This is a genomic window from uncultured Bacteroides sp. (assembly GCF_949298305.1).
In the GTDB taxonomy this organism is placed as follows: domain Bacteria; phylum Bacteroidota; class Bacteroidia; order Bacteroidales; family Bacteroidaceae; genus Bacteroides.
Window position 1 is genome coordinate 1 of sequence record NZ_CASFWU010000017.1, and the last position, 57,671, is coordinate 57,671.

47 protein-coding genes and 2 tRNA genes (1 of these 49 running past the window's edge) are annotated in these 57,671 nt (G+C 59.1%); 26 read left to right on the forward strand and 23 right to left on the reverse strand.

What is annotated here, in order from left to right; translation table 11 throughout:
* Together Q1Y74_RS03680 and Q1Y74_RS03685 are read right to left on the reverse strand one after the other, a co-directional pair.
* The coding region (locus Q1Y74_RS03680) for a M13 family metallopeptidase (RefSeq protein ID WP_300812386.1) at positions 1 to 1,847 on the reverse strand (1,847 nt) is incomplete at its 3' end.
* A 35-nt stretch (positions 1,848 to 1,882) separates the two neighbouring features.
* Complete coding sequence (locus Q1Y74_RS03685; protein ID WP_300812387.1) at positions 1,883 to 3,895, reverse strand: ABC-F family ATP-binding cassette domain-containing protein; 2,013 nt, start codon at positions 3,893 to 3,895, stop codon at positions 1,883 to 1,885.
* A gap of 127 nt (positions 3,896 to 4,022) precedes the next feature.
* Between Q1Y74_RS03685 and Q1Y74_RS03690 the strand changes: the two genes are divergently transcribed.
* From Q1Y74_RS03690 to Q1Y74_RS03710, 5 genes are read left to right on the forward strand one after another with little or no spacing between them, the layout of a single operon-like run.
* Positions 4,023 to 4,949 carry a hypothetical protein gene (locus tag Q1Y74_RS03690; protein WP_300812388.1) on the forward strand — a complete coding sequence of 309 codons (927 nt, stop codon included), beginning with the start codon at positions 4,023 to 4,025 and terminating at the stop codon, positions 4,947 to 4,949.
* Positions 4,946 to 5,392 (forward strand): S24/S26 family peptidase, encoded by a 447-nt coding sequence (locus Q1Y74_RS03695; protein WP_300812389.1) that lies wholly within the window; start codon positions 4,946 to 4,948, stop codon positions 5,390 to 5,392. Before Q1Y74_RS03690 ends, Q1Y74_RS03695 begins: the two co-directional genes overlap by 4 nt.
* A 27-nt stretch (positions 5,393 to 5,419) precedes the next feature.
* Positions 5,420 to 5,686 carry a PqqD family protein gene (locus Q1Y74_RS03700; RefSeq protein WP_300812390.1) on the forward strand — a complete coding sequence of 89 codons (267 nt, stop codon included), beginning with the start codon at positions 5,420 to 5,422 and terminating at the stop codon, positions 5,684 to 5,686.
* Positions 5,687 to 5,696: 10 nt separating this feature from the next.
* The gene (locus Q1Y74_RS03705; protein WP_300812391.1) at positions 5,697 to 6,809 is read left to right on the forward strand and encodes a nucleotidyltransferase family protein; all 1,113 of its coding nucleotides are present in this window, start codon (positions 5,697 to 5,699) and stop codon (positions 6,807 to 6,809) included.
* The gene (locus Q1Y74_RS03710; protein WP_300812392.1) at positions 6,806 to 8,440 is read left to right on the forward strand and encodes an ABC transporter ATP-binding protein; all 1,635 of its coding nucleotides are present in this window, start codon (positions 6,806 to 6,808) and stop codon (positions 8,438 to 8,440) included. The genes Q1Y74_RS03705 and Q1Y74_RS03710 overlap by 4 nt, the downstream gene beginning before the upstream one ends.
* Positions 8,441 to 8,485: 45 nt before the next feature.
* Here Q1Y74_RS03710 and Q1Y74_RS03715 read toward each other — a convergent pair whose 3' ends face one another.
* The 4 genes from Q1Y74_RS03715 to Q1Y74_RS03730 all read right to left on the reverse strand — a co-directional run bounded on the left by Q1Y74_RS03715 (position 8,486) and on the right by Q1Y74_RS03730 (position 11,785).
* The gene (locus tag Q1Y74_RS03715; protein WP_300812393.1) at positions 8,486 to 9,022 is read right to left on the reverse strand and encodes a flavodoxin; all 537 of its coding nucleotides are present in this window, start codon (positions 9,020 to 9,022) and stop codon (positions 8,486 to 8,488) included.
* Between the two features lie 90 nt (positions 9,023 to 9,112).
* Positions 9,113 to 9,784, reverse strand: a complete 672-nt coding sequence (locus Q1Y74_RS03720) for a dihydrofolate reductase family protein (RefSeq protein WP_300812431.1) — start codon at positions 9,782 to 9,784, stop codon at positions 9,113 to 9,115.
* Between the two features lie 68 nt (positions 9,785 to 9,852).
* Positions 9,853 to 10,695, reverse strand: coding sequence for an SDR family oxidoreductase (locus tag Q1Y74_RS03725; RefSeq protein ID WP_300812394.1), 843 nt, complete (start codon positions 10,693 to 10,695; stop codon positions 9,853 to 9,855).
* Positions 10,696 to 10,735: 40 nt separating this feature from the next.
* Positions 10,736 to 11,785 carry an alpha/beta hydrolase gene (locus tag Q1Y74_RS03730; RefSeq protein WP_300812395.1) on the reverse strand — a complete coding sequence of 350 codons (1,050 nt, stop codon included), beginning with the start codon at positions 11,783 to 11,785 and terminating at the stop codon, positions 10,736 to 10,738.
* A 373-nt stretch (positions 11,786 to 12,158) separates the two neighbouring features.
* On the opposite strand from Q1Y74_RS03730, the gene Q1Y74_RS03735 reads away from it, so the two are divergent.
* Positions 12,159 to 13,067 (forward strand): AraC family transcriptional regulator, encoded by a 909-nt coding sequence (locus Q1Y74_RS03735; protein ID WP_300812396.1) that lies wholly within the window; start codon positions 12,159 to 12,161, stop codon positions 13,065 to 13,067.
* A 923-nt stretch (positions 13,068 to 13,990) separates the two neighbouring features.
* Here Q1Y74_RS03735 and Q1Y74_RS03740 read toward each other — a convergent pair.
* The 6 genes from Q1Y74_RS03740 to recF form a co-directional block, all read right to left on the reverse strand.
* A complete protein-coding gene (locus tag Q1Y74_RS03740; protein WP_300812397.1) occupies positions 13,991 to 15,715 on the reverse strand; it encodes a hypothetical protein in 1,725 nt (574 codons plus the stop codon).
* A 7-nt stretch (positions 15,716 to 15,722) separates the two neighbouring features.
* Positions 15,723 to 16,757, reverse strand: coding sequence for an HlyD family secretion protein (locus Q1Y74_RS03745; protein ID WP_300812398.1), 1,035 nt, complete (start codon positions 16,755 to 16,757; stop codon positions 15,723 to 15,725).
* Positions 16,758 to 17,022: 265 nt separating this feature from the next.
* Positions 17,023 to 18,345 (reverse strand): TolC family protein, encoded by a 1,323-nt coding sequence (locus Q1Y74_RS03750; protein ID WP_300812399.1) that lies wholly within the window; start codon positions 18,343 to 18,345, stop codon positions 17,023 to 17,025.
* Between the two features lie 174 nt (positions 18,346 to 18,519).
* On the reverse strand, positions 18,520 to 18,660 hold the full coding sequence (locus Q1Y74_RS03755) for a hypothetical protein (protein WP_300812400.1): 141 nt from the start codon (positions 18,658 to 18,660) through the stop codon (positions 18,520 to 18,522).
* Positions 18,661 to 18,723: 63 nt separating this feature from the next.
* Positions 18,724 to 19,014: a DUF721 domain-containing protein gene (locus tag Q1Y74_RS03760; protein WP_300812401.1), complete on the reverse strand. Its 291-nt coding sequence runs from the start codon at positions 19,012 to 19,014 to the stop codon at positions 18,724 to 18,726.
* Positions 19,011 to 20,123: a DNA replication/repair protein RecF gene (gene recF / locus Q1Y74_RS03765; protein WP_300812402.1), complete on the reverse strand. Its 1,113-nt coding sequence runs from the start codon at positions 20,121 to 20,123 to the stop codon at positions 19,011 to 19,013. The genes Q1Y74_RS03760 and recF overlap by 4 nt, the downstream gene beginning before the upstream one ends.
* A gap of 158 nt (positions 20,124 to 20,281) precedes the next feature.
* On the opposite strand from recF, the gene Q1Y74_RS03770 reads away from it, so the two are divergent.
* The 7 genes from Q1Y74_RS03770 (at position 20,282) to Q1Y74_RS03800 (ending at position 24,221) form a co-directional block, all read left to right on the forward strand.
* The gene (locus tag Q1Y74_RS03770) at positions 20,282 to 20,965 is read left to right on the forward strand and encodes a tetratricopeptide repeat protein (protein WP_300812403.1); all 684 of its coding nucleotides are present in this window, start codon (positions 20,282 to 20,284) and stop codon (positions 20,963 to 20,965) included.
* A gap of 146 nt (positions 20,966 to 21,111) precedes the next feature.
* Complete coding sequence (gene ribH, locus Q1Y74_RS03775) at positions 21,112 to 21,606, forward strand: 6,7-dimethyl-8-ribityllumazine synthase (RefSeq protein ID WP_300812404.1); 495 nt, start codon at positions 21,112 to 21,114, stop codon at positions 21,604 to 21,606.
* Positions 21,607 to 21,668: 62 nt separating this feature from the next.
* Positions 21,669 to 21,751 (forward strand) — tRNA-Tyr (locus Q1Y74_RS03780).
* A 9-nt stretch (positions 21,752 to 21,760) separates the two neighbouring features.
* Positions 21,761 to 21,833: transfer RNA gene (locus tag Q1Y74_RS03785), tRNA-Gly, on the forward strand.
* A 149-nt stretch (positions 21,834 to 21,982) separates the two neighbouring features.
* The gene (locus Q1Y74_RS03790) at positions 21,983 to 22,537 is read left to right on the forward strand and encodes a Crp/Fnr family transcriptional regulator (protein ID WP_300812406.1); all 555 of its coding nucleotides are present in this window, start codon (positions 21,983 to 21,985) and stop codon (positions 22,535 to 22,537) included.
* Positions 22,538 to 22,653: 116 nt separating this feature from the next.
* Positions 22,654 to 23,298, forward strand: a complete 645-nt coding sequence (locus Q1Y74_RS03795; protein ID WP_300812407.1) for a hypothetical protein — start codon at positions 22,654 to 22,656, stop codon at positions 23,296 to 23,298.
* A 116-nt stretch (positions 23,299 to 23,414) separates the two neighbouring features.
* The gene (locus Q1Y74_RS03800; protein WP_300812408.1) at positions 23,415 to 24,221 is read left to right on the forward strand and encodes a hypothetical protein; all 807 of its coding nucleotides are present in this window, start codon (positions 23,415 to 23,417) and stop codon (positions 24,219 to 24,221) included.
* Between the two features lie 660 nt (positions 24,222 to 24,881).
* Here the strand turns inward: Q1Y74_RS03800 and prfB are convergent.
* Positions 24,882 to 26,000: a peptide chain release factor 2 gene (gene prfB / locus Q1Y74_RS03805; protein ID WP_300812409.1), complete on the reverse strand. Its 1,119-nt coding sequence runs from the start codon at positions 25,998 to 26,000 to the stop codon at positions 24,882 to 24,884.
* Between the two features lie 283 nt (positions 26,001 to 26,283).
* On the opposite strand from prfB, the gene Q1Y74_RS03810 reads away from it, so the two are divergent.
* Positions 26,284 to 29,208, forward strand: a complete 2,925-nt coding sequence (locus Q1Y74_RS03810) for a M16 family metallopeptidase (protein ID WP_300812410.1) — start codon at positions 26,284 to 26,286, stop codon at positions 29,206 to 29,208.
* Between the two features lie 188 nt (positions 29,209 to 29,396).
* A complete protein-coding gene (locus Q1Y74_RS03815; protein WP_300812432.1) occupies positions 29,397 to 31,424 on the forward strand; it encodes a hypothetical protein in 2,028 nt (675 codons plus the stop codon).
* Positions 31,425 to 31,904: 480 nt separating this feature from the next.
* On the opposite strand, the gene Q1Y74_RS03820 is transcribed toward Q1Y74_RS03815, so the two are convergent.
* The 3 genes from Q1Y74_RS03820 to Q1Y74_RS03830 form a co-directional block, all read right to left on the reverse strand.
* Positions 31,905 to 33,125, reverse strand: a complete 1,221-nt coding sequence (locus tag Q1Y74_RS03820; RefSeq protein ID WP_300812411.1) for an acyloxyacyl hydrolase — start codon at positions 33,123 to 33,125, stop codon at positions 31,905 to 31,907.
* Between the two features lie 184 nt (positions 33,126 to 33,309).
* Positions 33,310 to 34,350: a hypothetical protein gene (locus tag Q1Y74_RS03825; RefSeq protein ID WP_300812412.1), complete on the reverse strand. Its 1,041-nt coding sequence runs from the start codon at positions 34,348 to 34,350 to the stop codon at positions 33,310 to 33,312.
* Between the two features lie 88 nt (positions 34,351 to 34,438).
* Positions 34,439 to 36,244, reverse strand: coding sequence for a long-chain fatty acid--CoA ligase (locus tag Q1Y74_RS03830; RefSeq protein ID WP_300812413.1), 1,806 nt, complete (start codon positions 36,242 to 36,244; stop codon positions 34,439 to 34,441).
* 210 nt (positions 36,245 to 36,454) lie between these two features.
* Between Q1Y74_RS03830 and Q1Y74_RS03835 the strand changes: the two genes are divergently transcribed.
* Positions 36,455 to 37,531, forward strand: coding sequence for a M20 family metallo-hydrolase (locus Q1Y74_RS03835; RefSeq protein WP_300812414.1), 1,077 nt, complete (start codon positions 36,455 to 36,457; stop codon positions 37,529 to 37,531).
* A gap of 40 nt (positions 37,532 to 37,571) precedes the next feature.
* Entirely contained in the window at positions 37,572 to 38,870 is a 1,299-nt protein-coding gene (gene murF, locus Q1Y74_RS03840) for a UDP-N-acetylmuramoyl-tripeptide--D-alanyl-D-alanine ligase (RefSeq protein ID WP_300812415.1), read from the forward strand.
* A gap of 190 nt (positions 38,871 to 39,060) precedes the next feature.
* On the opposite strand, the gene Q1Y74_RS03845 is transcribed toward murF, so the two are convergent.
* Entirely contained in the window at positions 39,061 to 39,453 is a 393-nt protein-coding gene (locus tag Q1Y74_RS03845; protein ID WP_300812416.1) for a VanZ family protein, read from the reverse strand.
* 102 nt (positions 39,454 to 39,555) lie between these two features.
* On the opposite strand from Q1Y74_RS03845, the gene Q1Y74_RS03850 reads away from it, so the two are divergent.
* Positions 39,556 to 40,923 carry a sodium-dependent transporter gene (locus Q1Y74_RS03850; RefSeq protein ID WP_300812417.1) on the forward strand — a complete coding sequence of 456 codons (1,368 nt, stop codon included), beginning with the start codon at positions 39,556 to 39,558 and terminating at the stop codon, positions 40,921 to 40,923.
* Positions 40,924 to 40,933: 10 nt separating this feature from the next.
* On the opposite strand, the gene Q1Y74_RS03855 is transcribed toward Q1Y74_RS03850, so the two are convergent.
* Genes Q1Y74_RS03855 through dut form a run of 4 tightly spaced genes read right to left on the reverse strand, consistent with a single transcriptional unit; the run spans position 40,934 to position 45,233 of the window.
* Positions 40,934 to 42,241, reverse strand: a complete 1,308-nt coding sequence (locus Q1Y74_RS03855; RefSeq protein WP_300812418.1) for a peptidoglycan DD-metalloendopeptidase family protein — start codon at positions 42,239 to 42,241, stop codon at positions 40,934 to 40,936.
* Complete coding sequence (locus Q1Y74_RS03860) at positions 42,238 to 42,864, reverse strand: DUF4292 domain-containing protein (RefSeq protein WP_300812419.1); 627 nt, start codon at positions 42,862 to 42,864, stop codon at positions 42,238 to 42,240. The genes Q1Y74_RS03855 and Q1Y74_RS03860 overlap by 4 nt, the downstream gene beginning before the upstream one ends.
* 46 nt (positions 42,865 to 42,910) lie before the next feature.
* Entirely contained in the window at positions 42,911 to 44,782 is a 1,872-nt protein-coding gene (locus Q1Y74_RS03865; protein WP_300812420.1) for a tetratricopeptide repeat protein, read from the reverse strand.
* Positions 44,783 to 44,798: 16 nt separating this feature from the next.
* Entirely contained in the window at positions 44,799 to 45,233 is a 435-nt protein-coding gene (gene dut, locus Q1Y74_RS03870) for a dUTP diphosphatase (RefSeq protein WP_300812433.1), read from the reverse strand.
* Between the two features lie 784 nt (positions 45,234 to 46,017).
* Here dut and dgt point away from each other — a divergent pair.
* Entirely contained in the window at positions 46,018 to 47,349 is a 1,332-nt protein-coding gene (gene dgt / locus Q1Y74_RS03875; protein WP_300812421.1) for a dGTP triphosphohydrolase, read from the forward strand.
* 10 nt (positions 47,350 to 47,359) lie between these two features.
* Here the strand turns inward: dgt and Q1Y74_RS03880 are convergent, their stop codons facing one another.
* Both Q1Y74_RS03880 and Q1Y74_RS03885 read right to left on the reverse strand, forming a co-directional pair.
* Positions 47,360 to 48,355: a GNAT family N-acetyltransferase gene (locus Q1Y74_RS03880; protein ID WP_300812422.1), complete on the reverse strand. Its 996-nt coding sequence runs from the start codon at positions 48,353 to 48,355 to the stop codon at positions 47,360 to 47,362.
* 93 nt (positions 48,356 to 48,448) lie between these two features.
* Positions 48,449 to 49,282 carry a 1-acyl-sn-glycerol-3-phosphate acyltransferase gene (locus Q1Y74_RS03885; protein ID WP_300812423.1) on the reverse strand — a complete coding sequence of 278 codons (834 nt, stop codon included), beginning with the start codon at positions 49,280 to 49,282 and terminating at the stop codon, positions 48,449 to 48,451.
* A gap of 228 nt (positions 49,283 to 49,510) precedes the next feature.
* Here Q1Y74_RS03885 and Q1Y74_RS03890 point away from each other — a divergent pair, with 228 nt between their 5' ends.
* The 7 genes from Q1Y74_RS03890 to mraY all read left to right on the forward strand — a co-directional run.
* Positions 49,511 to 50,017 (forward strand): RNA polymerase sigma factor, encoded by a 507-nt coding sequence (locus Q1Y74_RS03890; protein WP_300812424.1) that lies wholly within the window; start codon positions 49,511 to 49,513, stop codon positions 50,015 to 50,017.
* 809 nt (positions 50,018 to 50,826) lie between these two features.
* On the forward strand, positions 50,827 to 51,318 hold the full coding sequence (gene mraZ, locus Q1Y74_RS03895) for a division/cell wall cluster transcriptional repressor MraZ (protein WP_300812425.1): 492 nt from the start codon (positions 50,827 to 50,829) through the stop codon (positions 51,316 to 51,318).
* Between the two features lie 70 nt (positions 51,319 to 51,388).
* Positions 51,389 to 52,303, forward strand: a complete 915-nt coding sequence (rsmH, locus tag Q1Y74_RS03900) for a 16S rRNA (cytosine(1402)-N(4))-methyltransferase RsmH (RefSeq protein WP_300812426.1) — start codon at positions 51,389 to 51,391, stop codon at positions 52,301 to 52,303.
* A gap of 29 nt (positions 52,304 to 52,332) precedes the next feature.
* Positions 52,333 to 52,680, forward strand: a complete 348-nt coding sequence (locus Q1Y74_RS03905) for an FtsL-like putative cell division protein (protein ID WP_300812427.1) — start codon at positions 52,333 to 52,335, stop codon at positions 52,678 to 52,680.
* A gap of 18 nt (positions 52,681 to 52,698) precedes the next feature.
* Complete coding sequence (locus Q1Y74_RS03910) at positions 52,699 to 54,822, forward strand: penicillin-binding protein (protein WP_300812428.1); 2,124 nt, start codon at positions 52,699 to 52,701, stop codon at positions 54,820 to 54,822.
* Between the two features lie 96 nt (positions 54,823 to 54,918).
* Positions 54,919 to 56,379, forward strand: coding sequence for a UDP-N-acetylmuramoyl-L-alanyl-D-glutamate--2,6-diaminopimelate ligase (locus Q1Y74_RS03915; RefSeq protein ID WP_300812429.1), 1,461 nt, complete (start codon positions 54,919 to 54,921; stop codon positions 56,377 to 56,379).
* Between the two features lie 25 nt (positions 56,380 to 56,404).
* A protein-coding gene (mraY, locus tag Q1Y74_RS03920) for a phospho-N-acetylmuramoyl-pentapeptide-transferase (RefSeq protein WP_300812430.1) crosses the window boundary here: on the forward strand, positions 56,405 to 57,671 show its 5' portion. The gene runs 2 nt beyond the window's last position; only the first 1,267 of its 1,269 coding nucleotides appear in the window; it begins with the start codon at positions 56,405 to 56,407; its stop codon straddles the right edge of the window (only 1 of its three bases is visible, at position 57,671).

Sequence of the window (57,671 nt, forward strand, 5' to 3'; positions counted from 1 at the left end):
TAGGCCAGGAAGAAGCGCTGTTCGGGCGTGAAGCCGTCCTTCACCTCGAGGGGCGCCTGTGCCGTGGCGTTCTTGAAGGCCTGGAAGGCCACTTGCAGGCCACCGTGGTCGGCAATGTTCTCGCCCAGTGTCATGCGGCCGTTGGCGTGTACGCCCGGAGCCACTTCGATGCTGTCGAAGAAGGCCACCATCACGTCGGCACGTTCCTCGAACTTCTTGGCGTCGTCTTCGGTCCACCAGTCCTTCAGGTTACCGTCCTTGTCGTACTGCCGGCCCTGGTCGTCGAAGCCGTGGGTCATTTCGTGACCGATGACTACGCCGATGGCGCCGTAGTTGAAGGCGTCGTCCGCATTCATGTCGAAGAAGGGCGGCTGCAGGATGGCTGCCGGGAAGCAGATTTCGTTCGTGGTCGGGTTGTAGTAGGCGTTCACGGTCTGCGGCGTCATCAGCCATTCGTCCTTGTCGACGGGCTTGCCGGCCTTGGCCATGTTCTCGTCGCTGGCCCAGCAGGTGGCGCGCTCAATGTTGGCCCAGTAGGAGTCATCCTTCACCTCCAGCGTGGAGTAGTCCTTCCACTTGTCGGGATAGCCTATTTTCACATGGAAGGCGGCCAGCTTCTCCTGCGCTTTCTGCTTGGTCTCGTCGCTCATCCAGGCCAGGTTGCTGATGCGCTCGCCCAGACTGGTCTGCAGGTTCTTCACCAGCGTCACCATGCGTTCCTTGGCGGTTGCGGGGAAGTACTTCTCCACGTACATCTGGCCTACGGCCTCGCCCAGCACGCCGCTCACGGTAGAGACGGCACGCTTCCAGCGGGGCTGCATCTCCTGCGCGCCGGACATGGTGCGTCCGTAGAAGTCGAAGTTCTGCTCCACGATGGCATCGTTCAGGTAGCCGGCGGCACGGTCAATGAGTTTCCATTGCAGGTAGAGGGCCTGCTGGTCGGCGGGCAGCGTGTCCAGTATTTTGGCAGCCTCGGCCAGCGACTCGGGCTGTCCCACGATGATTTCCTGCACGTCCTTCAGTCCCAGGTTGGTGAGGTAGGCATCCCAGTTGAAGGTAGGATAGCGCTTGCGCAGTTCGTCCATCGTCATCTTGTTGTAGTTGGCGTGCGGGTCGCGCAGGTCCACCCGGCTGCGGAAGGCCTTGGCCAGGCGTGTCTCCACGTCCATCACGAGGGCGCTTCCCTGCTGGGCCGTGGCCTCGTCGAATCCGGCCAGCTGGTACATCTTCTGCACATGCAGCTTGAAGGCTTCGCGGATTTTGGTCGTGGCCTCGTCCGTGCCCAGGTAATAGTCGCGCTCGCCCATGCTCAGTCCGGCCTGGCTGGTGTAGACGGCGTTCATGCTGCTGTTCATCTCGTCAGCGCCCACGCCGGTGCCCAGATAGCCGGTGATGCCTCTGCGCTCCAGCGAGCCCAGCAGGGCGTATACGTCCTTCTTGTCTTTCAGGGCGGCAATCTCGTCCAGCTCGGCCTTGATGGGGGCTACGCCCTCCTGGTTCAGCTTCACGCTGTCCATGGCAATCTTGTAGAGGTCGCCCACCTTCTGTGCCACGCTGCCGGCTTCGTGCTGAGTGGCGGCCAGTTCCTCGATAAGGCCCTGAATCTGCTTGCGGTTGTTCTCGGCCAGCACGGTGAACGAGCCGTACTGTGAATACTCGTCGGTCAGCGGGTTGTTCTTAATCCATCCCCCGCAGGCATAACGGTAGAAGTCTGTGCCCGGCAGGTTGGTCGTGTCCAGATTGGCAAGGTCGATGCCGGCGGTCAGTGCGGCCGGCTGCTTGCCGGTGTTGCAGGCAGCCAATGCCATGCAAAGGGCTGCAACGGGAAAGTAGTTTTTAAAATTCATGGTGCTTATTTGTTTAATTAAAAGATTGTATGCTATCACTTCCGCGCTTCCTCCAGCTCGGTCGAGGCGGCGTCCCATTCCTCCATCAGGCTGTCCAGCTGCTGCTTCAGCTTCTGGTGCTGCTCGTAGAGCGACATGTCCGAAGCCCCTTCGGGCGTGGCCAGCTTCTCTTCCACGATGGCAATGGCGGCTTCGGTCTGGCCGATGCCCTCCTCGCACTCGGCCACACGGCGCTCCAGCTTCTTCAGGCGCTTGTTGAGTTCCTTCTGTTCCTGCCAGAGCCTCACCCCCGCCCCCTCTCCCGAGGAGAGGGGAGTAGTAGCGGCATTCTTCTTATTATTGGAGACAAAGAGGGAATCCAATCTTCCTCCCCTCTCCTTGGGAAAGGGGTTGGGGGTGAGGCCTGAGGGGTCGGGGGTGAGGCCTGAGGGGTCGGAGGTGAGGCTCTTGCTCCGTATAAAGTCGTAAATGCCTCCCAGGTGCTCCTTCACCACTCCGCCGCCGAACTCATAGACTTTAGTCGCAAGCCCGTCCAGAAAATCACGGTCGTGGCTGACAATAATTACTGTTCCGTCGAAATCGCGGATGGCTTCCTTCAGCACGTCCTTGGAGCGCATGTCCAGGTGGTTGGTGGGCTCGTCGAGGATGAGGAAGTTCACCGGTTCCAAGAGCAGCTTGATCATGGCCAGACGGGTGCGCTCGCCGCCGGAGAGCACCTTCACCTTCTTGTCCGAGGCCTCGCCGCCGAACATGAAAGCGCCCAGTATGTCGCGTATCTTCAGGCGGATGTCGCCCACGGCCACACGGTCGATGGTGTCGAACACCGTCAGGTTCTCGTCCAGCAGCTGTGCCTGGTTCTGGGCAAAGTAGCCTATCTGTACGTTGTGTCCCAGCGTAAGACGTCCGGTGTAGTCGGCAATCTCGCCCATGATGCACTTCACGAGGGTGGACTTCCCTTCGCCGTTCTTGCCCACGAAGGCCACCTTCTCGCCGCGGTTGATGGTGAGGTTGACGTCGTGGAAGACCACGTGGTCGCCGTAGGCTTTCGCTACGTCCTCGCAGATGACGGGATAGTTGCCGCTGCGGCTGGAGCAGGTGAACTTCAGGCGCAGGGCGGAGTTGTCCTCCTCGTCCACCTCGATGCGCTCAATCTTCTCCAGCTGCTTGATGCGGCTCTGCACCTGCACGGCCTTGGTGGCCTTGTAGCGGAAGCGCTCGATGAAGGCTTCGGTGTCCTCAATCTGCTTCTGCTGGTTCTCGTAGGCGCGCAGCTGCTGTTCGCGGCGCTCGCGGCGCAGGACGACGAACTCGTCGTACTTGACTTTATAGTCGTAGATGCGCCCGCAACTGATTTCGATGGTGCGGGTGGTGACATTGTTCAGGAAGGCGCGGTCGTGGCTGACAAGCACCACGGCGTTGGCCCGCGTGGCCAGGAAGTTTTCGAGCCACTGGATGGACTCGATGTCGAGGTGGTTGGTAGGCTCGTCGAGCAGGAGCACGTCGGGGCGGCGAAGCAGGAGCTTGGCCAGTTCGATGCGCATGCGCCATCCGCCGGAGAACTCGCTCGTGGGGCGGTCGAAGTCGGTGCGGCTGAATCCCAAGCCCTGAAGCGTGCGCTCAATCTCGGCATGGTAGTTGGTGCCTCCCATCAGGAGGAAGCGCTCGTTCTCGTGGGTGAAGCGTTCGATGAGTTTCTGATAGGCCTCGCTTTCGTAGTCGGTGCGCTCGGCCAGCTCGCGGTTCATGCGGTCAATGTCGGCCTGCATTTCGGCAATATGCTCAAAGGCCATCTCGGCCTCCTCCATCACCGTGTGTTCATCGCTCAGCACCATCACCTGCGGCAGATAGCCGATGGTACAGTCGCGGGGTACGGCCACCGTACCCTCCGTGGGCTGTTGCAGCCCCGCCAATATTTTGAGCATGGTAGACTTGCCTGCACCGTTCTTGCCCACCAGGGCAATGCGGTCTTTCTTGTTGATGACGTAGGAGACGTCCTCGAACAGTGGCGTCGCGTTGAATTCCACCTTCAGTCCTTCTACTGATATCATAAAGCCAATGTCTTTTTCATTTGAGCCTGCAAAGGTAGCGATTAGCGGCGAACAATGGACAATTCTGCCTCATCAATTATCAATTATCAACAATTCTGCTTACCTTTGAGGCTTAAAAGCACACTTTATGACTCAGACAGCTACCTATTGCCGCATCGGTCCGCATGTGCTGCGCCTCGGCGGCGTCTCTCCGCTGGAGCCGGACACCCTGCTGCCCTCGTTGGTTCCGTTTGTCCTTCCCGCCGGGGAAGGAGAGAGGGCGGACGACGTCATTGAGGTGGACATCCGCCCGGGCCAGGCCCCGGGCAAGGCCGAAGACACCTTTCCGCAACCCCTTTCCTTTGAATGGGAGAACGTCCGCTGCACCCTCCGCCGCAGGGCTGACGGAAGCTATCAGATTGGCATCGCCCCGGCGGACAATCCGGCTGCCGAAGCCTGTGCCGAATGCGCCGGCCGCTTCCGCCGCAACACCATCTTCCTGCCCGAGGCTCTGCGCCCGATGGCATCGTTCGTGCTGAACAACTTCCTGATGATGATTTACACCTTCGCCACGGCCGAACGGGGCACACTGATGGTACATGCCTCCGTCGTCTGCTACGACGGGCGGGGCTACCTTTTCCTGGGCAAGAGCGGTACGGGCAAGAGCACGCACACACGCCTCTGGCTGAGACACATCGGAGGAAGCCGCCTGCTGAACGACGACAATCCCGTAGTGGCCCTTGACCCGGCAACGGGACAGGCAACGGTCTATGGTACGCCCTGGAGCGGCAAGACGCCCTGCTACCTGAACGAATCGGTGCCCGTGGGCGCCTTTGTCCGCCTGGAGCAGGCACCCGCCAACGCCATCAGCCGCCTGACGTCCACGCACGCCTTTGCAGCCCTGCTGCCCTCGTGCTCGTGCCTCAAGCAGGATGCGGCTATATATAAAGGTATCATTGACACCGTGACGCACATTGCCACCCGCATCCCCATCTGTCACCTGAAGTGCCTGCCCGACGAGGCCGCCGCCCGCCTCTGCATGCAGACCGTCACCCAAGCCGGAGGACAGCCATGAAGAAGACGCTTCCCAACGACCTGCTCATGGCCGAGGTGACCGAACTCATCCGGCAGGGACACACAGTGACGCTGACGGCACGGGGCAACAGCATGAACCCCTTCATAGCCGACCGCCGCGACCGCGTGATACTGAGCCCCTGCGCCGAAGACCGGCTGCGGCCCGGCGACGTGGTGCTGGCCTTGACGGACGACTCCCGCTACGTGCTCCACCGCATTGTGCAACGCCGGGGCGATGAACTGACACTGATGGGCGACGGAAACCTGAAGCAGACCGAGCGGACAGACACACACCGCGTCGTCGGCCTGCTGACCGCCGTCATCCGCAAGGGGCGCACCTACACGACCGACAGCACCGCCTGGCAACGCTACTCCCGCTGGTGGATGAGACTCACACCCGTGCGCAGATGGTTACTGGCAATATACAGAAGAAGTAAGAGTTGACTCCCGACTACTAAAATACAAACCGTTATGAAAATCAAGCCCGAATTCATGCTTCACCAGATTGGCGACGAATACATCGTCATGCACGACGGCTCCACGAACGTGGACTTCAGCCGCATCATCAACCTCAACCACACGGCGGCCTACCTGTGGCAGCGCTTCCGCAACGAAGACTTCGACGCCGAAGCCCTGGCCGGCGCCCTGACCGGCCGCTACGAAGTCGACGGACAGCGTGCCCGCCGCGATGCCGAGGAGTTCATCCAGTCGCTGCAACGTTGCGGCATTCTTAGCTGACGGGACTGCCATGATGCACGAAGCCTTCTTCTCGCTCGTCCGCGCCGGACTGTGGGGCACGCCCGCCGAAACGGCGCTCTTCAGCGGACTGACCTCCGCCCACTGGCAGGAGCTCTACCGGCTGGCCTATACGCAGTCGTTGCAGGCCATTGTCTTCGACGGGGTGAACACGCTGCCCGCCGAGTTGCGGCCGCCCCGTCCGCTCTACCTGCAATGGGCGGCGCAGACGCTGCTGACAGAGCAGGCCAACGACCGGCTGAACCGCATGGTCGTCCGTCTGAACAGCCTCTACACCGCCGCCGGTCTCCATCCCGTCCTGCTCAAGGGACAGGGCATGGCCGCCTGCTACCGCGAACCCCGCCACCGCCAGTGCGGCGACATCGACATTTACCTGGGCAAGGACGGACAACCGCAGGCCAACCGCCTGCTGCTCCAGGCCGGAGCGTGCGAGGCGGGCGAAGAGTCTGACAAACATGCCAGCTACGAGCTGGACGGGGTACACATTGAGAACCACCGCCTCGTCAACCGCACGAACAATCCCCTGGCCAACCGCCGCTTTGCCCGCCTGGTCCGTGCGTGGTATCCGCAGGAAGCCGAACAGCGCATCGGCATGCCCACGCCGCCGCCCACGTTCAACGCCCTCTACATCTTCCTCCATGCCTTCGAGCACTTCCTGAGCGGAGGCATCGGCCTGCGCCAGCTGTGTGACTGGTGCTGCCTGCTCCGCACCCGCCATGCCGACATTGACGCCGCCCGCCTCGTCAGCGACCTGCACCGCCTGGGCCTGCTGCGCGCCGCCCGCGCCTTCGGCCATGTGGCTGTCTGCCACCTGGGCCTGCCGCCCCAGTACCTGCCTTTCGACACAGCCGGATGCAGACGCCTGGGCGAGGAGCTGGTGGAGGAAATCTTCGCAACGGGCAATTTCGGCAAGCACGACCGCCGCGTGTCCCCGCGTCCTGCGGGCTATTGGCGGGGCAAGTGGCACACCTTCTGCCGCGCCACGCGCCGTGTGGCCCGTCTCTACGGCTATGCTCCCGCAGAAGCCTGCTTCCATCCCGTGACGCTTGTCAAGAGGAGCGCCGCCGGGCAGTGGAACCTGCTGAAAAAACGTCTGCGCCCATGAAGAAGAAAAGCAGCCTTCTCCTGACTTACCTGTGGGACCTTTCGCGCGGACAGCGCGGACGCATCCTGCTGAACTGCCTTTCCGGCATACTGGGCACGGCCTTCGCCCTGGGCTTCGTCTACACGTCCAAACTGCTTATCGACACCGCCACCGGCAGCCGCACCGGAAGCCTGGCCGTACTGGCCGCCACAACCGTCGGCCTGCTGGCCATGCAACTGCTGTGCGGCGCCGCCGAGACGTGGGTCGGCGCCCGCATGGAAGTGGAGGCCGCCAACGCCTTGCGCCACCGCCTCTTCGGCCGCCTGCTGCGCAGCCGCTGGAACGCATTGGAGCAACTGCACACGGGCGACGTCGTCAACCGCGTGGAGCAGGACACCACGGCCATCGTCACCCTGCTTACCTCCTCGCTGCCCACGGCCGTAGTCACCGCCGTGCAGCTTGTGGCAGGCTTTGTCTTCTTCTACGCCCTCGACCCCGTGCTGCCCTGGCTCGTGGCGGGCATCCTGCCCCTGTTCCTGCTGGGCGCCCGTTTCTACATGCGCCGCATGCACCGCCTCACCCACGACATCCGACGCAGCGACAGCCGCATCCAGGCCGTCATTCAGGAGAGCCTGCAACACCGCACCGTCATCAAGACGCTGGAACAGGACGAGGGGCGCATCCGCAACCTGGGCACCCTACAGGATGTCCTGCGCACGCAGGTACTGAGCCGCACGCGCTTCTCGCTTGCGGCCCGCATGGCCGTCTCTGCCGCCTTTGCCGGGGGCTATGTCACCGCCTTCATCTGGGGAGCCGTCCGCCTGAGCACAGGCAGCATCACCGTGGGCACGCTGACCGCCTTCCTTCAGCTCGTGGCCCGCATCCAGCGTCCGGCATTCGACCTTTCGCGCCTCGTCCCCTCCGTCAACAACGCCCTGACTGCCGCCGACCGCCTGCTGGAGCTGGAGCGCCTGCCGGCCGAGGACGAGGGAGCCGCCGTCCGCTTTGCCCGGACGCCGCTGCTCACCATCGAGAACCTGCGCTTTGCCTACTCCGAGGGCGACGCGCCCGTGTTCTGCCAGTTCAGCCACCGCTTCGAGCCCGGCACCTGCACCGCCATCATGGGCGAGACGGGCCGCGGCAAGACCACCCTCGTGCGCCTGCTCCTGGCTCTGGCCGAGCCGCAGGAAGGGAGCATCACGCTGACAGACGGCGACACGGCCTGCCCTGTGTCGGCCAGCACGCGGGGCAACTTCGTCTACGTGCCGCAAGGCAACACGCTGTTCAGCGGCACCGTGCGCGACAATCTGCTGATGGGCAACCCCGACGCCACACCGGGCCAGCTGGACGAAGCCCTGCACACCGCCGTGGCCGACACGTTCGTCGCCGCCCTGCCCCAGGGACTGGACACCCCCCTCGGCGAACAGGGAGGCGGACTGAGCGAAGGGCAGGCACAGCGCATCGCCATTGCCCGCGCCCTGCTGCGCCCCGGCCGCATTCTGCTGCTGGACGAGGCCACTTCGGCCCTCGACCCCGAAACGGAACGCACGCTCCTGCACCGCCTGCGCCGCCTGGCACAGGGCAAGACGCTGCTCTTCGTCACCCACCATCCGGCCCTGGCCGAAGCGTGCGACGAGACAATACGGCTGTAAGGAAAGCAGCGCCGGCAACGTGCCGCCCGCAGGCGGCATACAGGCTCAATGTCCGAGCTTTTCCAGCCAGGCCTGCACGGCCTTGCGTGCCGTTTCGGGTTCATGCTGGGCGGTTGACCCGCGGACGGCCAGGCCTTTCAGCACCTTCCCGCCGGGGCAGGCCGACTGAATGCGCCGTTCTGTCGACGAAAGCCCGCTGCCCTCGTGCGTACAGAAGGGAACAATCGTCTTGCCCTGCCAGTCGTGCTTCTCGATGAAGGTATAGACCGCCATCGGCATTTCGCCCCACCAGTTGGGATAGCCCAAATAAATGACGTCGTAATCCTCGACACGGATGTCGCCCTTGACAGGCGGGCGGGCGTCCGACTGTTTCTCGCGCCTGGCCACCTCGATGCACGAGTCGTAGGAGGCGGGATAAGGCTTTACGGTCTCAATGCGGAACAGGTCGGCACCGGTCCGGGCAGCAATCATTTCTGCCACGATGTGCGTGTTTCCTTTCTCAATGTAGCCCACGGCGTAATTCTCGTCCGCCCGTGAGAAGAAGGCGACGAGCGCCTTTTGTCCGGTTCTCAAATCTTCCATAGTCGCTTTTTCTTTTGCGTGCTGTGCATGCCCTCCAACCGAGGCGAGCAGCAGCATCAGGGTAAACAGTAATTGTCTCATCGTTATTCTCTATAATTTATAGCGCAGCCATATCACGTCGTTGTCCAGCCGCTTCACCTGCTCCAGCCGGAGCTTTACGGGCATGCGGCCGTTGTCTGAAATGCCGTCGAAGAGTGAGGTCTCGCCCCCGCGGCCGTCGATGCCCGGCGCCAGCAGGAGGCTCACCTCGTCTATCAGCCCCGCCTCCAGGAAGCCGCCGTTGATATGTCCTCCCCCCAACAGCCCCAGGCGCCTGACGCCGAACTGCTCATACAGGATTTCCAGGGCCTTGGCCAGATCGATGCGTCCTTTTCCGGCCGCAATCCACGAGATTTCCTGACTGCGCAGGGTTTCAAGATATTCTTCCGAAGCGTTTTCGCTTACGATACATACCAGGGGGACTCCGTCGATGCTGTTGGATTTCCAGCGCAAACGTCCCCAAGTGTCCACAGACACCATGTAGGCATCCGACTCCTCGGCCATGAACGTGCTGACGTGCCCTACGGGCTTGTCGACGGCCGGCACAAACGGTTCGGGGGCAGCGTTGTAGTGCTCCATCGTGACACGCCCCTCAAGCAGGGAGGGGCAATCCAGTTCCTCCAGTGCGGCGTAATACTCGTCGCCGCTGATTTTCTCCACCATGGCGCAGTCGATGCGTCCGTCGATGGATGCCACCATGTGGCAGATAACATAAGGTCTCATCATTATACGGTTGTTTTTCCGGTCCTGACAGGCCGATTGCGCTATCCGGGCCGGGTGTGATTGGTTTTCTATCGGCTGTCCGGCCGGAGCGGGCCATAGAAGTAAGAGGCCGTGGCGCCTCCGTCCATCAGGAAGTCCGAGCCGGTAATAAAAGCTCCTTTCTCGCCCAGCAGCAGTTCGGCCACGTGCGCCACTTCATCTGCCGTGCCGGGACGTCCGGCAGGACACCGTGCAAACATGTCCTTGTAAAACCCGCCCCGCGGCCCGTTGAACTCGTCAATGGCCAGCGGAGTGACGATGATGCCGGGAGAGACGGAATTGATGCGCGCTCCCCGCCGGCCCCACTTCACGGCCTCGGCCATCACGCGCTTCACGTTGCAACGCTTGGCCAGCTGATAGGCGTGCAGCGTGTCGCGGATGTTTTCCGGCCGGAGCATTTCCAGGGAAAGCAGCTCCCCGACAGGCGTCGTGGCAAGCAGACGGTCTTCTTCGGGCGTGAGTGCAGGCAGGCGGTAGCCCGACTGACTGGAAACCGTCACGCCGGTTCCGCCCCAGGCCATCACCTTGCCCACCTCTTCCAGCAGCAGGGCCGTGCCGTACAGGTCTACGCGGAGTATGGTCTCAACCGGCGCCTGGCTGGGCGATACGCCGGCTGCATTCACCAGATGACGGATATCGCCATACTTGCACGCCTCGGCTATCAGCGAAAGCACGGACGGGCGCGACCCGAGGTCGGCTTCTACGGCAACGGCATCGAAGCCGGCGGCGTCCAACACACCGGCAGCGGCCTGCGCACGGGACAGGCTACGGTCTGCGACGACTATTTTCTTGCCGGAAGCAATCCGGCGTACAATGGCAAGCCCTATCTGTCCGGCTCCCATCCAGATGACTGTGTCTTTTTTCCTTTCCATCCTTTTCCTATGTATTTTACAGTGAAAGTTCCGTTTCCCGTCACCGGACAGGAGCCAGAGTCCTTGCAAAGAAAGCGGCAAGTTTCGCAACGGCGCGGGCCACGTACTCGGGACGGTCGTACAGACCGATGTGTGAAGATTCCTCCACGACGAAGACTTCCTTGTCCGTGCCCGGCAGGGCCCGGTAGAAGCGGTCGGTCTGCCAGTCGGAGTCGGCCTTGCCTCCCACCACAAGCAGTACAGGCTGCGTCAGCAGATAAATGTTCTCGACGGCCGAGAAAGCCATCTTGGTAGCCTGGCTGCGGCGCAGGTAATAGTTGTCGGCGCGCGGATGCCATGCGCGCGCAGTACGGTAATAGTCATATCCTTCCCTGAACGAGGGAGCAGTCCCGTCCGTAGGCTCCGGGCACATATAGACCTTCATCAGCTCCGCACCGCGGGCTTCTTGGGTGCGCTGTGCGGAGACCTCTTCCAGCAGGGCTATCTGCTCGTCCACCGTACGGCCGCGCAACCAGCTCTCACGGTTGGCCGCACCGATGTCGGCCGCACTGACTCCGGCCACGGCACGGATGCGGCGGTCGGTGGGAGCTGTGGCAATGACATAGCCTCCGCCTGCACAGATGCCCAACGCACCGATGCGGCTTTCGTCGACGAAGGGCAGTGTGACCAGATAGTCAACGGCATAGCGAATGTCCTCCACCCGTTCGTAGGGTGCCTCCGAATAATGCGGAGTGCCGCCGCTCTCGCCCGCATAGGCCGCATCAAAGGCCAGCGTCACAAAACCGCATTCGGCCAGCCGGAAGGCATAGAGGCCCGCCGACTGCTCTTTCACGCTCCCTGCCGGATGGACGCTCAACACGGCAGGATAGCGCTTTGACGCATCGAAACCGGCGGGCAGGAACAGATTGCCGACCAGCACGATGTTATTGCTGCGCAGAAACGACACTTTACGGACGACAATCCCCGTATTCTTTTCTACCGGAGTGACGGTCACCGCCTCCGTGGCCGGGACTCCCGGCAGACAGCCTGTCTGGGCAGAAACGGCGCTGCCCAGCAACAAGGCTGCAAATGCTGACAATAAGTACCTCATATCCATTTTATTTACTAAAGTTTCGGTTTTCATATTCATTGGGCAGTCAAGGAGTCAGGAAGCTAAAGAATTAAGCCGATACTCCGTAAGCCGTCTACTTCCTCCATTGGCCTTTGACTCCTTACCGGCCGGCAGACCATTCGCTGACGGGCGGCGGCACGGGCGGCAGCAGAAATCCGCCGCCGTCCGTCTCCGGCCTTTCCCGCAGGCAAAGGTAGCGGAGACGGCCCGCATACAGCTTATACAGATTGCTGAATATCCTACCAGAATTGCGGTTTTGACGCAGTTTGTACTTGCGGTGAAGAAAAATACTGTACTTTTGGCCGCAGGAACATCACTGCCGCACCGTCAAACCGTAAATTCGCATCAGAAAATGGACAATCAGTTGTTAAACATCGAAACCGTGGCCCAGTACAACGACCTGTTGGGAGTGGAGACCCTGCACCCGCTGGTCAGCGTCGTAGACCTGTCAAAAGCCCGTCCCATGAGACACATGAGGCATACGTTCAGCTTTTACGTCATCTTCCTGAAGGACGAGAAAAACTGCGAGCTGACCTACGGCCGCCAGCGCTACGACTACCGGAAAGGTTCCGTGGTGTGTCTGTCACCCGGCCAAGTGATAGGGATAGAAGACAACGGCGAAGAGTTCCAGCCGAAGGGATGGGCTCTGTGCTTCGACGCGGAACTGATACGCGGCACGCAGCTGGGACGCAACATGGGCGAATACACCTTCTTCTCGTACGAAGTGAACGAAGCCCTGCACCTGTCGGAAAGCGAAAGGCACGTGTTCGTGGACTGCCTGGAAAAAATAAACGCCGAACTGGGGCATGCCGCCGACCGCCTCAGCAAGCGACTGATAACAAACAACATCGAACTGCTGCTGAACTATTGCCTGCGTTTCTACGAAAGGCAGTTCACAACGCGCGAACCCGTCAACCGCGACATACTGATGCGCTTCGAGTCGCTGTTGGACCAATATTTTGCCGGAGGGAAAGCCCGCGAAGAAGGCCTGCCTACCGTGAAGTTCTGTGCCGGCGAACTGTTCCTGTCGCCGGGTTACTTCGGAGACCTTATCAAAAAAGAGACAGGCAAGTCGGCGCAGACATACATCCAGCACAAGGTAATCGGCCTGGCCAAAGAACTGATTCTAAACCCTGCAAGCTCCATCACACAAGTGGCCTACGAACTGGGCTTCCAATATCCACAACATTTTACCCGCCTGTTCAAACGGATGGTAGGACAGACACCGCAAGAATACAGGAACCGGAAGAAAACCACATAACCCCTTGGCGCAAGACCGGCCCATCCGGCACAAGTACAGCACGAACTGTCATTCTGACACTTTGTCCGCCGAAGCCCGCGAGAATCGCGTATTTGCGGGCGGAAGGGCAGGCGGCGGAAATTTTCGGATCGGCAAGAGCTTATCTTGCTGTACCGCAAGCGGGTAGCGAAATGTTTACAAATAAAATAGAAGAAAATTGCGGCCGGAAAGGCCGCTGGAAGCACGATTCCACACCCGGACAAGCCATCGGACCGAGCCGCACAAGCATTGTTGCCGAGCCACACAAGCATTGTCCGGCAGCCGGACAAGCACGGAGCGCGTTCCGCACAAGCGTTTCGGACGGAAAAAAGATGCAATTCCGGCATCCGCAGCGTATATTCATGCGGTTTTAGCGTCGTTTTATGCAGTTCCGGCCTCTGTTTCGAGGAATTCAGCGGGAGGGCATGTTACAGAAAAAGGCGTTTCCGCCTCTTTTTGCAAGCAGAAACGCCTTAACTGAAACACAAAGACAAATGCTGCCTTCAGCCGACATGCGCCCGTCACTCGTCGGGCTGCGAGCGGAAACGAGCAAAATACTCCTTCAGCTGTCCGAAATACAAACTATCCGGCATCTCCCAATGGGTCTGAAGACCCCATCTTATCTGTCGGAATATCCAACTGCTTGTGCAGAAGTTTACAAGTAAACTTAATCGGATTATACAGATCAATCATTTTAATTTTCCGCTTTTGGTTAATCAGGTAATAAACATCTTTAATCAAATTAATCTACTTTAAACATCATGCCACGAAAAAACAACTAACTTTACAAAAAATACGATAGTCATGAAGAAGTTGATATACGCTTGCCTGTTAGGATGCTGCTTAGCCCTCTCTGCCTGCCATTCTGCAAAGAGCACCGGCACAACCAACCCTTACCTGACACATTACCTTTCTTCCGACTCAACGGTCGCCGGAAACGGAAAGGTAGTATCCTCCAAAGTGGACGACTTGAACAAGGAACGGTTGCACGAAACTGTCGCCCCGGAGAAAAAAGCATCATGGGCTGATATTTTGCGGGATATTTTGAAACGGCGGTAGGTGTTCTTCACCTCGCGCGCCACATTCTTCCAACTGGGCATCTCCTTCAGTTGGCGCCGCACCGGCATGTCGTAGAGCAAGAACAACAGCAACAACAGGATGCAGCCGTAGAGCACCCACCCGTATATCTGGCGGATGCTGACTTCCATCATTTGCGAGACGAACGTCTCCATATATTCACCCAGCGGGAAGGGCGAACTGCTGAACGACACGCGGTCGATGGCGCTGCCGTAGCGGGCCATGTTGTCCGTCATGTAGTAGGAAAGGGCACGTCCGTAAAGAGCCGAACCCTGCACGCCGCCCACCACCATGTGGAGCATGTTGAAAACGCTGAGCGCCTGGAAGAAGTGCTGGAAGGTCATAATCTCCTCTAAGCAAACCATAAACGTAGCACTCAGCACGGCATAGGCAAAACCGCGGCACATCGTCGGCAGATAGAGCTGCGACAGGTGTATCTCGCCCGAGAACAGGAAATAATAACCTGCCAGGTAGCACACCAGCGCCATGACACCCACGATAAGGAGCCGCAGGTAGTTGAAGCGGCGCACGTGCATCCACCAGTAGGCAAACAGACAGCCCGCCAGAATGCCTGCCAGCGCCAGCCAGTCCAACTGAACGCTGACGGTCTCGGCATAGTGCATCACCCCTTCGTAGAAACTTTCCTCCAGCACACGCTCCGTAGCCAGAATCATTTCGACCACCGTAATCAGTGCCAGAATGGGAAACAGATAGCGGTAGGTCCACATCTTGGGCTCCAGGAAAGGATGGCGGATGGCCAGCATGCGCTTGACGCTGACGTAAGCCGTCAGCACGATGGTGCACGTCAGCGTACAGATGACGGGGCTGTTCCACCAGTCGTAGAACTCGCCGTAGTCGAACAGGTAGGCAATCTGCAACAGCAATGCCGCCCACAGCAGCGCGCCCGTCCAGTCGATGCCCAGCAGGGGCAGTTTCTTCATGAAACGGAAGTGGCGCACGCAGGTAGCCAGTATCAGCAGGTCCACCAGCATCAGGGCGGCGATGAACAGGTGCATGCACGTCCAGTGATAGTGGTGCAGCAGCCAGGTAGTCATCAGGTCGGACAGCTGCATGCTGCCCAGGATAATGATGTGCAGCAGGGGGAAGAAGACGGTGAAGTCGCGCTTGGGCGTCATCCACAGCTGTATGTTCGACATGGCTTCGAAGGTGCCCTGAATCTTGCAGATGCCTTCGACGAAGCACACCGCCCACAGCAGGGGCAGGAAGGTGATGTAAGGCGCCACCAGGTTGCACACCAGCGCACCCAGCGCAGCAGCCGTGAGCAGCGTCTTGTTGGTGAAACAGAACTTCATGCGGAACAGCAGCGGGAAGTAAATGGCCATGCCCGCCAGATTGGCGTAAAGGCACATCATCAGGTCCTCGCGCATCAGCGACATGCCGCCCACCATCTGGTTGAGCGCACCCAGATAGATGCCGCCCGAAAGCTGGAAGGTGAAAGCCATGAATACATAAATCCACGGCTGCATCTTGCGCGGTACAAACTCGCGGAACATGGGCATCGTGAACGGCCCGTTAAGAATCGGTGCTCCCATAGTCTGCTCAATATTTCACCTCACACTCCAGATTGAACCCGGCACGCAGGCGTTGCAGGTCTTCGGGACGATTGCCCTGCAGGCTGATGCGCACGGGGACACGCTGTTCTACCTTGACGAAGTTGCCCGTAGCGTTGTCCTGGGGAATGAGCGAGAAGGCGGCTCCCGTAGCGTCGGAGATGGACTCCACCGTACCTTTGTAGACGATGCCCGGCACGGCGTCGGCCGTAATCTCGACCTCGGCTCCCTCGTGGATGTTGGGCAGCTGCGTCTCGCGGTAGTTGGCCACTACCCACAGGTCGGTGCCGTCCACAATGTCCACCAGCGTCTGTCCCGGCTGAACCAACTGGCCTTCGTGCATGTCCTTACGGCCGGTCACGCCGTCGCAGGTGGCCAGCACGACGGTGTACGACAGGTTCAGGCGTGCCAATTCTACGGCTGCTTCGGCCAGGCGGACACCCGCTTCGTTCTGGTCCAGACGGTGGGTCTGCTCGTCCTTCGCCAGCGAAGTGGAGCGGCGGGCGCGGAGCACCTGCTCGTAGCGGGCACGGGCGGCATCGTAGGCGGTGCGCACGTTGTCGTATTGCTGACGGGTGACGGCATCCTCACCCAACAGTTTCTCGTAGCGGCTCAGTTCGCGACGGGCATTCTCCATCTGCACGCGGGCTTCCTCGATGCCGGCATCGCTCACACTCAGGTTGTTCTGCGTGGTGGCAATGCCTGCCGTGGTGGCCTTGCTGCCTGCCAGCGCATTGGCAAGGTCGGCCTCGGCCTGTGCCAGACGCAGGCGGAACTCGGCATCCTCGATGATGACCAGCGTGTCGCCCTTGTGTACGGGTTGGAACTCCTCAAAGCAGATGCGCTTGATGAAGCCCTGTACACGGGTGTTGACGGGGGTGATGTGCTGCCTTACCTGTGCGTTGTCGGTATATTCCACGCGGCCCAGGTGCAGGAAGCGCGAGCAGACGTAAACCAGTCCTGCCACGAGGCAGCCGATGATGACGATGTTGTATATCAGTTTCTTTGCAGTTCTTGTAATCATGACTTTAAGTATTATGGTTGGTTGAATATATAAAATTTAAGTCTCGAATTTAATATTCCACAGGAAGTTAAGAAGTTATAGAAGTTATCACTTTGCTTCGCTTCGTTAGAAGTTAAAGCCGATAGTACCGTGAAAAGGGAACCTTCGGTAACACTGTCTATTGGCCCTTAACTCCTAAGCCCGCCTGGCGGGCGATAACTTCTTCTAACTTCTTTAACTCCTGCAAGTTTTGGTAAAACCGAAACTTGTATAAAATTAAGAAAGGTTAGAGTGTATGCGTGATGTAGCGCATCTTATAATAATTGTAGACAACGTTGATGCGCGCGTTCACCAGCGCCAGGTCGGCACTGAGCTTCATGTTGCCGGCATCGAGCATGTCGGTCAGCAGGGCGAGGTCGTTCTCGTAGCGGTTGCTGGTCACGCGGTAGTTCTCGTCGGCCAGCTGTACACTCTTCTCCTGCGTGCGCAGGTCGGTGAAGGAGGTCAGGAAGTTCACGTAGCCTGCCTGTACGGCATTCTCCACCTGCTCGGCTGCCAGTTCGTGTTCTTCCTGCGCCTTGCGGGCGTTCAGGCGTGCCTGCTTCAGCTTCTTGTTGTTCTTGAAGAGCGAGGACAGATTGTACTTCACGCCCACGCCTACGTACCAGTAGTTGAAGTTGTTGTCCAGCACGGGCACTTCGATGGTGATGGGGCCGTCCAGATGCTCGGCGGCTACCAGCGCCACCTTGGGCAGCAGCTCCGAACGCTCCAGCTTCACCTGCTGCCTGCCCATCTCGACCGAAAGGCCGCTCTGTTGCAAGGCCAGGTTGCTTTGCAGGGCCATCTGCTGCCAGTCGCTTTCGGCCAGCACAGGCACGTCGGACGAGAGCAGCGTGGTGTCGGGGACAATCTCGGTGCCGGCCGGCAGATGCAGGGTGGTCACCAGCTGGTGGTTCATGATGCGGCGGGCGTCTTCCACCTGCGCCAGTTGCAGCTTCAGCGTTTCGCGTTGCAGCTCGTAGCGGGTGATGTCGTTCTTCAGGGCGGTTCCCTGGTTGCGGCGTGCCTCCATGTTGCGGATGACCTGCTCGGCCAGTTCCAGGTTCTTCTGCAAGACCCGACGCTGGTTGCCCAGCTTGTAGATGTTCAGGTAGTAGCCTATCAGCAGGAAGCGGATTTCCTGACGGTTCTTCTGCGCGTCCAGTCCTGCCATCTGCTGGCCCAGTTCGGCCAGGGCAATGCTGCCGCTCACCGCGCCACCGGCGTAGATCACCTGTTGCGCCTCGAGGGCGAAGTTGTTGCCGAAGTGGGGCATGTCGATATTCATGCCGTTGCTGAAGTCGCGGTCCCACAGGCGGCCGTCGCCCAGATAGCTGACCGACAGCGAGGCGGAGACATCGGGCAGGCGCTGTGCCTTGGCGGCCTGCAGCGCTTGGTCGGCAGCCTCGCGGGCGGTGGAATAGGTTTGGATACTCTTGCTGTTTTCGTCGGCCAGGCGGAACATCTCATCGACGCCCAACAGGCGGCCCGACGAAGCGGACTGGGCGTAAAGGCCCGGACTGCACAGCACTGCCGCACACAGCGCCATGAGTCCTTTTCTGTAACTCATAGACATGAAATAAATGTAATAAAAAAGATAAGGGTTACGGTCGTACGGACAGGACACCGGGCCTTCTGCCGGCACACGACGACACGACCTGCCGCCGGACAGCCCGCAAGACCTGAATAAGAAATTGAAATCGGATGGGAAATGCTTCCGCCCACCGGACGGAAGGAACAGGTATTAAATCAGAGCAGCCACACCCCAGGCATGGAAGTCGTGTATCTTGTTCTGATAACGGATGGCGATGTGGTAAAAACGTATTTTCATTCTGACTTTCTTTTTCCTGCTGGTTTGCGGGCGCAAAGGTACGAAATCAGACACATAAGTTGTAACCTTAGGAAGGTCTACTTATAACATTGTTTAACAAGACGGGAGGCAATCCGGTCAACGGAAAATGATGTTGGTAATCACCTGCGCACCGACGTGGCGGTTCAGGTTGCGCACCAGCAGTTCGCGGCCCATCATCAGCTCCTGCCGCAGGGCTGCCGAAGTGAGGTGTACGTAAAGCACCTGGTTCCTGATGTAAAGCTCGCGAGTGTACGAGGCTATCGTAGGCCCCAGCACTTCGGGCCAGGCGTTGATGAGCCGCCGTTCGTTGAGCGGCGACTCCAGACTCTCCTGGCGCAGGTACTGGCGGATCAGGGCGCCTATCTGCTCGGCATCGTTCCGCTTCATGCTTCCTCCTCCCTCATTTCGCTCACTTCGCCCTGCTCCACGCGGAACATCCTGTAGTCGCTGCCCACCTTGTGCAGAATGCGGTCGAGGTGTTCGCGGTTGGTATCGGTGATGAATATCTGCCCGAAGCTGTCGCCCGCCACGAGCTTGATGATCTGTTCCACGCGCGAGGCGTCAAGCTTGTCGAAGATGTCGTCAAGCAACAGCAACGGCACGGTCGAGCCTGTCCGCTTCAGGAAGTCGAACTGCGCCAGCTTCAGCGCCACCAGGTACGTCTTGTTCTGCCCCTGCGAGCCCTCGCGCTTGATGGGGAAGTCGCCCAGCAGCATGTTCAGTTCGTCCTTGTGCACCCCGCGCAGCGAATAGCCCATGATGCGGTCGCGCTCGCGGCTGGCCTTCAGCACTTCGAGCAGCGAGGCGCCGCGTGCGTGCGAATCATAGGTCAGCCCCACCCGCTCCTTGTCCTGCGAGATGAACGAATAGAAGTTCTGGAAAATGGGGATGAACTCGCGGATGAAGGTTTCGCGCTTTCTGAATACCACTTCGCCCGTCTGCGCCATCATCTCCTCCCAAACCAGCAGCAGCTCGTCCTCGACGGGCGTTTCGCTCTTCAACAGGACATTGCGCTGAGCCAGCGCCTTGTTGTAGCGTATCAGCGCCTCAAGATACTCCTTGTCGTACTGCGAGATGACCACATCCATAAAGCGGCGGCGCTCGTCGCTTCCCCCGGCAATCAGGTCCGAATCGGCAGGCGACACCATCACCAGCGGCAGGAAGCCGATATGGTCGGACAGGCGGGTGTACTCTTTCTTGTTGCGCTTGAACTGCTTCTTCTGCCGGCGCTTCATGCCGCAGTATATCTCCTCCGGACTTCCGTCGGCAGCCTCGTAGAACCCCTGGATGACGAAGAAGTCGGCATCGTGGCGGATGTTCTGCGAATCGATGGGATTGCCCGCGCTCTTGCAGAACGACAGGTAATAGACGGTATCCAGCAGGTTGGTCTTGCCCATGCCGTTCTGCCCGAAAAAGCAGTTCAGTTTGGGCGAAAAAGACAGCTCTACCTGCTCCAAATTCTTATAGTTAAGTACGGATAGACGTTTCAGTATCATAAATTAAGACGAGTTTGCTTGCAAAAGTAGGAAGTTTTTCGGGCTTTTCGGAAGCGAAACAAAAAAAGATGCCGCTAAATTTCGTTGATAGCTATAAAAAACTTACTTTTGCGGGTCGAAATCCCAATTAAGAATAATAACAAAAAGTAAATATAAAAATGGCAGAACAAAAGAAGACGAACGAAGCTCTGAACATGGAAGAGGCTCTGACCCAGTCGGAAGCATTCCTTCTCAAAAACAAGAAAGCGATTATCGGTGCCATCGTGGCCATCATCATTGTAGTGGCAGGCGTGCTGATGTACAAGAATCTCTACGTTGAACCCCGCGAAGAGAAGGCACAGGCAGCCCTGTTCAAAGGACAGGAATATTTCGAGGCCGACCAATACGAACAGGCACTGAACGGCGACAGCATCGGCTATGCAGGCTTCCTGAAGGTGGCCGAAGAATACAGCGGCACCGACGCAGCCAACCTGGCCAAAGCCTACGCAGGCATCTGCTACGCACACCTCGGCAAATATGACGAAGCCATCAAGGCTCTCGACAGCTTCAGCGGCAGCGACCAGCTGGTGGCTCCTGCCATGAAAGGCGCCATGGGCAACTGCTACGCACAGGTGGGCCAGCTGGACAAAGCCGTAGACCTGTTGCTGCAAGCAGCCGACGAAGCCAACAGCAACGCCATCAGCCCCATCTACCTGCAACAGGCCGGCGAAATCCTGGTCAAGCAAGGCAAGTACGATGACGCCATCAAAGCCTACACCACCATCAAGGACAAATACTTCCGTTCATACCAGTCTATGAACATTGACAAGTATATCGAGCAGGCCAAACTTCTGAAGAAGTAAGGCTGGCTACACCTTATTATATATAAGAACATCTGCGGGCACGGATTGCATGGACAAGACACGGAACTAAACCAACCGTGAAATCCGTGTAATCCGTGCCTGTTTTTACTCATATTCATTCCCCCCTCTCTTATAAACCCACCAATATGGCTACAGCTTATCACAACCTTTCCGACTACGACTTCAATTCCGTCCCCAACGCAGAGAACATGAAATTCGGCATTGTAGTCTCCGAATGGAACTACAACATAACAGGAGCCCTGCTGGACGGCGCCGTCAAAACGCTGAAAAAGCACGGTGCCAAAGACGAGAACATCCTGATAAAGACCGTGCCCGGCAGCTTTGAGCTGACCTTCGGAGCCAACCAGATTATCGAATACAGCGAAGTGGATGCCGTCATCGCACTGGGCTGCGTAGTCCGCGGCGACACCCCGCACTTCGACTACGTCTGCATGGGAGCCACACAGGGCATCGCCCAACTGAACGCAAGCGGCGACGTGCCGGTCATCTACGGACTGATAACAACCAACACCATGGAACAGGCCGAAGACCGTGCCGGAGGCAAATTGGGCAACAAAGGCGACGAATGTGCAATTACTGCAATAAAAATGGTGGATTTCGCTTGGAGTTTACAAAAATAGTCGTATCTTTGCACCGCAATTGAGAAACGAAGGCACTTCGCCCAAGTGGCTCAGGAGCAAAAGGGCAAATACCAGAGTGGCCAAATGGGGCAGACTGTAAATCTGCTGGCTTACGCCTTCGGTGGTTCGAATCCATCTTTGCCCACACAAATTTGCGGAAGTAGCTCAGTTGATAGAGCATTAGCCTTCCAAGCTGAGGGTCGCGGGTTTGAGTCCCGTCTTCCGCTCTTCAGAGAATCAGATAGTTATCGCAAGATTTCTATCTGATTTTCGCTTTTAAGGGGCGGCGCCAAACCGCGTCCGCCTCCGCCACCTATCCCGTCAAGAACCATGAAAACGGGTCAACCGCTTCATTTCACACATCGACATCCACCTCTTGCGCGACCTGTGCCTCCAGCAGGGCAGTCCCGCCCCGTTCGCCCGGAACGAATACTTCCTGCGCGAGGGCGAGGTGTCCGACCGCATCGGCTACGTGGAGTCCGGCATCTTCCGCTACACCACCCGGAACCGCACCGAACGGCGGGAATACAACGTGGGGCTCGTCTTCCCCGGCGAGTTCATCGCCGACTATCCCTCGTGCCTCTACGGACTGGCGTCCGAAACCAACATCCAGGCCGTCACCCCCTGCCGCGTCCACCTCTGCCCCGCCGCCAGGCTGTCCGCACACTACGAAACGGGCATGGACGGGCAGCGCACGGGACGCGTCATCATGGAGCAACTTTTCCTGGACGTCTACGCCCGCTACCTCGACATGTTCCGCCTCACGCCCGAAGAGCGCTGCCTCCAGCTGCTGGAGCGTTGCCCCGACCTCCCGCAACTGCTGCCCGTCAAGGAGATTGCCTCCTACCTGCACATCACACCCACGCACCTGAGCCGCATCCGGCACCGCCAGACTTTCGGGACGGACAAGACACAGACGGATGCGGAGTGAGTCGGGCCCAACCTGTGTTGAGACTTACGCCGCCCTGTTGGAAGCATGGAGGAAAAAGCCTATATTTGCCCCACCAAAGCCATTATCTCTCAAACCATGAAGAATACATGATGGAAATGAAACAGATACTCAATGACTGGCAAGGGCTGTTCCCTGCCTTATCCCCGTACACTCCCTCTACCCTTTACACGAAGGCCGATTTCGTCCTGATGGGGCTCCGGCTGGAGAAAGTCATGTCCGACACCTACCGGGTCATTCTGGAATGCCTGCCGCTGTGGGAACAGGATAAAAGCAGCATGAAGATACCCGTCTTTTCATGGGAACTCTATGACAAGAAAGGCATGCAGTTCTTCATCAAGACTTCCTTGCACGAACATCTGTTCCCGACAGCCGCCGGGTGTGCCGAAGAACAGTTCGGAGCACTTCTGAAAGAAAACATCCTGGCGGGCGACCTGTGCCGGTGCATCCGGAAGGCCTCCGCTACGTTTGCAAACTGGCACCGTATCCTGACATTCAAGCTCGTGTTGGCCACTTATTTGAACGACGCCCGCTTCCTTGCAGAAGTAAGGCAGGAGATAGAAACGGAAACCGGGCATTGGGATTCGGACAGATTCGCCGCGCTGTTCCGGAAGTCCAAGGAAGAATGGAAAGCCGACCTATACCGTCGGTTTGAAGACAGAGAGGCGCTGCTCGAACGTATTCAGACCCACATGGATGACAAGAAGATAGCCAGGTTGAAGCCGTCTCATATCTTGTTGTAACCGGAAGAATCGCAGCAAACCCTCAACATAGGTTGAGAGTTCCGGCGCGCTGTTGGACGAACGGGACGGATTTCATAACTTTGTCTGCCATATTACAAACCTAAAAACCACTGATTATGAAAACAACCTATCTGATGGGAATGCTTTTTGCTTTCCTTTGCATCGTTGCTTTGGCAGGATGCAGTGATGAAGAGAACAATCCGCTCCGCTTCGACCTCTCTGCCGATACGGACAACACCGTAGACGTATGTTTCCCCCGCAGTGAAGAGGACGGGAGCGCAGGCGCCGTCACCATCCTGGGTGGCGACGGCAGCTACACCGCGCAGTGCGACAACGCCGCCGTACTGAAAATCGACATGAAGTATCCCAATGCCTTCGTGTTCTACCCGCAGGACTGGGGCGAGGCACACGTCACCGTGACCGACGGCACGGGTGCGTCCATCATCCTGAAAGTGGTGGTTTACCAAAGCAAGCAAACGCTGACCGTCGGCTATATGGACGTCCTCATCACGGGAGGAGAGCAGCTGACGGAAGAACAGCAGGCCGCCCTCCGCGAGGAAGCGCTGGCCACCATCCCCGTGAAAAAGGCAGGCGGTGGCTACCGGATGATATTCGACAATCCCCAAGACCCATACAGCGGCACGCTCTGCTTCTATCCCACGGAGATGGACAAGGAGGAAGAAATGGTGAAGGGTACTTTCATCGTCAACTCCGACCGCAGCGAGGAGAATCCGTGGTACTACCGCTTCCTGCTGGAAGAGAAAGAACACGCACTGATATTGTTGCCTTATGAGGACAAGAAGGGAGTGACGAGAAACTACCTGATTCCTATTATGGCCCTGTTTGAAGATGTGACCGGACAGATTCCGACCTCCTATCCCGGCGTGAAGGTGTTTACACAGCAGGTCCTCTGGAAGCCCTGACGGCCTGCCGCCGGCCCGCTCAGACACCATCACTCAGTTTCACTCCCCCTCCTTTTATTATTACCGCCCTTTGCCAGTATCGCAAAGCCTCCCTTGCCAGTACCGCAAAGGAGGCTTCCGTAGTTTGTATTTCGAGCGAGATATAGAAATATTTCGAGCGAGATAATTATATATTTCGAGTGAAATAGTTTTCTATCCCACTCGAAATAAAAACATAGAACAGTAGCTTTATCGATGTGCGAAGGGAGCCTTTGCCACAGTATGAAAGGAGGCTTTTACCGGCTCCCGTCCGAAGGTGCCACGCAGACATCCACGGTGCGTCCGCCCGCACACATCACCCAACGGCACACAGCTTTGGGGCTGATACAGAAAAAGCACCTCATGAACGGACGGCATCGCGCTTCGTTGCCCGTTCATGAGGTGCTTTTCTTACTCAAGTTTCGATTTTACCGAATTGAAAATCGGCGAAGCCAAACTTGCAGGAGTTAAAGGAGTTAAAAGGAGTTATCGCCCGTCTTGGACGGGCTTAGGAGTTAAAAGCCAATAGAGAAGCAAACAGCTCACCATGTATCGGCTTAACTCCTTAACTTCTTAACTCCTGAACTACCAGAGAAATATCAAATCCGAAACTTGAGTTTTCTTATTTCTGACCAAACAGCCTTACGCCTCGCCCGCCCCTGCGAACTCCATCAGGTAGGCCTTGACGAAACCGTCTATCTTGCCGTCCATCACGCCGTTCACGTCGCTGGTCTGGTAGTTGGTGCGGTGGTCCTTCACGCGGCGGTCGTCGAAGACGTAGCTGCGTATCTGCGAGCCCCACTCGATTTTCTTCTTGCCCGCCTCAATCTTGGCCTGCTCGGCCATGCGGTGCTTCATCTCCTTGTCGTAGAGCATGGAGCGGAGGAGGCGGAGGGCGTTCTCGCGGTTCTTGGGCTGGTCGCGCGTCTCGGTGTTCTCAATCAGGATTTCTTCTTCCTCGCCCGTGTAGGGGTCCTTGTACTGGTAGCGCAGACGGACGCCGGACTCCACCTTGTTCACGTTCTGGCCACCCGCGCCGCCGCTTCGGAAGGTATCCCACGAGATGCGGGCCGGCTCGATGTTCACCTCGATGGTATCGTCCACCAGCGGAGTGACAAACACGGAGGCGAATGAGGTCATGCGCTTGCCCTGGGCGTTGTAGGGCGACACGCGCACCAGGCGGTGCACGCCGTTCTCGCCCTTCAGGTAGCCGTAGGCATAGTCGCCGCTGATTTCGATGGTACAGGTCTTGATGCCCGCCTCGTCGCCTTCCTGCAGGTTGGCGATGGTGGCCTTGTAGCCGTGGGTCTCGGCGTAGCGCAGGTACATGCGCATCAGCATGCTGGCCCAGTCCTGGCTCTCCGTACCGCCGGCTCCGGAGTTGATTTTCAGCACGCAGTCCATCTGGTCGGCCTCTTCGCGCAGCATGTTCTTCAGTTCCAGGGCTTCGACGGCTTCGGCAGCCTTGGCATAAGCCTCGTCCACCTCCTCTTCGGTCACCAGCTCGTCCTTGTAGAAGTCGAACGCCAGCTGCAGTTCGTCGGCCAGGGTCTTCACTTCGTTGTAGCCGGAAATCCATTGCTGGAGTCCCTTCACTTTCTTCATCTGTGCTTCGGCGGCCTTCTGGTCGTCCCAGAAGCCGGGTGCCTGCGTGCGGAGCTGCTCCTCCTCCACCTGTATCTTCTTGCCTTCGATGTCCAGGTAGCGGCAGAGCGCCTCGGTGCGGTCTTTGATATCTTTCAGTTGTTCAGCGGTTATCATATATGAAATTATTTATGTTTTGCAAGTTTGTTAATAGGTTGTAGTCAAGGGGGTTAAGAAACTAAGGAGTTAAGCCGACGCCCTTGCAAAAGGCTTGTCGGTACGAGGGGAGTACCGGCCTTTAACTCCTCAGCCTGCCTCCGGCAGGCGATAACTCCCTTTAACTCCTTTAACTCCTGCAAGTTCCGCAAGTGCGGAACTCGCGTGAAAATACTTAGTTTCGGAGTGCAAAGGTATGAAAAAAACGGATATATTTGCAGGGATTATTCTAATAAGTCTATTTATGAACACATTACTCAAGAAAATCGGCCTTCCGCTGCTTTGCCTGGCAGCCCTGGGCCTGAGCAGTTGCACGCAGAAGTACAGCTACGAGACAGTTCCCAACGACCCGCTCCAGGCGCGTATCTACACGCTGGACAACGGACTGAAAGTTTACATGACCGTCAACAAGGACGAACCGCGCATCCAGACGTACATCGCCGTGCGCGTGGGCGGCAAGAACGACCCCGCCGAGACCACCGGCCTGGCCCACTACTTCGAGCACCTGATGTTCAAGGGCACCAGCCACTTCGGCACCATGAACTACGAAGCCGAGAAGCCCCTGCTGGACCAGATAGAGCAGACGTTCGAGGTCTACCGCAAGACGACGGACAGCCTGGAGCGCAAGGCCATCTACCACACCATCGACAGCCTTTCGTACGAGGCCTCGAAATATGCCATCCCCAACGAGTACGACAAGCTGATGGCCGCCATCGGCGCCAACGGCACCAACGCCTACACCAGCTTCGACGTGACCTGCTACACCGAGGACATCCCCAGCAACGAGGTGGAGAACTGGGCACGCATTCAGGCCGAGCGGTTCAAGAACTGCGTCATCCGCGGCTTCCACACCGAGCTGGAGACGGTGTACGAGGAGAAGAACATGTCACTGACCCGCGACTCGCGCAAGGTGTACGAGCAGACCCTCGCCGCCCTCTTCCCCCACCACCCCTACGGCACACAGACCGTGCTGGGCACGCAGGAAGACCTGAAGAACCCCTCCATCACCAACATCAAGAACTATTATAAGACGTGGTACGTGCCCAACAACATGGCCATCTGCCTCAGCGGCGACTTCGACCCCGACCGGATGATTGCCATCCTCGACAAGTACTTCGGCGACATGCAGCCCAACCCCAACCTGCCCAAGCTCGACCTGCCCAAGGAGACGGACATCACCGCCCCCATCGTGCGCGAGGTGCTGGGCCCCGAGGCCGAGAACGTGACCCTGGCCTGGCGCTTCCCCGGCGCGGCCAGCAAGGAACTGGAGACGCTGCAAATCGTGTCGCAAATCCTGTATAACGGGAAGGCCGGCCTCATCGACCTCGACCTGATGCAGCAGCAGAAGGCCCTGAGCGCCTACTGCTACCCCATGAGCATGAGCGACTACAGCGCCTTCATGATGGCCGGCCGGCCCAAGGCCGGACAGACGCTGGACGAGGTGAAGGACCTGCTGCTGGGCGAGCTGAAGAAGCTGCGCGAAGGCGACTTCGACGAGAGCCTGCTGGAGGCCAACATCAACAACTTCAAGCTCTACCAGCTCTACCAGCTGGAAAGCAACAGCGCCCGTGCCGACTGGTTCGTGCAGTCGTTCATCAACGGCAGCCAGTGGGCCGACGAAGTGACCGCTCTGGACCGCATGGCCAAGCTGACGAAGCAGGACGTGGTGGACTTCGCCAACAAGTATCTGAAGGACGACAACTACGCCGTCATCTACAAGCGTCAGGGCAAGGACCCCAACGAGATGAAGATAGCCAAGCCCGAAATCACCCCCATCGTGATGAACCGTGACACCGCCAGCGCCTTCCTGCGCGAACTGCAGGCCAGCGCCAAGGCCTCCACACCCATTGAGCCCGTCTTCCTGGACTACAGCAAAGACCTCAGCCAGCTCACCACCGGCAAGGGCGTGCCCGTGCTCTACAAGCAGAACACCTCCAACGACCTCTTCCAGCTGGTCTACCTCTTCGACATGGGCAACAACCAGGACAAGGCGCTGGGCACCGCCGCACAGTACCTGGAATACCTGGGCACCTCGGACCTGACACCCGAACAGGTGAAGAGCGAGTTCTACCGCATGGCCTGCTCGTTCTACGTGTCGCCGGGCAGCCGCCGCACCTACGTCACCCTCTCCGGCCTCAACGAAAACCTGCCCGCCGCCATGGCCCTCTTCGAGAAGCTGCTGGCCGACGCACAGGTGAACCCCGAAGCCTACACCAACATGGCCAACGACCAGCTGAAGGCACGCAAGGACGCCAAGCTGAACCAGAGCACCAACTTCTCGCGCCTCATCAGCTACGTGAACTACGGCCCCAAGAACCCCTCGACCAACCTGCTGAGCGAAGCCGAACTGAAGGGCATGAACCCGCAGGAACTGGTGGACCGCATCCACAGCCTGAACAGCTACAAGCACCGCATCCTGTACTACGGACCCAGCAGCGACAAGGAACTCGTCGCCCTGCTCGACAAGGAGCACCGCACACCCGACACGCTGAAGGACGTTCCGGCCGGCGACAACTTCAAGCAGCAGGCCACACCCGAGACGAAGATTTACCTGGCTCCCTACGAGGCCAAGAACATCTACATGTCGCAAATCTCCAACCGCGGCGAGAAGTTTGACCCGTCCATCGAACCGGCCCGCCAGCTCTACAACGAGTACTTCGGCGGAGGCATGAACTCCATCGTCTTCCAGGAGATGCGCGAGAGCCGCGGACTGGCCTACTCGGCCTGGGCAGGTTTCAGCAAGCCCGGCTATGCCGACGAGGACTATTACTTCGTGTCGCAGATTTCGTCGCAGAACGACAAGATGCTCGACGCCATCAACACCTTCAACGACATCATCAACAACATGCCGCAGTCCGAAACGGCCTTCAAGCTGGCCAAAGAAAGCATGATTACCCGCCTGCGCACCGACCGCATCACGAAGATGGGTGTCATCTGGGACTACATCGACGCACAGGACATGGGTGAGACGGTGGACAGCCGCATCAAGCTCTTCAACGACGTGCAGAACATGACCCTGCAGGATGTCATCAACTTCCAGCAGAAATGGATCAAGGACCGCACGTACAGCTACGGCATCCTGGGCGACAAGAAGGAACTCGACATGGAGGCGCTGAAGAAAATCGGCCCCGTCATCGAACTGACGCAGGAGGACATCTTCGGCTATTGACAAGCCGAATGACGGAAGCTCCAGAACTGAAGAACCGGCAGCGGACAACAGCACGCTGCCGGTTTTCCATTCAAACCGGCACGACCGGCTTCCGTCCGTACATCCGAAATCTATTTACCAACAAATATATTTGCAAAATGAAGAAACAAAGCTACAACATGCTGTACACATGCCTTTTGTGTACGACCATGACACTCTCTGCCCAGCAGGCATCCGGTGCCGCCCTGGCAGACAACAAGCCGGCAACGACCATCGGCACAGGCAACCCCTACCTGCCCCTTTGGGAACACCTGCCCGACGGAGAACCGCGGGTGTTTGAAGACCCCGACAACCCCGGCAAGTACCGCGTCTACATCATCGGCTCGCACGACGTCCGCTTCGACAGTTACTGCGGCGCCGACATCCGCATGTGGTCGGCTCCCGTCGACGACCTGACCGACTGGCGGGACGAAGGCCCCATCTTCACCTATCACATCCAAAACCAGTGGGACGTGATGTATGCCCCCGACCTGGTCGAAATCAAGAAGAAGGACGGAACGAAGGAGTACTACCTCTACCCCCACAGCCGCGGACAGAACCGCGAAGCCATGGTGTGCAAAGGCAGCCGTCCCGACGGTCCCTTCACGCCCGTCAACCTGAACGAGGACGGCACCCGCACCGTGCCCGGCAGCTTCCTGGGCTTCGACCCCTCCATCTTTGTGGAGAACATTACCGACCCCAACGACCCGGACTATGAGATTGGCTTCCGCGCCTACGGCTTCTGGGGCTTCCAACGGTCGTCGGCAGCCCAACTGGACCAGAACACCATGTACTCCGTCCGCCCGGGAACCGAGATTATCCCCTACTTCATCCCGGCCAGCAGCCGCTACGGAGCCGTCAAGGACCCCGAAGGGACTACCTACCCCGCCCTCTACAAGGAACAGAAGCCCACGGAGTTCAACTTCTTCGAGGCCTCGTCCATCCGCCAGGTGGGCAACAAATACGTGATGATATTCTCCGGCTACTCCGGCCCCGACTACGGACTGGGCAGCAGCAACTCCACCCTCCGCTATGCCTACGGCGACTCGCCGCTGGGTCCGTGGCGCAGCGGCGGCGTGCTGGTCGATTCGCGCGGCGTAGTCCTCAACCAGGACGGCAGCAAGCTGCAGACCACCAATGCCGGACACAACACCCACGGCAGCCTGCAGGAAATCAACGGCCAGTGGTACGTGTTCTACCACCGTCCGCCGCGAGGCTTCGGCTTTGCCCGCCAGGCCATGGTGGCTCCCGTTGCCATCCAGTGGGACGAGAAGCCGGTGGCCGAAGGCGGCAAGGTGGTCATCACCGGATACGACCCCTATTCGGCAGACAACACCTGGACGGCCAAGGCCAGCAACGGCGACGCCTATACGGGAGCCGAAGTCACCTCGGAAGGCTTCCAAATCTTTGGTCTCGACCCCTACAAGTACTACTCCGCCGGCTATGCCTGCTACCTCTCCAACGTAGGCAGCCAGCAGGACTCCTGGGACATCTGGGACAACAACATGCCCATCTCCGTGCAGGGCGGCGACATCATCGGCTACAAATACTTCGGATTCGGCGGACTGGACAAGGCACAGAAGGGACTGAAGCCCTTTGCCGGAACCAAGGAAGGCAACCGGACCGCGTTCAACCTCTTCCTGATACCCGAAACGGACGCTTCCTTCAAAATCAACATCTGGCTGGACGGCCCGTGGGACAACAGCACCTGGAAGGGTAAGAAGATAGGCGAAATCAACGTTCCCGCCAACTCCGCCCGCAAGTTCACACAGGTCACCGCAGACGTGTCGGAAGCCGTGGACAAGCTGGACAAGAAGCACGCCATCTACCTGGTGGCCGAAGGCGGTTCCAACGGAAAGCTCTGCACGCTGCTGGGTCTGGGCTTCAGCGCCAACGGTCAGTCGCTGGACTATCCTGCCGTACCCGAAATCTCGATTACGGTCAACGGCCTGAAGGTTGACCTGCCCGCCACGCCGGTAAGGTCTACCAACGCCAACGGCATCACTGGCTATGACCAGTACGAAGCCCGCTTCACACTGCCCGCCGGCACCAACGGCACTCCGAAGGTAGCCGCCTCGGCCAGCGACCCGAGCGTCAAGATAGACATCACACAGCCCGCGTCAAGGGACGGCAAGGCCGTGGTGAAGTTCGACTACAAAGGTAAGGTGAAAACCTACACCGTGGTGATGACGGAATAGCCTGAAACGCGGAGGTGTGTCAAAACTAAAAGCGGCTGACTTCTTGTCGGCTTTTAGGCACGGATTACACGGAAAACACGGAGAAAGAAAAATAAGCATCCGTGAGTTTCCGTGTAATCCGTGCCTAAAGGAAAGCGATTCCTTCATTTGGCACATCCCCACGGCCTCCCTCCCGGCACGGTTGACACGGGGAAACACGGCAAAACAAGTCTGTATGCCGATGAAGCCCCGTGTCGTCCGTGCCTTGTCGTATCTGCCCCCCGCTGTCCGCCCCTTGTCAAGTGGACGCTTGCATGGCTCGCAGACCATGCAAGCACGGTACGCGGAAGATGCCTGCATGGTACGCGGACCGTGCAAGCATTCTCCAAGCACCGTGCAAGCATCCTCCAAGACGGATAATAAAACACAGATTATCAGAAAGATGCGAATTGCCGACACCACCTGCGGCCACGGGACAGACCGCAGAAAGGATGTCCTCACCTACTGCCCGAAGCGCCAGCCCAGACCCAGCATCAGGTTGTTGGGGTCCTTGAAGTTGCTCAGCTGGTAGCCCACGTGGAGGAAGAGGCGGCGGGTGAGGAAGGTCTTCAGGGCCAGTATCTGGTAGAAGCCGCGGGTGTCCTCGCCCTGCTGGACGAGGTTGCGGCCCACACCGACGTTCACCGAAAAGATGGGCATGTTCAGCTCGGCGCGGAGGGAGAGGCCCACGGCGAACTGCTCGCGGAAGGGAGGACGGTAGAACTTCATCTCGCCGCCGCTGACGTCGTCCACCCGATAGTCCTTCAGGTTGGCGCCCTCGTCGTACTGCGCGTCGAGCGAAAGGCCCGCCCGGAAGTATTGGTTCACCACATACATGGGGTTGAAGTTCAGTCCCAGCACGGCAAACGAACCGGGCACCAGCTCGGCGTGCTCCACTCCCCCCTCGTTCCAGAAGAGGCCCCGCTTGCGGGTGGAGCCGTAGAGCACCAGGTCGTAGCCCAGGCGGCCGCGGAAAGAAGAAGCGGTTTCTTCCTGCACGGAGGCCTGTACGCCGCCGGCCGGAGCGCCGAAGGTGCGCACCACGCCGATGCGGGCACCCACGGTGTTGACGCCCGAGTTGGGATAATGGGTATTGCCGTTGGAGTAGTGCGTCAGGTCGATGCCGGCGGTCAGGCTCCACTGCGGCGCCATCTGCCAGTTGAGGAAGAAGCCCGCATTGATATAGGCATTGACGGGCGAGCCCACCACGTCGTTGTAGGGATTGGTGTCGGGATTGTACTTCTTCCAGCCGAAGGAGGCGCCGAAGTTCCACTCGTAGTCCAGCGTCAGGCGGGACGAGAGGCGGGCGATGCGCGAACCCTGGAAGGCATAGACGGCCACGGGCGTGCCCACCTCGGCAGCGTTGAAGAAAGTGTTGTAGGCCACGCCGATGCCCTGGTAGGCGTGGGGATAGAGTCTGCCCAGGCGCGAATCGGGCGAGAACTGGAAGGCATACTTCAGGTGGATGCCCAGCGCGGTGTTTATGGGGCTGCCGGCGGCGTTGTTCCCCTCGAAGAAACTGCGGGTGGGGAATACGTAGCCGGGGCGGACGTCGACGCCCAGGCGGTGGACCACGCCGCGGCGAACGGAGTCGGCCGGTTGTTGCAGGACCTGGGCGCGGAGGCTGCCGGCCACGCACAGCAGGCAGCAGACCAGGGAGGAGAAGAGGGTTTTCCGGTTCATGAGGAGGAAGAGGTTAGTTCAGTTTCACAAGTTTATGAATAGGTTGCAGACAAGGAGTCAAGGAGTCAGGAAGGCAAGGCGCTGAGCCGATGCCTTGCAAAGGCTTGTCAGTATAGCGGGAGTATCGGCCTTTGACTCCTCAGCCTGCCCGGAGCGGGCAATAACTCCCATTAACTCCAGTCAGTCAATTCTCAAAGTTAACATCCCGTTCGGTGGCCGAGAACGAATAGTCCTTCGGGTCGTAGAGGTCCATCCGCCCCTTGAGCACACGGCGGCGCCCCGTCTGCGGGCAGCTGGCATGGAGCTCGTAGGAGATGCCCGTATAGCGGAACGAGCACTTCACGATGCAATCCATCATCTTGCCGGGCGGCACGACGACGGTGTCCGTCACGGCCAGCAGCTCGTCGGACACGGGCAGTTCATAGGTCTCGCCCGACAGGGGAAGCTCGGTCCCCATCAGCCGCGGGCGGTCATACTTGTCCAGCTCGGGCACGGGAAGGACGGGCATCTCGGTGCCGAACATCTGGAACAGCGACACGTCGATGGGCGTCGTCCACTGGTCGCCGCCGGCGAAGGTAACCATGCGGTGGAAACGTTCGTAGGGATGGAGCGGATAGCTCCAGGGATGGTCCGTGCCGTTGATGGGAGAGACCGCGGCCTGCCGGACGATGGCGTTGTCCTGGAACTCATACCAGGAGTCCAGCGAATAGACGATGCTGTCCACCCGATAGCGGGGCGAAGGGTCGAGGCGCAGGCTGATGGTACGGGAAGTATATTCGTCGCCCACGAGGAGTTGCATCTGCATCATGTCGAGGCTGATGTTCTCCGCGCCGTAGAGGTGCAGCTGCCTGCCCGAGGTGCGCTCCACGGTGAGCGCCAGCCTGGGATGGTCCACCACCAGACGGACGGGGCCGGTATCCCGGCAGTAAAGCTCGGTATCGCGGGCTATCAGGGTTCCGTCGGGGCTGTAGATGTCGCCCGTCAGGGCCTCGTAGCTTCCCCCGTCCACGGACTGCGTGAAGTCGGTGCGCAGCCAGATGCCGTTGACGCGCCAGTCGGAAGTCTTGAAGTCGATGACTACGTCGGAGCCGTCCGTGGCCAGCTGCACGTCCTCGGCCGAGGGGGCGAAGTCGTCGATGAACACGTCCGGGTTGCAGCCGCACAGCAGGGCTGCCAGGGCGGGAACGATGAATAAGGTAGAAAAGGAAGGAAAGAAACGCTTCATAGTGTCTACGGTTTGTTCGGACTGCAAAGAAATGAATTTTCATCCATATCTCCAACAGTCCGCACAAACTATCCACACAGATTCAGCCTCATTCCTCGTACATGCGGTCGATGAGGTCCTTGTAGTTCCGCGCCACGACGCTGCGGCGCAGCTTCAGCGTGTTGGTCAGCTCGCCGCGCTCCATGCTGAACGGTTCGGGCAGCAGGGTGAAGCGCTTCACCTGCTCGTAGTGGGCAAACTGCTGCTGCAGGGTGTCGATGCGCTCGCGGAAGAAGGCCTGTATGCGCGGATGCTCCAGCAGCTCGGCCATGGACGAGGCCATGATGCCCTTCTTGGCGGCATACTCCTTCACCAGCGGGTAGACGGGAACGATGAGGGCGGAGACGAACTTGCGCTCGTCGGCAATGATGGCCACCTGGTCGATGTAGCGGTCTACGACGAACTTCGTCTCCAGGGCCTGCGGCGAGATGTACTTGCCGTTGGAGGTCTTGAAGAGGTCCTTGATGCGCTCGGTCAGGTAGAGGTGGTCGCCTTTCAGGTAGCCCGCGTCGCCCGTGTGGAACCAGCCGTCGGGGTCGATGGCGGCAGCGGTGGAGACGGGCTTCTTGTAGTAGCCCGCCGTGATGGTCTGTCCGCGCAGCAGGATTTCGTTGTTCTCGCCTATCTTCACTTCCACCTCGGGCATCACGGTTCCCACCGAGCCTATTTCGTAGCCCTCGTTGAGGAAACAGGACACGGTGGCGGTGGATTCCGTCAGGCCGTAGCCCACCACCATGTTGATGCCTACGGAGTGGACGAACTCGCAAATCTCGTCGGAGACGGCGGCGCCGGCCGTGGGGAAGAAGTTGCCGTTCTCGATGCCGATGGTCTTTTTCAGCAGGGAGAACACGGTCTTCTCGTAGAACTTGTACCGCAGGCGCAGCATGGCAGGCGGACGCTTCCCGCAGCGCAGGTATTCGATGTTGTGCTCCCGGCCCACGCGGATGGCGTCCTGTATCAGCGCCCGGCGTACACCGCTCTCCTGGGCGATGCGTTCCTGCACGCCGGTGTAGACCTTCTCCCAGAATCGGGGCACGCTGCACATCAGCGTGGGGCGCACTTCCTTGATGGTGGTCTGTATGTCCTGCGGACGCAAGTTGACGCAAATCTGCACACCCTTGTGGATGCAAAGGTAGCACCAGGCCCGCTCGAAGACATGGGTCAGCGGCAGGAAGTTCAGGGAAACGTCCTGGTCCGTCATGAACGGAAGGCGGATGTCGTGGATGCGGAAGGCGGTGGCGTAGTTGGAGTGGTGCAGCATGACGCCCTTGGGTTCGCCCGTGGTGCCCGAGGTGTAGAGGATGTTGGCCAGGTCCTTGTCCGAAGCCCGCGCCGTGCGCTCCTCCACCACGTCGTTGTGGGGCAGGCCTTCGCCCCGGCGCATGAACTCATCAAAGTAGATGGAGGTGGTGTCACGCGGGTCCTTCACGACGGCCCGGTCGAAGATGACCAGCTGGTGAAGCGAATGGCAGAGGCCCAGAACACAGAAGGCAGCGTCGTACTGGAACTGCTCGCCGACGAAGAGGAAGCGTATCTCGGCGTCGTTGATGATGTACTGCGCCTGCGCGGGCGAACTGGTGGCATAGAGCGGCACGGTGACCGCCCGGTTGGCAAAGGCCGCGAAGTCCACGTAGAAGCATTCGGGCTTGTTCTGCGAGAAGATGCCCACATTCTCCTGCTCCTTCACGCCCAGCGCCGCCAGCGCATTGGCCGCCTGGCGCACCTGCTGCGAGAAGCGGTTCCAGCTGACAGAAATCCACTGCCCCGCTTCATAATCCCTGTACTTCAGCGCTACTCTCTCTCCATACTTCTCCGCCTGGCGGTGGACCATGACGGACAAATGATGATAAGCCATGTTTTCTTACAGATTGATGAATACCTCGCAAAGGTATTAGTTTTATTTGAAACTATTTAATAAAAAGCAAATAATTCCAACAAGTTCCGCCATAGAAGTGCCCGCCTGCCGTCCTTGTCCCCCTCCGCCTGAAGAAAACGCGGGCAAGCCGGACGAACGTACCGAATTTATCCGTAAGTTTGCAGACGCTAAAACAGACTGGAAGAAACCATGAAGTACGACATCCCTACCCTGACCTCAGAGGCCGTCGGCCTGCTCAGGTCGCTGATAAGCATTCCCTCCGTCAGCCGCGACGAACGGCAGGCTGCCGACTGCCTGCAACAGTACATCGAGCTGCAAGGCATGGAGACGGGCCGCAAAGGCAACAACGTGTGGTGCATGAGCCCGCTGTTCGACCTGAAGAAGCCCACCCTGCTGCTCAACTCGCACATTGACACGGTGAAGCCCGTCAGCGGATGGCGGAAGGACCCCTTCAGCCCGCTGCTGGAACCCAACGGCAAGCTCTACGGACTGGGCAGCAACGACGCGGGCGCCAGCGTGGTGAGCCTGCTGCACGTGTTCCTCACCCTGTGCCGCACAAGCCAGCGCTACAACCTGCTGTTCCTGGCCTCGTGCGAGGAGGAGGTGTCGGGCAAGGAGGGGATTGAAAGCGTGCTGCCCCAGTTGCCCCCCATTGCATTCGGGCTGGTGGGCGAGCCCACCGAGATGCAGCCCGCCATCGCCGAAAAGGGGCTGATGGTGCTGGACGTCACCGCCACCGGCCGCTCCGGCCACGCCGCCCGCGACGAAGGGGACAACGCCATCTACAAGGTACTGGACGACATCGCCTGGTTCCGCGACTACCGCTTCGAGCGGGTGTCGCCCCTGCTGGGTCCGGTGAAGATGAGCGTCACGGTGGTCAACGCCGGCACGCAGCACAATGTCATCCCCGACCGCTGCACCTTCGTGGTGGACATCCGCAGCAACGAGTGCTACACCAACCGGGAGCTGTTCGACGAAATCTGCCGCCACATCCGCTGCCAGGCGCAGGCCCGCTCCTTCCGCCTGAGCTCGTCGCATGTGAAGCCCGAACATCCGCTGGTGCGGCGCGCCGTCGCCCTGGGGCGCACACCCTTCGGCTCGCCCACGCTGTCCGACCAGGCACTGATGCCTTTCCCCTCCATGAAGATGGGACCCGGCAAGAGTGCCCGCTCGCACACGGCGGACGAATTCATCTTTGTCAAGGAGATAGAAGAAGCCATCGGGCTGTATCTGGAGTTGCTGGACGGGGCGGACATCAGGGAGTGAGCCACACTATATAATAATGTACAATCAAGAAAACAGACTTATGGATATCAATACCCTCTACCAGATTTTCCTGCAATGCAACGGCGTCACGACCGACAGCCGCCACTGCCCGCAGGAGTCGCTCTTCATAGCCCTCAAGGGTGACACGTTCAACGGAAACGCCTTCGCCGCCCAGGCACTGAAAGACGGATGCGCCTATGCCGTGGTGGACGAACCCGCCTATGCCCCGAAAGACGACCACCGCTACCTGCTCACGGACAACTGCCTGAAGACCCTGCAAGAACTGGCCCGCTACCACCGCCGCCAACTGGGCACACGCATCATCGGCATTACAGGCACCAACGGCAAGACCACCACCAAGGAACTGATGGCGGCCGTACTCAGCCAAGCCTATAACCTGCTCTACACGCAAGGCAACCTGAACAACCACATCGGCGTGCCCCTTACCTTGCTGCGCCTGCGTGCCGACCACGACCTGGCCGTGGTGGAGATGGGCGCCAGCCATCCGGGCGACATCCAGGAGCTGGTAGACATTGCCGAACCCGACTACGGCCTCATCACCAATGTAGGCAAAGCACATCTGGAGGGATTCGGCTCGTTCGAAGGAGTGATGCGCACCAAAGGTGAACTCTTCGACTTCCTGCGCCAACGGGGAGACTCTACCGTATTCGTCCATCGGGACAACCCTTACCTGTGCAAGATGGCAGGAGGACTGAACCCCATCTACTACGGCAGCGAAGACGGTCTGTACGTCAACGGACGGGTGACGGACAACTCGCCTTTCCTGGCCTTCGAGTGGAAGGCCGGACGGGAGGAGCAATGGCACAAAGTGCAGACACATCTCATCGGAGACTACAACTTCGCCAACGCCCTGGCGGCCGTCACCGTGGGACGCTTCTTCGGTGTGGAGCCCCAAAAGACAGACCGCGCACTGGAGGAATACATACCGCAGAACAACCGCTCGCAGCTGCTACAAACGGGCGACAACACGCTCATCATCGACGCCTACAACGCCAACCCCACCAGCATGAGGGCCAGCATCGGCAACTTCCGCAACATGAAGGCCGACAACAAGATGCTGATATTGGGCGACATGCGCGAACTGGGCAAGGAAAGTGCTGAGGAGCACCAGGCTGTAGTGGACTATCTGGAGGAATGCGGTTTCCGGGACGTGCTGCTGGTAGGCAGCCAGTTTGCAGCCACCCGCCACTCCTACCCCACCTATCCCGACGCCGCCGCACTGGCCGAACACCTGAAGGCCGACAAGCCGCAGGGAAAGACCATCCTGATAAAAGGCTCCAACGGCATCCACCTGAGCTCCGTAGTGGAGTATCTGTAAGGGCGGTTGACGGGGGTGCCAAAGGAAATATAGAGACAATAGCTCGTCTCAATATAATAAGGATGGCACACAGATGACGCAGATGATACAGATTTTCACAGATAAATCCTTTAAGCCGGCATTCTAATCTGTGGTTATCTGTACAATCTGCGTCATCTGCGTGCCATCCCGCTTTTCGAGGGTCTCCTGACTATTCGGTTCCCCTCATCCGCCGCATCAGTACAAAACGGCCCACCAGAGAGGCCAGCAAGGCACCCGCAGTGTTGGCGGCAAAGTCCATCCAGTCGCCACCCCGGTAGGTGGTGCAATACTCCTGCAACAGCTCCACCACACCGCTGAACAGCACGGGACAAAGGAAAGCCCCCACCCAAGCGTGCCACAAGGGCAGATTTCCCTTGCGGTGTGCCCGCATGAACTCCAGCCACAACATGCCCGACATGCCGAAATACATGCACACATGAACGACCTTGTCGAGGTTGGGAATGGTGTCAAGCCCCGTCGAAGGCGGCTTGAAGAAAGAAAGGTAGACTACGGCCAGAATGACCAGAAGCGACACGGGATATTTCTTAATATAATATAGCATAGCTAAATATTTGACGAATGGGTCGCAAATATAGGGAACATTTTCTATATTTGCACGTTTCATGTACATTTAATAACAAATTGAAAGAATAGACTACGTTTTATGACAAAAAGTGACAGAGCCAACTTTGGCAGCAAACTGGGAGTTATCCTGGCTTCGGCAGGCTCGGCCGTGGGGCTGGGCAACATCTGGCGTTTTCCCTTTGAAACCGGCAATCACGGCGGAGCCGCCTTCATATTCATCTACTTGGGATGTATCCTTTTCTTCGGCATCCCCATCATGGTGGCCGAATTCGTCATAGGCCGGCGTTCACGTTCCAATACGGCCGGCGCCTACCAGAAGCTGGCACCGGGCACCCACTGGCGATGGGTGGGACGTATGGGCGTGCTGGCGGGCTTCCTCATCCTGAGCTACTACTCGGTGGTGGCAGGCTGGACGCTGGAGTACATCTGCGAAGCGGCCACGGACAGCTTCGAGGGCAAGTCGGCCGCAGAGTTCATCGCCTCGTTCAACAGCTTTGTGGGCAACCCCTGGCGGCCGGTCATCTGGCTCATCGTCTTCCTGCTGGCCACACACTTCATCATCGTAAAGGGAGTGGAGAAGGGCATTGAGAAATCATCCAAAATCATGATGCCCATTCTGTTCCTGCTGCTCATCATCCTTGCCATCTGTTCCGTCTCACTGCCCGGTGCCGGTGCAGGCATCGAGTTCCTGCTGAAGCCAGACTTCAGCAAGGTGGATGCGGGCGTGCTGCTGGGAGCCATGGGACAGGCCTTCTTCTCGCTCTCGCTGGGCATGGGATGCCTGTGCACCTACGCCTCCTACTTCCGGAACGACACCAACCTGCCGCGCACGGCGCTCAACGTGGCGTGGATAGATACGCTCGTAGCCATCCTGGCAGGCTTCATCATCTTTCCGGCAGCCTTCTCGGTGGGCATCCAGCCCGACGCGGGTCCCAGCCTGCTCTTCATCACCCTGCCCAACGTATTCCAGCAGGCCTTCGGCAGCCTGCCCTGGCTGGCAGTCCTCCTGTCCATCCTGTTCTACATCCTGCTGGCGCTGGCGGCGCTCACCTCCACCATCTCCATGCACGAGGTGGTGACGGCCTACCTGCACGAAGAGTTCAACCTGAGCCGCGGCAAGGCGGCCCGTCTGGTGACGGGGGGCTGCATCGTGCTGGGCATCTTCTGCTCGCTCTCGTTGGGGGTTGGCAAGGAATACACGCTGTTCGGGCTGACTCTGTTTGACCTCTTCGACTTCGTGACGGCCAAGCTGATGCTCCCGCTGGGCGGTCTCTTCATCTCCATCTTTGCCGGCTGGTATCTGGACAAGAAGGTTATCCGCGAGGAAGTCAGCAACAACGGCACCCTGAAGCTGGGCATCTATCACATCATAGCCTTCCTGCTGAAGTATATCTGCCCCCTCGGCATCGGGATTATCTTCATCAACGAACTGGGGCTGCTGAAGTAAGAGCACAGCCTCAGCGGTTGAGCCACGGCTCGGGGTTGAGCTTTTCCTTCTCCTTGCGGAGCTGGAAGTGCAGGACGGTGCGGCCGTTGTCCGAGGCGTCGGAGAAGACTTCGCCGAGGCTCTGCCTGGTCTTCACCTCGTCGCCCGTCTTGACGGAAGCGGAAGAGAGGTTGCAGTAGACGGAGATGTAGGCGCCGTGGCGGACGAGGATGTTGAACAGGCCGTTCAGCTTGAACACGGCGGCCACCTTGCCGTCGAAGATGGCGCGGGCCTGTGCGCCGGGCTTGCCCTGGATGTCGATGCCCTTGTTGTCCAGCTTCACGCCGCGCAGGCCTTCGACGGCGTACTGGCCGTAGCGGCTGGTGATGATGTAAGGGCCGCTGATGGGCATGGGCAGGCGGCCGCGGTTGGCGGCGAAGTTGCCCGAAAGGGTACGGTCGGCCTTGCTCAGGGTGTACTCCTCCAGCGGGGCGGCGGCAGGACGCGCGGGCGTGTTTTCCTTGCCTGCCGCGGCGGCGGCCTCTTCCTGCGCCTTCTTGCGTGCGGCGGCCTCGCGTCGGGCCTCCTCCTCGGCCCGCTTGCGGGCTTTCTCTATCTCTTCGGCAATGAGGCGGTCAATGCGTGCGTTCAGCTGGTTGGCTTCCTTGCGCTTGCGGGCTATTTCGTTCTGCAGGCCGCGCTGTTTCTTCTGCAGGCTCGTCACCAGCGCCCGTTTCTCCTTCTCCTCGTCCTCCAGCTTCTGCTTTTCGTCCTCGCGCTCCTTCAGGAGGCTTTCCTTGGCCTGCCTCACCTGGGCCAGCTCGGCCCGCTTCTCGTTTATCTGCTTCTGTTTCTTCAGGATTTCCTCGCCCTGCAGGCGCTGGTAGGTGGCATACTCGCGCACGTAGCGCAGGCGGCGGTAGGTCTGCGCAAGGCTCTTGGCAGAGAAGATGAACAGCAGTTTCTCCTCGACAGAACGGTTCTTGTAGAGATATTGCACGGAGGCCGCATACTTCTGTTTCTTATCCTTGAGGTCGCGGCGCAGGCGGTCCAGCTGCCGGTTGAGCGAGGACATCTCGCGGCCGATGCTTTCAATGTCGTTGTTGATGGTGAGGATGTAGCGTTTGCGCTCCTCGATGCGGCCGGTCAGGGCGGCCAGGCTGTTCAGCTGGCTGCCCACGTCCTTCCTGGTGGTGCTGAGGAGGGACTCTGTCTCGGCAATCTGCTTCTGCAAATCGCCGCGCCTGCTCTCCAGCTCCTTGATGAGCTTGTTGGACTGGGCCGACAAGGAGCCAAGCACCACACACAATACAATCCAGACAACGACCAGACGTCTCATAGCTTCAAATCGGCCAGCATGGCGAGCAGTTCCGCCAGTTCCACTTTCTTATACCGGGCCGACACCTGCGTGGGCGTCAGCGAGAGGGGCTTGTCCGAGAAGTCGGTCAGCTCCAGCCGTCCCTTCTCCAGCTTGGGGATGCCTAGGTCGCGGCCTTCGAGCACTGTCCGCCCTCCGGGCCGGGCGGCCTTGAAGAGCAGTTTCTCCAGGTGGGCAAAGTCGGCTTTCTTGGGCAGCAGCCCCTTGAGCTCGTTGCGGTTGGTCTGCACGTACTGTTTCCCCATGCGGTCTACGAGCATCACCTCGTCCGGCGTAACGTCCAGCCGCACCAGTTCCGTGCGCAGGACGGGCATGAGGAAGGAAAGTTGCAGGCGCTGGCCCGACACAAGTTTCAGGGTGCCGTTCACCGTCAGCGCACCGCCCTTGTGGGGAACGGTGAGGCGGACCTTGGACGAGAGGCAGGCGGACTGCGACGAGCCTTCGGCCTGGCGCGACGTCTTGCAGGCCGAAAGGCCGAACAGCACGGCCAGCAGCAACAGGAGCACCGGCAGCGCTGCCGGACTGCGGCGTGCGCGGCGCTGTCCGGCAAGGATATGGAATAGGGGGATGAGGGTTTGCTTCATATACGGGATGATTCGTTAGGCGTTAAAAAACGGAGGAACCGGCGCGTCATTGCCCCGCGGCCGGAGGCGCCGGGGCGGGAATGTACTTCTTCAGACGGATTTTGTCTTTCAGCGTCACAGACTCGCTGCCCATCTCCAGCGCCTGCTTCCAGAACTTCAGGGCACCGTCCACGTCGCCCGTCATGTAGTAGATGTCGCCGCAGTGCTCCACCACGTCGGCGCTGTCCGAGCCGTTCTTCAAGGCATCGTCTATGTAGATGCGCGCCTCGGCATAGTTGCCCTTCTCGAAGAGAATCCAGGCGTAGGTGTCCAGGTAGGTAGCGTTGTCAGGCTCGGCCTTGACGGTCTTGTAGCTCATTTCCTCGGCCTTGTCCAGGTCGCGCCTCTCCAGCGAGAGGAAGTAGGCGTAGTTGTTCAGCGCCCCGATGTTGTTGGGGTTATAGACCAAAGCCGAGTCGTAGGCGGCAAAGGCCAGTTCGTTCTGGTTCTTCATGTGGTAGGCATCGGCCATGATGTTGTAGAAGTCGGACACCACCTCCTTCTTGCTTTCGGGCGTGACGTGTTCCAGCGCCTTGTGGCAGGTGGCGATGAGGTCGTCCGTCCGTTCGGCCTGGTTATAGCCGATGGCCAGGTAGAAGTAGAACTCCAGGCGGTCGGGATTGGCCTCCACCCCGCCCTCGCAGAGGTCGATGACGGCGTCGTTGTCCTTCTTCTCCACGGCGTCGCCCAGCAGCGTCATGCGGGCGGCCGTGTTGGTGGGGTCTATGTCGAGCACCGTCCTCAGCACGGGCATGGCCCGGTCGTTCATCTGCTTGGAGATGAGGTACTGGGCATAGAGCAGCGGCAGTTGCGGGTCGTCGGGCTCCTGCTCCATGATGCGGTCGAAAAGGCCGATGACCCGCAGGCTGTCGCCACCCGCCTGCTCGTTGCGTACAATGAGGCTGCGCATGACGGCCAGCCGCGTGACGGGCTCCACCTTGCGGTTGAGCAGGAGCGAGTCAAGCTGCTGCTCGTAGCGTTGCTGCCGGCCCGTCTCCTCGTAGTAGGTGGCCAGCGAGTACATGGCCTGCGCGTTGTCCGGCTCTTCGTCCAGCACCTTGCGGTAGAGGCTGTATGCCTCGTCGGGCTTGCCGTTCTGCAGGTAGACGTCGCCCAGCACCACCTGATAACGCAGGTCGCGCGGGTATTCGGCCACCAGCGACTCAATCTCGCGGAAGGCGCGTTTCGTGTCCTTCTTCTCCTGGTAAATCTGGAACTTCTCCATGCTCAGCTGTTCGCTCTTGCCCGTCATCTCTTCCAGGCGGTCCAGCACGCCGATGACCTTGTCATACTCCTGCCGCGTCTCGTAGATGGCCAGCAGGCTGTAGAGGGGGTCCAGCTTGCCGGCAAAGCGCACGGTCATCTGTTCCAGCAGGGCGGCGGCCTTCTCCAGGTCCTTCTGCTGCATGTAGAGGCTGGCCAGGTCCTGGGCATACCAGAAGTTGTCCGGGGCGTATTCCACCGCCTTCTCCAGCGCGGCCTGCCCCTGAGGCACCTGCTTGAGGAACATGTAGTACTGCGCCAGCTCGTGATGGGCCGAAGCCGCCGTCGGGTTCAGCGCCAGGCAGTGCCTCAGCATCTCGAAGGCGGCGTCATACTGCTCCAGGTTCTTCAGCCGCACGGCCTCCAGGAAATAGTAGTCGTACTTGCGCTGCTGCCCGGGGCTGAGCGCAGGCGCGGGAGCCGCCGTTTCCCTGCGCTTCCGCTTCTTGTCCTTCTTCTTGCCCGAAGGGTCTTTCCTGCCGCTACCGGCATCGGCGGCCACGATGACGGCCGAAGCCGCCCGCCCTCCGGTCACCCCACCGGCCACGGCAGCACCGGAAGTGAGGCACCAGGCGCTCATCCAGAGCGCAAGCCATATCTTGATTGCGAATTTCATGCTGTCTGTTTCTGGTTTACTTTTTACCCGTATGGCCGAAGCCTCCGGCCCCGCGTTCGGTTTCGTCCAACACTTCGACCTCTTCCCATGCGGCCTGCTCGTGGCGGGCTATCACCATCTGGGCGATGCGCTCGCCGTCTTCAACGACAAACGGCTCGGCCGAGAGGTTGACAAGGATGATGCAGACCTCGCCCCGATAGTCGGCGTCTATCGTGCCCGGCGAGTTGAGCACCGTGATGCCCTTCTTCAGGGCCAGCCCGCTGCGCGGACGAATCTGGGCCTCGAAGCCCGCAGGCAAGGCCATGTAAAGCCCCGTGGGCACCAGACAGCGCTGGAGGGGCTCCAGACGGATGGGTTCCGGAAGGTTGGCGCGGATGTCCATGCCGGCCGAAAGGCCGGTGGCATAGGCCGGAAGCGGATGCCGCGACTTATTGATAATCTGTACGGTCAACATATTGATTCTTTAATTTATACGCTGAAGCGGCGGACACGGCCGCCGGCAAATTCTCCAATTAAGGGGCGAAATTACGGATTTTGAAGCAAATAGCTGCACATTTGCCAGTTAAATAATGAGAATGAAGGCGCTCCGGCGGCTGAAGGCGGACGCCGGAGCGCCTTTCCGGACCCCGGGCGGAAGGCGTGAAGGACAGGGCGGAACGCGCCGCACGGCCTCCGGGGCCGCACGGCACCGTGTCGGCCCACGGCCCCTGCGCCCGACAAAACGACAGGAAAAGGCACGATTCCGCGACAAGGCACTCCGGCCGGAAGGCGCTGAAAAATCGGGGCGGAAGGGAAACGGGAGCCTGAAAGCGGATAAACATGCGTCCGACGCCCGCAACGGCCGCATGCTTATGCAGAAAACGGCAGCCCGAAGCCGCCGCAATGCAGGCGCGGCGCGCGCAGGAAGCCTGCACCGTCCGCGCAGATTGCCTGCACGGTCCGGACACGACGCCTGCTCCGTCCGCAACGGACGCCCGCACCGGCCGTCCGGAAGGCCTCCGACCGCCTTACAGGACGCGCTTTCCGTCTCTTTCGTTTGTAAACATTCCGCTATCCGCCTATGAACCAGCCAGATAGCCTCCGCCTGCCTTAAAAATCGGCGGTGCCTCCTCCTCCGGCCCGAAACAGACGATTCTGAGGCAACGGAATATGCAGAATGTCAAAATGAAAGAGAGCGTTTCGCACGTCGGAAAATAGTGATACATTTGCAGGCAGTAACCAACAGGAAACAAGCCATGATGAACTGGAATCGCCTCATATCGGCCAAACGCTTCGGCCTGGAAGAGTTTCACAACGAACGCCGCGAGAACCGCTCGGAATTCCAGCGGGACTACGACCGGCTGGTCTTCTCCGCCCCCTTCCGACGCCTGCAGAACAAGACACAGGTCTTCCCCCTGCCGGGCAGCATCTTTGTACACAACCGCCTGACGCACAGCCTGGAAGTGTCGTGCGTGGGACGCTCGCTGGGCAACGGCGTGGCACGCGGCCTGCTGGAGCGGCATCCCGAGCTGGCCGGCAGCGGCCTGACGGAGACAGGCGCCATCGTCTCGGCGGCCTGCCTGGCCCACGACCTGGGCAACCCGCCCTTCGGGCACTCGGGCGAGCGGGCCATCTCCACCTTCTTCTCCGAGGGCAAGGGACAGGCGCTGCGCGGGGACATGACGCCCGCCCAGTGGGAGGACCTGACGCACTTCGAGGGCAACGCCAACGCCTTCCGCCTGCTCACCCACCAGTTCGAGGGAAGACGGCGGGGCGGCTTCGTACTGACCTATTCCACCCTGGCCAGCATCGTAAAATACCCGTTTTCATCGCGCCTGGCCGGAAAGAAGTCCAAGTTCGGCTTCTTCACCACCGAAGAGGAGAGCTTCCGCCGCATTGCCGACGAACTGGGCATGCGCCGGCTGAACGACGACCCGCTGAAGTATGCCCGCCACCCGCTGGTCTACCTGGTGGAGGCGGCAGACGACATCTGCTACCAGATGATGGACCTGGAGGACGCGCACAAGCTGAAAATCCTCACCACGCGCGAGACGCAGGACCTGCTGCTGGCCTTCTTCAACGACGAGCGCCGCCGCCACCGCCTGCAGACGCTGGAGATAGTGAGCGACGTCAACGAGCAGATAGCCTACCTGCGCTCCAGCGTCATCGGGCTGCTCATCGAAGAGTGTACACGCGCGTTCCTGGACAACGAAGAGCAGATACTGGCGGGCGAGTTCGAGGGGAGCCTCATCCGCCACGTCAGCCCGCTGCCCGCCGGGGCCTACGAGCGCTGCGCCGCGCTGTCGGCCGAAAAGATATACCGCTCGCGCGACGTGCTGGACATCGAGCTGGCGGGCTTCCGCATCATCAGCACGCTGCTCGAAATGATGACGGACGCCGTGCGCTCGCCCGAGAAGGCCTACTCGCAACTGCTCATCAACCGCGTCTCAAGCCAGTACAACATAAAATCGCCTGTATTCTGCGAGAGAATACAGGCGGTACTTGACTATATTTCGGGAATGACGGACGTGTTCGCCCTGGACCTCTACCGGAAGATAAACGGCAACAGCCTGCCGGAAATCTCGTAGTCCGTCCGTCTCACTTGCCCTGTATGTGGGGATAGAACACCTTGTTGGCGCCCGAAGTAAGGTTGCAGGCGTCGGGCTCGCTTTCAATGAAAGACTGGATGTGGCGCATCCGCTTCTCGGCCAGAATCTCGTCCACGGCAATGAGAATGCCCGTTTCCTCCACGTCGCCGAAGCCGTAGTTGATGGCCGTTCCGAACATGCGCATCGTAGGACTGAGGCTCATGTAGGCATTGACCAGGGGAGGGATGTTGTAACCCAGCTTGCGGACCTCGGCATTCAGAATCTTGTAGTCGTCCTTAAAAGTATCTTCACAGAAGAGGGCGGCCAGCTCCTTCTCGTCAGACTCAAGTTCGAGCGGTTTCATCGGGGTAATCAGCCCGTCCTTGTCGCCGAAATGCTTGCGCAGGAAGTAAAGTATCATGTCACGGCCGCGACGGTCGTAGCTGGGATACATCGTCACCTTGCCGAAGAAGTACTTCACGTTGGGCATGATGACCGTCAGCGCGCCCAGCCCGTCCCAAAGGTTGTCCAGCGCGAAAAGGCCCTTGCTCCCGGCGCGGGTGGACTGGTATTCCAGGGTGACGAACGAGCGTCCCAGCTCGATGGTGGTGGGCAGGTATTCCTTGAGGAACTTGTCGGAGAAGTTGAACATGTGCGAAGTGGCCAGCACCGGCGCCCCGTGCCCGTCAAAGCGCACGTCGGTACCCAGAATGTAGCGGTAGCCTCCCAGAATCTCCTCGGCCTCGGGGTCCCACACAATCAGCTGCTTGTAGGGATTCTCCATCAGGTCATATTCGTCGAGGTCCATCGACAGGCCCGTTCCTCCGCCCGCGGCGCGGAAAGCGATTTCGCGCAGACGGCCAATCTCCTTCATCACGTTCGGAGAGTCCTGCGCCGTGATGATGTAAATCTGGTTGTTACTCTTGTTCGTCATGCGCAGGCGCTTCTCTTCCGTCAGTTCCGCCTTCAGCAACTCTTTACTTATCGGTTCAATAATCTCTTCCATATCGCTTCAAATAAGAATCGGGAGCCGGAAAGTCCGGCGGCAACGGGCACCAGGCCCTCGCTGCCTCTTTTCCTTCCGTCCGACCCGTTATGTTTAATCGTTAATCTTCAGTTTGTAAACAATCTCCTTCACATATTGCGCCCACTCGGCAGGCGTCCTGCTCTTGTCGAACGTCTGCCAGGGAATCGGCTTTCCGATGGTGACCGTGAACGTCTTGTGCCGGTTCTTGAACATTTCGTCGGCCAGATAGAGCATGGCTATGTTAAACTTGATGCCCAATGCCTTGCACAGGTTGGCCAGGTTGTAGAAGAAGTTGGAGTTGCGTCCCTCGAAATGGACGGGTACGACGTCGCGTTCAAACTCCACGCTTTTGGTGATGAACGTCTTTTTCCAGTCCAGGTCGCGGATGACACCGTTGCGGCGGCGCGAGCAGAGCCCGGCGGGAAACATGATGAGCTGGTCGTCCGAAGAGAAGCCGGCCTCAACCATCCTGGGAAAGTCCTTGGACTGGCGGCCGGTCTTGTTGATGGGGATGCAGAGGGGGGCCAGGCCGTGCAGGTTCATCAGCAGGTCGTTGACCAGATACTTCACCTTGCCGTCGTAGTGGGTTCCCAGCACATAGCCCAGGGCCAGGCCGTCCTGTCCGCCCAGCGGATGATTGGAGACGAACGTGTACCTTCCTCCCGCATCGGGCAGGTTCTCTTCGCCCTTCACCACAATCCGGGTGTCCAGATAATCCAGGCTGGCTTTCAGGAAATCCACGCCGGTCTTGTCCTGCACCCTGCGCAGGAAGTCGTTCAAATCGTCCTGATGGACGACACGTTTCAAGTATGAAACGAGGAAGCCGGGGATGTATCTGGCCTGCTTCGGCGCCTTTTCCCGGAGCACCTTGTCAATGTCTATCAAGAACAAAGAGTCGTCTGCCATTCTTCAGTCTATTGAAATGATGCGCAAAATTAACGCATCTTTTTAATAAAAGGCAAACAATTGACAAAAAACTACACCCAAAATCTATCAAAAACCACCTGATATCTATCAATTGACAGTTTTCCCCCCAAAGTTTGCTTGTTTTACTCCCGCCTCCTGCAAGAAGTGCGCATAAATTTGCATCAAATAAACGCCCAAACGACGAAGTAACAATTAACAAAGCACTGTATGAACAACAACATTACATTCAGAAACGACCTTATCAGCGTACAGGACGACCTCCTGCGTTTCGCCTACAAGCTGACCGCCGACCGCGAAGAAGCCAACGACCTCTTGCAGGAGACATCGCTCAAAGCCCTGGACAACGAGGACAAATATACGCCCGACACCAATTTCAAGGGATGGGTCTACACCATCATGCGCAACATTTTCATCAACAATTACCGCAAGGTGGTGCGCGACCAGACTTTCGTGGACCAGACGGACAACCTGTACCACCTGAACCTGCCCGCCGACAGCGTGTACGAAAGCACCGAACGCGCCTACGACCTGAAAGAGATGCACCGCATCGTCAACGCGCTGCCGCGCGAATACAAGATTCCCTTCTCCATGCACGTATCCGGATTCAAATACCGCGAGATTGCCGAGAAGCTGAACCTCCCCCTGGGAACGGTGAAGAGCCGCATCTTCTTCACCCGGCAGAAACTACAACAAGAGCTGAAGGATTTTGTTTAGCCCGCAGAGGGCAACGGCCCGCTTTTTAGGAACTCTTAGCCAATCCGTCCGGAAAGCCGCCGGAAACATCCCGCGGAACACACGCCCGACCCAAGGTCCGGAACGGCGGCAGAGCACCGGCAGTACGCTTTGTTAACAACGCACGGCCGCCAAGACGGCCGCAAGAAGCATGAAACCAGAACCAGTTCAATAGAGAAGCCGCAGACACCGCACCGGTACCGCCGCAGGGCTGTACCGGCACCGCCTGCGGCGAATGCCGCGCCACGCGTCCTGCGCGATGCGCAAAAAAGAAAAGGACAGCCCGGCAAGCCGTCCGGATTTTAGTTGTATGTAGATGGAAGAAGGAGGAGACGGGCGCAAGCCCGCCTCCCTTCCGTCCTTGCAGCCAGCCGGTCCCCTCCGCCCTCCCGGAAGACGGCGCTCCTCCCCACTCGCCCCCACCTTCCGCGCCTCCGCCCACCCGTCCGAAGGCGGCGCCCCGCAGGCAGCCGGAAACAGCCCCCGCCAATCGGCGTCCAGACCGTGCAAGCATCCTCCACGGACCGTGCAAGCATCCTCCACGGGCCGTGCAGGCATCCTCCGGACAGGCCCCGGACACCCCCTGCGGGAAGCCCCGCGACACACCGCCGCAGCCGCCCCGAACTCCCTCTACAACCCACTGCAGCACCCTTCTGAAAGCCTATTCATTATCAACGCAATAAGCTGTCAACAGGTTGTTGAAAACTTCTTATAAAGTTTTTAGTTAAAAGATTGTGGGGAATTGTGGGGAATTGTGTACTTTTACCGTCGCTTATTATAATAAGGTGAAAATGATACGTTTCTTAGGCAATATCGAAGCCCGGACGGACACCAAAGGAAGGGTGTTCATCCCGGCCTGCTTCCGGAAGCAGCTCCAGGCAGCCTCCGAAGAGAGCCTCGTATTGCGCAAGGACGTCTACCAGGACTGTCTGGTGCTCTACCCCGAAAGCGTGTGGTTCAAGACGCAGAACCAGCTGCGCAAACGGCTGAACAGGTGGGACGCCCGGCAGCAGAACATCTTCCGCCAGTTTGTAAGCGACACGGAGGTGGTAGTCCCCGACGGCAACGGACGCATCCTGATACCCCGACGCTACCTCCAGATGGCGGGCATCGGCAGCGCCGTAAGGTTCGTAGGCATGGACGACACCATCGAAATCTGGGCGGCAGAGCGGGCGGAACAGCCCTTCATGAACCCCGAAGAGTTCAGCGCCGCCCTGCAAGACCTGCTGGGAGGCGACGACGAAAACGGCGGAGAAGAGACACCGGACACAGGAGCGCAATAAGCCCCAAGGCCCCAACGCGCAGAAACAAAGACAGACAGAGGAATACAGAAAACAGCAAAAATACAGCCTGATGACGAACGAAGAACAGACCTATCACATACCCGTGCTGCTGAAGCCCAGCGTGGACGGCATGAACATCTGCCCGGACGGAACCTACGTGGACGTCACCTTCGGCGGCGGCGGACACTCGCGCGAAATCCTCTCCCGCCTGGGAGACGGAGGCCGCCTGCTGGGGTTCGACCAGGACGAGGACGCCGAGCGGAACATCCCGGCCGACCCGCACTTCACCTTCGTGCGCAGCAACTTCCGCTACCTGCACAACTTCCTGCGCTACTACGGCGTGGAGCAGGTGGACGGCATCCTGGCCGACCTGGGCGTGTCGTCGCACCACTTCGACGACAGCGGACGGGGCTTCTCCTTCCGCTTCGACGGGGCGCTGGACATGCGCATGAACAAGCGCGCAGGCCTCACCGCCGCCGACGTGGTGAACACCTACAGCGAAGAACGCCTGGCGGACATCTTCTACCTCTACGGCGAACTGAAGAACAGCCGCAAGCTGGCCGCCGCCCTGGTCAAGGCCCGCACGGCAGGAGCCGTAGCCACCATCAGCGAGTTTCTGGAGGTGGTGAAGCCCTTCTTCGGCCGCGAACGCGAGAAGAAGGAGCTGGCCAAGGTGTTCCAGGCCCTGCGCATCGAGGTGAACCAGGAGATGGAGGCGCTGAAGGAAATGCTCTACGCCGCCATCGGGGCGCTGAAGCCCGGAGGCCGCCTGGCCGTCATCACCTACCACTCGCTGGAAGACCGCATGGTGAAGAACGTGATGAAGACGGGCAACGTGGAGGGCAAGGCCGAAAAGGACTTCTACGGCAGGACCGACGCCCCCCTGCGGCCGGTGAACAACAAGGTCATCGTGCCCGACGAGGACGAAATGAGCCGCAACCCGCGCTCGCGCAGCGCCAAACTGAGAATAGCCGAAAAGATTTAAGTGCAAAACCATAAACAAGGGAGGCCACAATGGACAAAGGACAAACTGAAGAAAAAAGCATCAGAAGACGCACCGCCTGGAAGAACATCGTAGGCGGCGACATCCTGGCTACGGACTTCTTCCGCCGCCAGACCAAACTGCTGGTGCTCATCATGGTGCTCATCATCTTCTACATACACAACCGCTACGCCTGCCAGCAGCAGCTGATAGAGATTGACAAGCTGAAGAAGGAACTGACGGACATCAAGTACGACGCGCTGACACGCAGCTCGGAACTGATGAAGCAGAGCCGCCAGTCGAAGATTGAGGAATACATAGCGGGCAGGGAGAGCGACCTGCAGACCTCGACCAACCCGCCCTATCTGATTAAGGAATAACGATAAAACGACCCAACCATGGCTGTAAACAAGAAGAATATAATGACCCGCTACTTCTTCGTCATGCTCGTCATGAGCCTGGCGGGAATTGCCATTGTCGTGAAGGGAGCGCTGATTATGTTCGCCGAACGGCAGTACTGGCAGGACGTGGCCGACCGCTTCGTGCGCGAAGGCGTCACCGTGAAGCCCAACCGCGGCAACATCCTCTCGGCCGACGGCAAGCTGATGGCCAGCTCGCTGCCCGAGTACCGCATCTACATGGACTTCAAGGCCGGAGGCGAGAAGAAGGACACCATGCTGATGAACCACCTGACGGAAATCTGCGAGGGGCTGCACAAGATATTCCCCGACAAGAGCGCCGCCGAGTTCAAGGCCCACCTGCTGAAAGGACGCAGGAAGGGCAGCCGCAACTACCTGATTTATCCCCGCCGCATCTCGTACATCCAGTACAAGGAGGCCAAACGACTGCCCGTGTTCAACCTGAACAAGTATAAGGGCGGCTTCCACGAACTGGCCTACAACCAGCGCAAGAAGCCCTTCGGCTCGCTGGCGGCTCGTACGCTGGGCGACCTCTACGCCGACACGGCACAGGGCGCCAAGAACGGCATCGAACTGGCCTTCGACACCCTGCTGAAGGGACAGGACGGCATCACCCACCGCCAGAAGGTGATGAACAAGTACCTCAACATCGTGGACCGTCCGCCCGTAGACGGCTGCGACATCATCTCCACCATCGACGTGGGCATGCAGGACATCTGCGAGAAAGCGCTGGTGGACAAGCTGAAGGAACTGAACGCCAGCGTGGGCGTGGCCGTGCTCATGGAGGTGCAGACGGGCGAGGTGAAAGCCATCGTCAACATGATGAAGGCAGGCGACGGCAACTACTACGAGATGCGCAACAACGCCATCAGCGACATGCTGGAACCGGGCTCCACCTTCAAGACAGCCTCCATCATGGTGGCGCTGGAAGACGGAAAGATAACCCCCGACACGGAAGTGGACACCGGCAACGGCGTGATGAACATGTACGGCAGCAAGATGAGAGACCACAACTGGCATCGCGGAGGATACGGAAAAATCAACGTAACCCGCATCCTGGAAGTGTCGTCCAACGTGGGCGTGTCTTACCTCATAGACAAGTACTACAAGAACGACCCGCAGAAGTACGTCGACGGACTGAAGCGCATGAGCCTGGACCAGCCGCTCCACCTCCAGATACCCGGCGAGGGAACGCCCAACATCAAAGGCCCCAAAGAACGCTACTTTGCCAAGACCACCCTGCCGTGGATGAGCATCGGATATGAGACACAGATTCCGCCCATCAACACGCTGACGTTCTACAACGCCATTGCCAACAACGGCGTCATGGTACGCCCCAAGTTCGTAAAGGCAGCCGTCAAGGACGGAGAGGTAATCAAGGAATATCCCACGGAAATCATCAACCCCAAGATATGCTCCGACCACACGCTGGCCCAGATACGCGACATCCTGCGGAAAGTAGTCTCGCAGGGACTCGCCAAGCCTGCGGGCAGCAAGCAGTTCGCCGTTTCGGGCAAGACGGGCACCGCACAGATATCGCAGGGAGCAGCCGGCTACAAGGCCGGACGCACCAACTACCTGGTGAGCTTCTGCGGCTACTTCCCCTCCGAAGCACCGAAATACAGCTGCATCGTCGCCATTCAGAAACCGGGCCTGCCCGCTTCGGGCGGCTTGATGGCGGGCAGCGTGTTCAGCAAGATTGCGGAGCGGGTCTATGCCAAGGACCTCCGCCTCGACCTGAGCGCGGCCATAGACAGTACGACCAACGTCATCCCCGCGGTGAAGTCGGGCGACATGAAGGAGGCGCTCTACGTGCTGAACGAGCTGGACATCCCCGTACAGAACCAGACCGCTGCCCAACAAGGCAGCGAATGGTGGGGACATACCCAGTCGGCACCCACGGCCGTCATCCTGCAAGGCCAGACACCTGCCGCAGGCACCGTGCCCAGTGTAATCGGCATGGGAGCGAAAGACGCGGTCTATCTGCTGGAGAAACAGGGACTGAAGGTAAGGCTGAACGGTGTGGGCAAGGTGAAGAGACAGTCCATCGCAGGCGGAAGCACCCTGCGGAAAGGACAAACCATCGCCCTGACGCTGAACTGACAGGCACAGGCCGTCGGCTCAGACCTTGCGCCAGGCAACGGGAAACAAGAACTTGAATTCTGAACTTTGAAATCTGAATTACTATATATAAGGTATATGAAACTGAACGAACTCTTGAAAGAAATACAGCCGATACAGACCATCGGACGTACAGATATGGAAATAACAGGCGTGGACATTGACTCCAGGCAGGTGGAAGCCGGCCATCTGTTCATAGCCATGCGCGGCACGCAGACCGACGGACATGCCTACATCCCGTCGGCCGTCGCCAAGGGAGCCGCAGCCATCCTCTGCGAAGAACTGCCTGAAGAGGCCGCCGGGAAGCAGGAAGTGGCCTGGGTAGTGGTGAAGGACAGCGAAGAGGCGGCAGGCAAAGTGGCCACCACCTTCTACGGCGACCCCACCTCGAAGCTGGAGCTGGTGGGAGTGACCGGCACGAACGGCAAGACCACCATCGCCACCTTATTATATCATACGTTCCGCTACTTCGGCTACAAGGTGGGACTGATTTCGACGGTGTGCAACTACATCGACGACCTTCCTGTCCCTACGGAACACACCACCCCCGACCCCATCACGCTGAACCGCCTGCTGGGCGAGATGGCGGACAGCGGCTGCAAGTACGCCTTCATGGAAGTAAGCTCGCACTCCATCGCCCAAAAGCGCATCAGCGGACTGAAGTTTGCCGGAGGCATCTTCACCAACCTGACGCGCGACCACCTGGACTATCACAAGACAGTGGAAAACTACCTGAAGGCCAAGAAGAAGTTCTTCGACGACATGCCCAAGAACGCCTTCAGCCTGACGAACCTCGATGACAAGAACGGTCTGGTGATGACGCAGAACACGCGTTCGCGCGTCTATACCTACTCGCTGCGCAGCCTCAGCGACTTCAAGGGACGTGTGCTGGAATCGCACTTCGACGGCATGCTGCTCGACTTCAACAACCACGAGCTGGCCGTTCACTTCATCGGGCGTTTCAACGCCTCCAACCTGCTGGCCGTGTTCGGTGCCGCCGTGCTGCTGGGCAAGAAGGAGGAAGACGTGCTGGTGGCCCTCAGCACCCTGCACCCCGTAGCGGGCCGCTTCGATGCCGTCCGCTCTCCCCGCGGCTTCACGGCCATTGTGGACTACGCCCACACGCCCGACGCGCTGGTCAACGTGCTCAACGCCATTCACGGCGTGCTGGAAGGCAAGGGGAAAGTCATCACCGTGGTGGGCGCCGGAGGCAACCGCGACAAAGGGAAACGCCCCCTCATGGCCAAAGAGGCCGCCCGCCTCAGCGACCGCCTGGTCATCACCAGCGACAATCCCCGCTTCGAGGAGCCGCAGGACATCATCAACGACATGCTGGCCGGACTCGACAAGGACGACATGCAGAAGACCCTCAGCATAGCCGACCGCCGCGAAGCCATCAGAACGGCCTGCATGCTGGCACAGGCGGGAGACGTGATACTGGTAGCCGGCAAGGGCCACGAGAACTATCAGGAAGTGAAGGGCGTGAAGCACCACTTCGACGACAAGGAAGAACTCCAGAAGATTTTCAACGAACATTGAAAGTAACGATTAATCATCAAACACTATGCTATACTATTTATTCCGTTGGCTGGACCAATTCGATTTCCCCGGAGCGGGCATGTTCGGATACACTTCGTTCCGCGCGCTGATGGCCGTCATTCTGGCGCTGCTCATCTCGACCATCTGGGGCGACAAGTTCATCAACCTGCTGAAGCGGAAACAGATTACCGAAACACAGCGCGACGCCAGCATCGACCCGTTCGGCGTGAACAAAGTGGGCGTGCCCAGCATGGGCGGCGTCATCATCATCTTCGCCACGCTCATTCCCTGCCTGCTGCTGGGCAAGTTGGAGAACATCTACATGGTACTGATGCTCATCACCACCGTGTGGCTGGGCTCGCTGGGCTTTGCTGACGACTACATCAAGATATTCAAGAAAGACAAGGAAGGACTGCACGGCAAGTTCAAGATTATCGGGCAGGTGGGACTGGGCCTCATCGTGGGACTGACGCTTTACCTCAGCCCGCAGGTGGTCATCCGCGAGAACATCGAGGTGGAACTGCCCGGCGGACAGATGGAAGTGGTACACGCCGCCAAGGAAATCAAGGCCACGCAGACCACCATCCCCTTCTTCAAGAGCAACAACCTGGACTATGCCGACGTGATGGGCTTCCTGGGCGAACATGCACAGACGGCGGGCTGGATTCTCTTCGTGCTGGTCACCATCTTCGTGGTGACCGCCGTGAGCAACGGAGCCAACCTGAACGACGGCATGGACGGCATGGCGGCGGGCAACTCGGCCATCATCGGCCTGACGCTGGGCATACTGGCCTACGTGTCCAGCCACATTGAGTATGCGGGCTACCTGAACATCATGTACATCCCCGGCTCGGAAGAACTGGTCATCTTCGTCTGTGCCTTCATCGGCGCGCTGATCGGTTTCCTGTGGTACAACGCCTATCCCGCCCAGGTGTTCATGGGCGACACGGGCAGCCTCACCATCGGTGGCATCATTGCCGTGCTGGCCATCATCATCCACAAGGAGCTGCTCATCCCCATCCTCTGCGGCGTGTTCCTGGTGGAGAACCTGTCGGTCATCATGCAGCGCGTCTACTACAAGGCGGGCAAACGGAAGGGAGTGAAGCAGCGCATCTTCAAGCGCACCCCCATCCACGACCACTTCCGCACCAGCATGAGCCTGATAGAGCCGGGATGCAAGGTGTTGTTCACCAAGCCCGACAAGCTGTTCCACGAATCGAAGATTACCGTCCGCTTCTGGATTGTGACCATCATCCTGGCAGCCGTCACCATCATCACGCTGAAGATAAGAT

What these genes read in the sequence shown, in the direction of transcription:
- Q1Y74_RS03685 (WP_300812387.1), bottom strand. Translation starts at nt 3,895, where the DNA reads ATGATATCAGTAGAAGGACTGAAGGTGGAATTCAACGCGACGCCACTG.
- Q1Y74_RS03690 (WP_300812388.1), top strand. Translation starts at nt 4,023, where the DNA reads ATGACTCAGACAGCTACCTATTGCCGCATCGGTCCGCATGTGCTGCGC.
- Q1Y74_RS03695 (WP_300812389.1), top strand. Translation starts at nt 4,946, where the DNA reads ATGAAGAAGACGCTTCCCAACGACCTGCTCATGGCCGAGGTGACCGAA.
- Q1Y74_RS03700 (WP_300812390.1), top strand. Translation starts at nt 5,420, where the DNA reads ATGAAAATCAAGCCCGAATTCATGCTTCACCAGATTGGCGACGAATAC.
- Q1Y74_RS03705 (WP_300812391.1), top strand. Translation starts at nt 5,697, where the DNA reads ATGATGCACGAAGCCTTCTTCTCGCTCGTCCGCGCCGGACTGTGGGGC.
- Q1Y74_RS03710 (WP_300812392.1), top strand. Translation starts at nt 6,806, where the DNA reads ATGAAGAAGAAAAGCAGCCTTCTCCTGACTTACCTGTGGGACCTTTCG.
- Q1Y74_RS03715 (WP_300812393.1), bottom strand. Translation starts at nt 9,022, where the DNA reads ATGGAAGATTTGAGAACCGGACAAAAGGCGCTCGTCGCCTTCTTCTCA.
- Q1Y74_RS03720 (WP_300812431.1), bottom strand. Translation starts at nt 9,784, where the DNA reads ATGAGACCTTATGTTATCTGCCACATGGTGGCATCCATCGACGGACGC.
- Q1Y74_RS03725 (WP_300812394.1), bottom strand. Translation starts at nt 10,695, where the DNA reads ATGGAAAGGAAAAAAGACACAGTCATCTGGATGGGAGCCGGACAGATA.
- Q1Y74_RS03730 (WP_300812395.1), bottom strand. Translation starts at nt 11,785, where the DNA reads ATGAGGTACTTATTGTCAGCATTTGCAGCCTTGTTGCTGGGCAGCGCC.
- Q1Y74_RS03735 (WP_300812396.1), top strand. Translation starts at nt 12,159, where the DNA reads ATGGACAATCAGTTGTTAAACATCGAAACCGTGGCCCAGTACAACGAC.
- Q1Y74_RS03740 (WP_300812397.1), bottom strand. Translation starts at nt 15,715, where the DNA reads ATGGGAGCACCGATTCTTAACGGGCCGTTCACGATGCCCATGTTCCGC.
- Q1Y74_RS03745 (WP_300812398.1), bottom strand. Translation starts at nt 16,757, where the DNA reads ATGATTACAAGAACTGCAAAGAAACTGATATACAACATCGTCATCATC.
- Q1Y74_RS03750 (WP_300812399.1), bottom strand. Translation starts at nt 18,345, where the DNA reads ATGAGTTACAGAAAAGGACTCATGGCGCTGTGTGCGGCAGTGCTGTGC.
- Q1Y74_RS03760 (WP_300812401.1), bottom strand. Translation starts at nt 19,014, where the DNA reads ATGAAGCGGAACGATGCCGAGCAGATAGGCGCCCTGATCCGCCAGTAC.
- recF (WP_300812402.1), bottom strand. Translation starts at nt 20,123, where the DNA reads ATGATACTGAAACGTCTATCCGTACTTAACTATAAGAATTTGGAGCAG.
- Q1Y74_RS03770 (WP_300812403.1), top strand. Translation starts at nt 20,282, where the DNA reads ATGGCAGAACAAAAGAAGACGAACGAAGCTCTGAACATGGAAGAGGCT.
- ribH (WP_300812404.1), top strand. Translation starts at nt 21,112, where the DNA reads ATGGCTACAGCTTATCACAACCTTTCCGACTACGACTTCAATTCCGTC.
- Q1Y74_RS03795 (WP_300812407.1), top strand. Translation starts at nt 22,654, where the DNA reads ATGAAACAGATACTCAATGACTGGCAAGGGCTGTTCCCTGCCTTATCC.
- Q1Y74_RS03800 (WP_300812408.1), top strand. Translation starts at nt 23,415, where the DNA reads ATGAAAACAACCTATCTGATGGGAATGCTTTTTGCTTTCCTTTGCATC.
- prfB (WP_300812409.1), bottom strand. Translation starts at nt 26,000, where the DNA reads ATGATAACCGCTGAACAACTGAAAGATATCAAAGACCGCACCGAGGCG.
- Q1Y74_RS03810 (WP_300812410.1), top strand. Translation starts at nt 26,284, where the DNA reads ATGAACACATTACTCAAGAAAATCGGCCTTCCGCTGCTTTGCCTGGCA.
- Q1Y74_RS03815 (WP_300812432.1), top strand. Translation starts at nt 29,397, where the DNA reads ATGACACTCTCTGCCCAGCAGGCATCCGGTGCCGCCCTGGCAGACAAC.
- Q1Y74_RS03820 (WP_300812411.1), bottom strand. Translation starts at nt 33,125, where the DNA reads ATGAACCGGAAAACCCTCTTCTCCTCCCTGGTCTGCTGCCTGCTGTGC.
- Q1Y74_RS03825 (WP_300812412.1), bottom strand. Translation starts at nt 34,350, where the DNA reads ATGAAGCGTTTCTTTCCTTCCTTTTCTACCTTATTCATCGTTCCCGCC.
- Q1Y74_RS03830 (WP_300812413.1), bottom strand. Translation starts at nt 36,244, where the DNA reads ATGGCTTATCATCATTTGTCCGTCATGGTCCACCGCCAGGCGGAGAAG.
- Q1Y74_RS03835 (WP_300812414.1), top strand. Translation starts at nt 36,455, where the DNA reads ATGAAGTACGACATCCCTACCCTGACCTCAGAGGCCGTCGGCCTGCTC.
- murF (WP_300812415.1), top strand. Translation starts at nt 37,572, where the DNA reads ATGGATATCAATACCCTCTACCAGATTTTCCTGCAATGCAACGGCGTC.
- Q1Y74_RS03845 (WP_300812416.1), bottom strand. Translation starts at nt 39,453, where the DNA reads ATGCTATATTATATTAAGAAATATCCCGTGTCGCTTCTGGTCATTCTG.
- Q1Y74_RS03850 (WP_300812417.1), top strand. Translation starts at nt 39,556, where the DNA reads ATGACAAAAAGTGACAGAGCCAACTTTGGCAGCAAACTGGGAGTTATC.
- Q1Y74_RS03855 (WP_300812418.1), bottom strand. Translation starts at nt 42,241, where the DNA reads ATGAGACGTCTGGTCGTTGTCTGGATTGTATTGTGTGTGGTGCTTGGC.
- Q1Y74_RS03860 (WP_300812419.1), bottom strand. Translation starts at nt 42,864, where the DNA reads ATGAAGCAAACCCTCATCCCCCTATTCCATATCCTTGCCGGACAGCGC.
- Q1Y74_RS03865 (WP_300812420.1), bottom strand. Translation starts at nt 44,782, where the DNA reads ATGAAATTCGCAATCAAGATATGGCTTGCGCTCTGGATGAGCGCCTGG.
- dgt (WP_300812421.1), top strand. Translation starts at nt 46,018, where the DNA reads ATGATGAACTGGAATCGCCTCATATCGGCCAAACGCTTCGGCCTGGAA.
- Q1Y74_RS03880 (WP_300812422.1), bottom strand. Translation starts at nt 48,355, where the DNA reads ATGGAAGAGATTATTGAACCGATAAGTAAAGAGTTGCTGAAGGCGGAA.
- Q1Y74_RS03885 (WP_300812423.1), bottom strand. Translation starts at nt 49,282, where the DNA reads ATGGCAGACGACTCTTTGTTCTTGATAGACATTGACAAGGTGCTCCGG.
- Q1Y74_RS03890 (WP_300812424.1), top strand. Translation starts at nt 49,511, where the DNA reads ATGAACAACAACATTACATTCAGAAACGACCTTATCAGCGTACAGGAC.
- mraZ (WP_300812425.1), top strand. Translation starts at nt 50,827, where the DNA reads ATGATACGTTTCTTAGGCAATATCGAAGCCCGGACGGACACCAAAGGA.
- rsmH (WP_300812426.1), top strand. Translation starts at nt 51,389, where the DNA reads ATGACGAACGAAGAACAGACCTATCACATACCCGTGCTGCTGAAGCCC.
- Q1Y74_RS03905 (WP_300812427.1), top strand. Translation starts at nt 52,333, where the DNA reads ATGGACAAAGGACAAACTGAAGAAAAAAGCATCAGAAGACGCACCGCC.
- Q1Y74_RS03910 (WP_300812428.1), top strand. Translation starts at nt 52,699, where the DNA reads ATGGCTGTAAACAAGAAGAATATAATGACCCGCTACTTCTTCGTCATG.
- Q1Y74_RS03915 (WP_300812429.1), top strand. Translation starts at nt 54,919, where the DNA reads ATGAAACTGAACGAACTCTTGAAAGAAATACAGCCGATACAGACCATC.